The organism is Arthrobacter sp. KBS0703 (assembly GCF_002008315.2).
Taxonomy (GTDB): domain Bacteria; phylum Actinomycetota; class Actinomycetes; order Actinomycetales; family Micrococcaceae; genus Arthrobacter.
The window spans coordinates 965633-1020141 of record NZ_MVDG02000001.1 but is presented as its reverse complement, the minus strand read 5'-3'; the positions used below and the strand labels follow the sequence as shown (position 1 = coordinate 1020141).

Below are 54509 nucleotides of genomic sequence, written 5' to 3'. Positions count from 1 at the left end.
CCGGCGGCAGCCTCGGCGTACTCCATTGGCTCCGGCCGGACGCCACTGTGGCCGACGAACTCCTGACCACCACGCTGTCAGGGTTCCTCGCCACCGCCGTCCGGTTCACGATGCTGCGGCACTGGATCTTCCGGCGCGCCCGGCACCGCTAGCCAGCCCAACTGGGTAGCAGCTCGCGTCGTTTTCAGGGCTCAGAACCGCGCCAGCTGCTCCTTACTTGGGAATCTGGCCCAGGTTCCGCACGCTTCCGACGGCGGCCGTCACCGCAGCGGCGGCGGTCGCCAGGTCCGCCGCGGTCACCGAGGAATCAAAACTGAACCTCACAGCCGTCTGGGCCACCTCGGCCTCGATCCCCAGGGCCAGGAGCACCGGCGACGGCGCGTCCGATCCCGCCGCGCAGGCCGAACCGCTGGAGCAGACCACCCCCTGGCGTTCCAGCTCCAGGAGCACGGACTCGCCGCTGGTGCCCGGGAAGCAGAAAGATGCCACGGACGGCAGCCGGTCGGCCGGATGGCCTGTCAGCACGGCGCCGGGAACGCTGCCCAGCACGGCGCTGATGAATTCGTCCCGCAGCTCCGTGACCCGTTCCGAGAGCGCCGCCTGATCCGCGTGGGCCAGGGTGAGCGCGGTGGCAAGCCCCACGGCCCCGGCCACATTTTCCGTGCCGGAACGCCGGCCGCGCTCCTGCCCGCCGCCGTGCATGAGGGGTTCGGCCTTCGTCCTGCCGCGCACGAACAGGATGCCGCAGCCCTTGGGGGCGCCGAGCTTGTGCCCGGAAATGCTCAGGGCGTCCACGCCCAGCGTCTTCACATCGACCGGGAGCCACCCTGCGGCCTGCACGGCATCGGTATGGAAGGGAACGCCGCGCTCCCGCGCCAGGGCGGCGAGCTCAGCGACCGGCTGGACCGTCCCCACCTCGTTGTTGGCATACATGATGCTGACCAGCGCCGTTTCGGGCCGGAGCACCGCGGCCAGGGCTTCGGCGGTCACCGTTCCGTAGCTGTTCACGGATGCCACGTCCACCGTGAACCCGTGAAAGCGTTCAAGATAGCGTGCGGATTCCTCCACTGCCGGGTGTTCGACGGCGCTGATCACCACGCGGTCCAGCGCAGGGTCCGCGGCCTGCCGTGCCAGCGCAATTCCCTTGACGGCCAGGTTGTCAGCCTCCGTGCCGCCCGACGTGAACGTCACTTCCGCCGGCCGGCATCCCAGTACGGCCGCCACGGACTTGCGGGCTTCCGCGAGCGCCCGGGCGGCGGCATCCCCCAGCGAATGGTGGCTCGACGGGTTGCCGAACTGTCCGGTCAGGAAGGGCCACATGGCCTCGAGCACCTCCCGGCGGACCGGCGTGGTGGCTGCTGCGTCGAGGAAGATCATGGCCCGCTCAGCTGACCGTCAGCTCGACGTCCAGGCCGAGGTCCAGCGCCGTGACGCTATGGGTGAGTGCTCCGACGGAGATGACGTCCACACCGGCGGCCGCAATGTCCGCAACGGTGCCCAGGTTGACGTTGCCGCTGGCTTCCACCACGGCTCGTCCGCCGACCTGCCGGACGCCGGCCCGGAGCTCTTCGAGCGTGAAGTTGTCCAGCATGATGGTGTCCACCCCGGCGGCCAGGACGGGTTCGATCTGGTCCGCACTGTCCACCTCCACCTCGAAGTGCGTGGTGTGCCCCAGCTGGGCCTTCGCCGCCGCCAGAAGTTCGGTCAGCTTGCCCGGATCGCCCCCGGTCATCACGGCAAGGTGGTTGTCCTTGGCCAGCACGGCGTCGGACAGGCTGTACCGGTGGTTGGCTCCGCCGCCGCACCGCACGGCGTACCGTTCCAGGACCCGCAGGCCCGGCGTGGTCTTCCGCGTGTCCGTGATGCGGGCCTTCGTGCCGTCCACGAGGGCCACGAATTCAGCGGTCCGGGTGGCGATGGCACTCATCCGCTGCGCCAGGTTGAGCCCCACGCGTTCGGCCAGCAGCACGCTGCGCGCCCGTCCGCTGACCCGCGCAAGCCGGGTCCCGGCGTCGAACGCCTGGCCGTCGGCGACCAGCAGTTCCACCTCGGTGTCCGGGTCGACCAGCTGCATGGCGTCCTTGAACACGGTGCCGCCGCTGAAGACGCCGGGAACGCGGGCATTGAGCACCGCGGTTGCACGGGCCCCGGCCGGAATGAGCAGCTGCGAGGTGATGTCACCGCTGGGGGCATCCTCCGCGAAGGCCCGTTCCAGGATCTCCCGGACGGGTGCTGCGGGGAGGGTCAGGCTAGTCATGGACGAGGCTCGCTTTCCGGGTCATTCTGTATCGTTTGTCAATGTCTTCGGGGGCCGCAGCGTCTTGCCTGCCGTCGTCGCGGTAGTGCGCCCCGAGCGATGTCCGCCGCTCCCGGGCGGCATGGACCAGCAGCTGGGCTGCCAGCAGCAGGTTGGCGTCCTCGTGCTCGCGCGGGTCCTCGGCGTCCGGCACGGTGTCGGGACGCACGACGGCGGCCCACTCCGCCAGCGCGGCGCCCGCCTCGCGCAGCTGCCCGCCGGTGCGCAGGCATAGAGCTGCTCGAGGTCTGTCTCTTATACACATCTCAGCCGCCGCAGCGCCCCCCGAGAAAACGGCCCCGGCCGGGCAAAGGAAGCCTCAATTGGCCCCGGAGCGGGCGCAGCCTCGAACTCCCAGGCAGGGAAATCGCCTTCAGTTCCAAATGTCCCGGACGCGTCAGGCGCCCCAACGGAACCGGCGACGGGAGATCCGGAAGCGTCAACTGGCGGGGTCCCGGAAGCGTGCGTCAAGGGGAGGCCGCCAGCGGCCGAGCTAGCACGCGGAGGGGCGCCGTCAGGCGACGCCCCAACGGACCCGCCGTCTTGCGATGCCCCAACGGAGCCTGCCGACGGCCCAGGCTCCGCAAGAAACGCCTCTACAGCCCGCCGTCCGAAGACCAGGCCTTCAAGCAAGGAGTTGCTGGCCAACCTGTTGGCGCCCTGGACCCCGGTGCAGGCAACCTCGCCGGCGGCGAAGAGCCCGGGCACGGTGGTGCGGCCGTGGAGGTCGGTGGACACGCCGCCCATCCAGTAGTGCGCGGCCGGCGCCACGGGAACCAGGTCTCGCGTCCAGTCGATGCCTGCTTCGCGGGTGCGCCGCGTGATGGTCGGGAAGCGCTTCGCCAGGAATCCCCGGCCCTTCGCGGCCTCGATGACGCGGGCGTCAAGGTAGACGTGGCCGTTGGGGTCGCCGAGTGCGGCCAGGTGCAGGGCAACGCTGCGGGAGACGACGTCCCGCGGGGCGAGTTCGGCGTCCGCGTGGTAGTCCCGCATGAAGCGGCGGCCTTCCGCGTCCACGAGGATGGCGCCTTCGCCGCGGACCGCTTCGGAGATCAGCAGCGGGTCCTGGTTGGCGTCCGCCTCGGCGGCTTCGGCCGTGCGGACCATGCAGGTGGGGTGGAACTGGAAGAATTCAAGGTCCGCAACCGCCGCTCCGGCGCGCCAGGCCAGGGCGAGTCCGTCGGCAGTGGCGACGGAGGGGTTGGTGGTCTGGGCGAACAGCTGTCCCGCTCCGCCGGTGGCCAGCAGGACGGAGTCGGCCTGGACGGTCTTCAGCTGGCCGTCATGGAGGAATTCGACGCCCGTCACGCGCCGCCCGGACTGGAGCAGCGCGGTGGCACGCGCGTGGCCCAGCAGCCGGATCCGTCCGGAGGCCTGGGCCGACAGCACGGCGCAGATGAGGGCGTTGGCTCTGTCTCTTATCCCCGCGCCGGTGGCATCGCCGCCGGCGTGCAGGATGCGCGGCGCCGAGTGGGCTGTCTCTTATACACATCTCGAGCCCCAAGGCGGGATCGCCGTCGTCGTCCAAGTCAAAACGCACGCCGAAGCGCCCAAGTCCGGCGATGTCCCGGCGCGCCTCGGTGCACAGCACCCGGACGGCTTCCGGGTTACAGTGGCCCGCCCCGGCCTGGAGCGTGTCGGCAATGTGCGCGGCCACGGTGTCCCCCGGCGCCGGCTCGTCCAGGACCGCTGAAATGCCGCCCTGGGCGTAGTACGTGTTGCTGTCCGCGAGCGCGCCCTTCGTCAGCAGCACCACGTCCGCGCCGGCGTCCGCGGCGAGCAGCGCCCCGTAAAGGCCTGCCATGCCGCTGCCGACGACGATCAGCCGCTTGCGCCCGGGGCTACCGGTTCCGCTGGTGATGTTCATGCTGGGCTCACTTCGCGTGTCATTGGGGCTTGGCGGCCAGCATGCGCTCCAGAGCGGTCCTGGCGTCCTGCTGCACGGCGTCGTCGACGGTGATGCGGTTGACCACACGGCCAGCCACGAGTTCCTCGAGCACCCATGCCAGGTAGCCCGGGTGGATCCGGTACATGGTGGAGCACGGGCAGATCACCGGGTCCAGGCAGAAGATGGTGTGCTGCGGATACTGGGCCGCGAGGCGGTTCACCATGTTGATCTCGGTGCCGATCGCGAACACCGTGGGCTCCACGGCGGCGGCGATGGCCTTCTGGATGAAGTCCGTGGATCCGGCGGAGTCCGCTGCGTCCACCACTTCCATCGGGCACTCGGGATGAACGATCACCTGGACGCCCGGGAAGTCAGTGCGGGCCTTCTCGATCTGTGCCACCGAGAAGCGCTTGTGCACCGAGCAGAAGCCGTGCCAGAGGATCACCCTGGAGTCCAGCAACGCCTGTTCGTCGTTCCCGCCGAGTTCTTTGCGCGGGTTCCACATCGGCATCTGCTCCAGCGGGACGCCCAGCGCCTTCGCGGTGTTCCGGCCCAGGTGCTGGTCCGGGAAGAACAGGACGCGCTGGCCACGCTCGAAGGCCCATTCCAGCACTGTCTTGGCGTTCGATGACGTGCAGACGATGCCGCCGTGCTTGCCGCAGAAGGCCTTCAGCGCGGCCGAAGAGTTCATGTAGGTGACGGGGATGACCGGAACCCGGCCGTCGGCGTCGGGCTCGGTGCCGAAGATTTCCTCCAGCTGCTCCCAGCAGTCCTCCACGGAGTCCGCGTCCGCCATGTCCGCCATGGAGCATCCGGCGGCGAGGTTGGGCAGGATGACCGCCTGCTCCGGCGTCGAGAGGATGTCGGCGGTTTCGGCCATGAAGTGCACCCCGCAGAACACGATGGCCTCGGCGTCCGGCCTGGTCAGGGCGGCGTTGGCCAGCTGGAAGGAGTCGCCGACGAAATCGGCGTACTGCACCACCTGTCTCTTATACACATCTAGATGTGTATAAGAGACAGCGGTCGCCGAGCGTGGCCTTGGCGGCGCGGATCCGGGCGTCCAGCTCGGCGTCACCGGCCAGCTTGTACTCCTCGGGGAGCTGGCCCTGGCGCGGGGTCGACGGCGGCGCGACGTCGGCGCTGGAGGCTCCGGGACCGTACGCCGGGATGCCGGCCAGCGCCTCCGCGAGGTCTGTCTCTTATACACATCTAGATGTGTATAAGAGACAGGGGCTGCACGTGCTGCCGGCAGCTGCGGCGCGGCCTTTTTCGGCCTGTTCACGCGTGATGAGCTGGATTGCCGTATTGACGCTGCTCATGGGGTACTCCTGTTATCTGGGTCGAGGCCGGGACGGCCGGTAAATCGGTAGAGGCGTGGCGGGCGGTGCTTGCCGCCCTGGAGGTATTCACCGGTTTCTTCGATTTCCGGCGTGGCTTTGACCTGGCGGCGGAAGTTCGCCGGGTCCAGCCGGGTGTCCAGGACGGCTTCGTAGACTTCCCGGACCTGGGCGAGCGTGAAGTACTCCCCCAGCAGGTGGTAGGCGATGGAGCCGTAGGCGAGCTTGTTCCGCAGCCGCCAGAGCGCGTAATCGACGATCGAGTTATGGTCGAAGGCCAGATCGCCCAGCTTGTCTGCGCGGAACCACCTGACGTTTTCCGATTCGTCCGCGAGCGCGGCCTCGGTCGGCTGCACAAGCGCCCAGTACACAATGGACACCACGCGCTGGGTGGGCGACCGGTGCAGACCCCCGAAGGCATAGAGCTGCTCGAGGTAGCTGGGGGCCAGTCCGGTTGTTTCCCTCAGGTTCCGCGAGGCGGCGTCCTGCAGCGACTCCGCGTGTGTCAGCGGTCCGCCCGGCAGCGCCCACATGCCCTTGAACGGCTCGCGGATCCGGCGGACCAGCGGGAGCCACAGCGTGGGACGGCCGGAGGCCTCGCTGGGCCGGAGGGCGAAGATCACCGTGGAAATGGCCAACGACGGCGGAGCGGCCTGCCGCTCGGCAACGTTGGCTGAGGTGGTGTACACGGTTTTCTCACCCGCTTCACTGCGCGTTCGGGGGTCCTGCTGACCATCCGGTTAGTTATAGTCAAAATGACTAAAACTGATTCTACGGCCCGCCGGCCGCGGAACAAAATGTTTCGGCAGTGGACCCCCTTGTGCGGGGCCCTGCCCTGGCGCGCTCCCCTGCCTAAGGGCGGGTCCCGGCGGCCACCGCCTCGAGGAGGGGTAGTGTCCGGCCCTCGAAATGCGTATTGAGGACAATCACCGACGAGGACCGCAGCACCGTCCTGGTGGCGATCATCGCATCGAGGACGCGCTGGAGGTCCGGATTGGACCGGGCCGCGATGCGCGCCATCAGGTCCGAACTGCCGGAGACGGTGTGGATCTCGATCAGTTCCGGGATCTCGGCGAGCGCCGCCACCACGGCATCGTGCCCTAGGTCCTGGTTGATGGTCAGCGAGCAGAACGCAACCACCGGAAAGCCGAAATGGGACGGGTCCGGGTGGGGAACCCAGGATCCGATCACGCCGGCTTCCGCCATACGGTCCAGCCGTGCCTGGACGGTGGCCCGGGCGATCTTGAGCACGCGGGAGGCCTCCAGGACGGACGCGCGCGGCGAATCGGTGAAGAATCGGACAATTTTGGCGTCCAGCGCATCCACGTTCATCAGGTTTTCCCGTCCTTGGATCTGCAACAACACAAAGTGCTGGAGTTTGGGCCGATGCTTTGGGCAAACTGCGTCCATGATCTCACGCGCCGGGGCTGTGGTGTTCCCGGCGAGGCGGTAGATTCAAAAGGTCCCAAAAGGACCCCTGTTTTCACCAACCCCAAGAAGGTACGCAGCATGACGATGAAGTCCACGGCGGAGCGTCCGGCAGTAGAACTCGGCCACAGCATGAAACCCCGCCAACTGACCATGATGGGACTGGGCAGCGCCATCGGCGCCGGGCTCTTCCTCGGATCCGGAGCCGGAATCCAGGCCGCCGGCCCGGCCGTCCTGATCTCCTACCTCGTGGCCGGCACACTGATCATCCTGGTGATGTGGGCGCTCGGCGAGATGGCGGCGGCAAACCCCAACAGCGGGGCTTTTTCCGTGTACGCCGAGCGGGCCATGGGCAAGACGGCCGGGGCCACGGTGGGCTGGCTGTGGTGGCTCCAGCTCGTGGTGGTCATCGCCGCGGAGGCCCTCGGCGCCGCGGGCCTGCTGTTCTCGGTCTGGCCGGTCATTCCGGTCTGGGCCCTCGCACTGGTGTTCATGGTGGCGTTCACTGCCATCAACCTGGCCGGCGTGAAGAACTTCGGCGAATTCGAGTTCTGGTTCGCCATCCTCAAGGTCGCCGCGATCGTGATCTTCCTGGCCATCAGCGCCGCGCTGCTCCTGGGTCTCCTGCCCGACGTCGCCTCGCCGGGCTTCAGCAACATCGCCACGGACTTCGCTCCGGCGGGCCTGGGCGGCGTAGCGACGGCCCTGTTCGTCGTGATCTTCGCGTTCGGCGGGACGGAGATCGTCAGCGTAGCCGCCGCCGAAACAGAGGACCCGGAGCACAGCGTGGCCAAGGCCATCCGGACCGTGGTGTGGCGGATCCTGGTGTTCTATATCGGATCCGTGTTCGTTATCGCGGCCGTACTCCCCGCCACCTCGGAGGCATTGGCGTCGCCGTTCGCGGGCGTCCTTGACGCCGCCCGCATTCCCGGTGCCAGCACGGCGATCACCCTGGTGGCCGTCGTCGCGCTCCTGTCAGCCTTGAACGCCAACCTTTACGGGGCTTCCCGCATGGTCTACTCGCTCTCCGAACGCGGCGAGGCGCCGGCCTTCCTGTCGCGGCTCAGCGGCGCAAAGGTGCCGATGGTCGCCGTCGGCGTCTCTGTTGCCTTCGGCTTCATCGCCACAGTCCTTGAGCTGCTGTTTCCGGGCCAGATCCTGCCCGCACTGTTCCAGCTCGTCGGCTCAACCTGCCTGGTGGTGTGGGGTACCGCCCTCGTCTCCCAGCTGATCCTGCGCCGGCGCGCGGACCGCGACGGAACTCCCCTGCCGCTGCGCATGAAAGGCTTCCCTGGCCTGACGGTGTTCGGCCTGGTGCTCCTTGGCCTGATCTTCGCCGTTGGACTGAGCGCCGAGAGCAGCCGGATCCAGCTGGTCAGCACCGTCCTGCTGATCGCCGGCATCGCCGCCGCCTGCTGGCTGGGTGCCCGGTTCACCGCGTCACGAGAGGCCGTACGCGCCGACTCCGCCAAAGGACTAGCACCCCGCCCAACTAGGTAGCAGCACACGCTGTTCTCAGCTCTCATAACGGCATCTGCTGCGACTCAGTTGGGCGGGACGGCCGGCTCCGCCACGGACTGGAACCCCGGCCGAACACCGGTCCGGGAAGGGCTGCACAATTTGTGCAGCCCTTCCCGCCTTTGACTGCGCAGTAGTGACAGTCTGATCAGCGTCCGGAGAGCGGATTGCCCGGCGACTCCGGGGTGACTAGGGTCACAGCCATGGACACCCTGCCCCTTCCGGATGACGGCAATGCCGCTCCCCCGCCCACTCCTGGCCAGCTGCGTGAGCTGTACACGCTGATGGCCGCGGTCCGCCACCTTGATGTCTCGGCCGTCGCGTGGCAGCGCCAGGGCATCATCCCGGGCTACGCCCCCGAGCTGGGCCAGGAGGCCGCCCAGGTGGGCAGCGGATATGCCGTGGATACCGCCCGCGACTTTGTTTTCCCCACGTACCGCGAGATGGGCGTCGCCCGGGCCATGGGCGTGGACATGGTGGCCTACATGTCCACCCACAAGGCCACCTGGCACGGCGGGCTCTACAACCCCGTCACTTCACGCCTCGCGCCGATCCAGGCCGTGGTGGCCGGTTCGGTGCTGCACGCGGTGGGGTGGGCCCACGGCCAGACGCTCGAACAGAACGACGGCGTTGCCCTCACATACCTGGGCGACGGCGCCTCCTCGCAGGGCGACGTCCACGAGGCGATGAACTTCGGGGCCGTCATGAACGCACCTGTGGTCTTCTTCGTGCAGAACAACGGCTGGGCCATCTCGGTCCCCACGGAGCGCCAGGTTGCCGGCGGCTCTGTTGCCGCCCGTGCCGCCGGCTACGGCATCCCCGGCATCCAGGTGGACGGGAACGACGTCGTCGCCGTGCTGGAGGCTACCCGGCGGGCCATCGCCCACTGCCGCACCGGCAACGGGCCCGTGGTGGTCGAGGCCATGACCTACCGCCGCGGCCCGCACTCCACGTCCGATGACCCCGGCCGCTACCGCTCACTGGATGAGGAGCGGACCGGCGCGGGCGAGGACCCGCTGCGCCGCCTTCGCCAGCGGCTGCTGGATGACGGCATTGCCGACGACGCCTTCTTCGCTGCGGCGCAGGCCGCCGCGGCAGCCGAGGAAGCGGCAATCCGCGAAGGCATCGAAGCGCTCGGCCCCCGGCCAGGCAGCGAAATGTTTGACCTCGTCTTCCAGGAGACCACCCCCGCACTCCAGAACCAGGCCGCCCACTGGCGAGAGGAATCCGAACATGTCTAACGCCACCCTTGAGAGCGAGGCCGCCATGGCCGATGAAGCTCCACATCACGGAGTTGAACAGCTTTCCATGCAGCAGGCGCTCAACCGCGCGCTGGACGAGGTGCTGGCGGAAAACCCCAAGGCAGTGATCTTCGGCGAGGATTGCGGCCGGCTGGGCGGTGTCTTCCGCATCACCGACGGTCTGCAGTCCAAACACGGCGAAAACCGGGTCTTCGACACCCCGCTGGCCGAATCAGGCATCCTGGGCATGTCCGTGGGCCTCGCGATGGCAGGCTTCCACCCCATTCCTGAGGTCCAGTTCGACGGCTTCGCCTACCCGGCCATCAACCAGATCGTCTGCCAGATCGCCCGGATGAACTACCGGAGCCGCGGCACCCTGCCGATGCCGATCACGCTGCGCGTGCCCAGCTTCGGCGGGATCCGGGCGCCCGAACATCATGGCGAAAGCCTCGAGGCCCTGTTCGCGCACGTGCCGGGCCTGAAGGTGGTGTCGCCGTCGAACCCGCACGAGGCCTATCATCTCCTCAAGTACGCCGCCACGCGCCCGGACCCGGTGATCTTCATGGAGCCGAAGTCCCGGTACTGGCAGAAGGGCGACGTCGACTTCACCGCCGCAGATGCCCCCGGTGGAGCGCCCACCGGTGCCAAGGTCATGCGGGAGGGACGCCACCTGACGCTCATTGCCTGGGGTGCCATGGTGTCCCGCTGCCTGCAGGTGGCCGAACTCGCCGCGGAGGACGGCATCGACGTCGAAGTCCTGGACCTGCGCTGGCTTAAGCCGATCGACGCCGATGCGCTGGTGACGTCTGTGCGGAAGACGCGGCGCGCCGTCGTCGTCCATGAAGCGCCGCTGACCTCCGGCCTGGGCGCCGAAGTGGCCCAACTGGTCACGCAGGGCTGCTTCGATACCCTCAAGGCACCTGTGGAGCGGGTGACGGGCTTCGATGTGCCGTATCCGTCCGGGGACCTCGAGGACGAATACATTCCCAACATTGACCGGATTCTTTTCGGCATCCAGCGAGTATTGGAGTACCGGCGTGGCTGAAATATCCTTCCCGCTCCCGGACCTGGGCGAAGGCCTGATCGAGGCGACCGTCCTGGAATGGCTGGTTTCCGCCGGTGACCAGGTGGAGCGCAACCAGCCGCTCGTGGAGGTGGAAACCACCAAATCCGCTGTTGAATTGCCCAGTCCGCAGGCAGGTAAAGTGGTCCGTATCTACGGCGGGCCCGGCGACAAGATCAATGTCGGCGAGCCCCTGATTGTGTTTGAGGTGCCGGACAACACTGCCGGCATCGTGGGCACCGTCCCGAAGGAAGAGGCACCGAAGCGCCGGGTTCGCCTGGGCGCCGTACTTGATGAGGACTGACATGATGAGCGGCAGGCACACCGGCGAACAGCATTCCCACACCGTGGAGGGCACCGATCCCCAGCTCTACGTCGAGGTGCACGATCCCGACGCCGACGCCGGCCTCCGCCCCATCCTCCTGATCCACGGCTTCTCGTCCTCCAGCAAGCTGAACTGGGAGGACACCGGCTGGCTCTCCGCACTCCTCGCCGCGGGCAGGCGGGTCATCACGGTGGACCTGCCGGGCCACGGCCGCAGCGGCGCGCCGGAAGACATGGACTCCTACTCGCCCAGCCGGATCCGCGCGGACCTGCTCCAGATAGCGTTCGACGCCGGAGTGCGGCCGGTGCGCGCGGGTGACCCTTCCAGCGGCCTGGACCTGGTCGGCTATTCGCTCGGCTCCCGGCTCGCCTGGGAGTTCGGCGCCACGCAGCCGGAGATCGTGCACCGGATTGTCCTCGGCGGACCCAACATGGCCGATCCCCTGGCGGAGTTCGATCTCGTGGCTGCCCAGCGGTACCTCGCCGACGGCACGCCGATCGCCGACGAATCCACGGCCGGGCTCCTGAAGATGGCGCAGGCGCTGCCGAGCAACAACATCTTCGCGCTCCTGTCCCTGGTCGAGGCCATCAAGGGCGAGCCCTACGACCTGTCTCTTATACACATCTAGATGTGTATAAGAGACAGGCGAAAACGATGAACGCGCAGCGTCGATGCCCCAGCTTGCGGAACTGGCCGCCACGTCCGGTTCCATGGCCGAACAGCTGCTGCTTCCCGGCCGGAACCACACCAGCGCCATCACCAGCCGGACCTTCAAACAGGCGGCCGTCGCGTTCCTCGGCAGCTGACAGCTGGCCGCCCGGCTGCCGGCAGCCCGGCAGCTGGCTGCCCGCAGACTGGCCCGCGCGGCGCGGCCCGTCGGCGGTAGGCTGGATTTGACGGGCGGAGACTCCGGAAGAGGAACCCATGGGCATGGTTTTTGAAGACCGGGATGAAGCCGGACGCCGGCTGGCGGCGGCCCTTCCGCAGTTCCGCGAACGGCCGGAAACTGTGTTGCTCGGACTCGCGCGCGGAGGCATTCCGGTCGCGGCCGCGGCATCGGCCGTCCTGCACCTTCCGTTCGGTGCGGTCCTGGTCAGGAAACTCGGCATTCCGGGCCATGGCGAGACGGCCTTCGGCGCCTTGGCGTATTCCGAGGGCAGGGTCGTCCGGCTGCTCAACCGGCCCCTTGTGGCGCGGGTGCTGGAAAACGGTGTCCGGCAGGCCTGGCTGGATGAAGTGGAGGACCGCGAACGGGAGGAACTCCTGCGCCGGGCCGAGAAGTACCCCGGCATCAACCAGGAAGTCCGCGGGAAGACGGCGTTGCTGGTCGACGACGGCCTGGCCACCGGCGCCACCATGCGGGCCGCCTGTCTCTTATACACATCTAGATGTGTATAAGAGACAGGGCCGTCAGCGTCGTCGCCGCCGCCCCGGTCGGGTCCATCGAAGCCGAGAAGTCCCTGTCGCGGGTTTGCGACGTCCTCTGCCTCCACCTGCCGGGCAAATTCCGGGCCGTGGGCAGCTTCTACCGCCATTTCGAGCAGTTGTCCGACGACGACGCCATCGGCCTGCTCCGGGGCGCCCAGCCCTGAACGCGGTGCGGGCCCGGACCATCGGCCCGGACCCGCTGTTAACTGGTGGTGGTTATGCCGGCCGCAGTCCGGTCAGTGCCGGCTGACGCCCAGCGGACGGCCCTTGGTTTCCTTGGCCAGCAGCACGCCGACGGCGGAGATCACGCAGAGGATCATGATGTAGATGCCGATGGATCCGGTCCACTTGGTGCTCTGCAGCAGCGACTCAGCGATCGTGGCGGCAAACGCGCCGCCGAGGATCGCGCCGAACGCATAACCGATCGAGATGCCCGAGTACCGGACGTTCGCGGGGAACATCTCGGCGTACATGGCGGACATCGGGCCGTAGGACAGTCCCAGGCCGATCGTCAGGACAAACAGCGCCACACCGTAGAGCACGATGTCCTTCGTGTCGATGAGAGCGAACATCGGAATCATCCAGGCGAAGACGATGCCATAGCCGATCAGGAAGGTCTTGACCCGGCCGATCTTGTCCGACAGCCAGCCACCCACGAGGGTGAAGATCAGCCAGCCGAAGGAGGCCAGCGTGGTGGCGAGCAGGATCTGCGGAACCGGCATCTTCAGCGACCTCGTGGCGTAGGAGATGAAGAAGGCGATCAGCAGGTAACCCGCCGCGTTGTTGCCGATGAAGATCATGGTCGAGTAGAGGACCGCCTTCTTGTGCTTCCGGATGAGCTCGCCGAGCGGGGCCTTGCTCTCCGCCTTGCGCGCAGCCATCTCCTTGAACACGGGGCTCTCAGCCACGGCACGGCGGATCAGGTAGCCGACGACAATCAGCACGATGGAGAGCAGGAATGGCACGCGCCAGCCCCACGCGGCGAAGTCTTCCTTGGACATGCTGGAGTTGAGGAAGAACAGCAGCCCGGTGGCGAGGATCATCCCGACGGGCACACCGATCTGCGGGTAGGCGCCGAACAGGCCGCGCTTGCTCTTGGGTGCGTGCTCCACGGCCATCAGGGCGGCGCCGCCCCATTCGCCGCCGGCGGAGAAGCCCTGGACGATGCGGAGGAGAATCAGCAGGATCGGGGCCCACATGCCGATCTGGGCGTAGGTGGGCAGCATGCCGATCAGGGCCGTCGCGGCACCCATCATGATGAGCGTGAAGACCAGCATGGCCTTGCGGCCAAGCCTGTCACCGAGGTGTCCTGCGACAACTGCGCCGAGCGGGCGGAACAGAAAGCTGATGCCGATGAGGGCAAAGGACAGGATCTGCGCCAGGCCCGGGTTGGAATCGTTCAGCGGGGCGAGGAACAGCGGGGACAGCAGCGTCCCTGTCAGCTGGGCGAAGATGAAGAAGTCGTACCACTCGATGGTGGTGCCGACCAGCGTCCCGGCGAGGACTTTCCGTTCCTCGTGCTTGCTGCTGGGGCCCAATTCTGAATCGACGTGGGAAGTTGCGGTCATTGGAACTCCGTGGCTGGGGGCAGGGCTACTGCCGGCGATGGGGGTGATTCCGCACGATTTACTGATCGAACGGTCAGTTAGTATGAAGGATACTATGAAATTGTGATGGAGCGCACTTATTTTTTGGCCCGCGATCGGCCGACCGGCTTAGTCCGCCCGGTTCAATCCGTCCGGTTCAATCGGTTCGGTTCAGGAATTCGCGGAGTCTTGCCCTGACCGGTTCGCGGTCATAGGTGTTGACAAGGGCGCTGGCCATCCGCACCGGGTCCCCGAAGAAGAAGTACTCGTAGAGCGACTGTCGGCCCGAGAACCCCGAGATCGACGCGTCGAAGGCGAGCTTGAACAGGCGCACCCGTTCGGGACCCGTGAGGGTCTTCCCCTGCAGGTACAGGTCGATGTCGGCCCGCGCCTCGCTGTTCACGTCGGCTTCGCCGGGCAGCGCCATGAGCCCCGACGCGGAGAACTTGCGGATGATCTGCGGGAAACGCTGGGCCATCTTGGGATACCAGTTCCGCGCGGCATTCAGTGTTGTCCACTTGGGCAGCATGACGCCCGCCTCATTGAGCCCGGCGTCCGCCTCGGAGGCTCGCACCAGGGCCTTGCCGATCTCGACGTCGATGATCAGCTCGGCGATATCCTCCTGGATGTGCTGGAAACCGTCGATGCCGATCGAGTCGGCGAGCTCCGACGCAAGGCCGAGGAAGAATTCGCTCTTCGCAATGGTCCGGGTGACCACCTGGTGGGTCATGAGGGCACCTGCGCCGGTTTCGGCGTAGAAGGAGTTGCAGAGCTGCGGGTTGCCCAGCATGAAGATGCGGTCGTTCGGGACGAGGACGTCATCGAAGACGGCCACCGCGTCCATTTCCTCGTAGCGGGAGGCCAGCGGCTCGTCGTGCGTGCTGCCCCCGCTGTAGAGCGAGGTGCGGCACAGGTACCGCAGTCCCGGCGCGTCGTTGGGAATGGCAAAGGCGAAGGAATAGGGCGCATCCTCCGGGGTGCCGCGCAGCACGGTGGACGGAAAGACGAGCAGTTCGTCTGCAATCGGCGCGATCGTGGCCAGCATGCGGGCGCCGCGGATGACAATGCCGTCCTCGCGCTCCTCCACGATGCGGGCGGTAAGTTGGCCGCCCAGCTGCTCCGAGCCGGAGACGGAGCGGTTGACCTGCGGCGGGATCAGCGTGTGGGTCGCCAGGAGTCGTTTTCGCGGGCCCACTCGTAGTAGTTGCGGATGTTTTCCGCGAACTTGGGGTCCGCCTGGGAAAACCACTTCTCGGCCGTCCCCAGAGCCGTGAGGGCGGAGTTCATGTAGTCCCCCGTGCGCCCCAGGAATCCGTTGGTCGCCTCCGCCCAGGTCGAGATCGCCCGGCGCCGGCGCTGCAGGTCCTCCACGGTCCGCGGCACCAGGAAGGACGCGTTCACCAGCTCGCCGGTGGTGGGCGAGGTGTAGGTCAGCGCCTCCTGGTACTGCTTGTCGTGCTGCATGTCGAACAGCTTCGCGTAGGACCGCGCCACGTTGCGGAAGGCCGGGTGTTCGGCGACTTTCTCGCTGACCACCTCGCCGTCGATCACGATGTGTGGCGTCATGGCGTTGAGTTTGTCCAGGTACTGCTGCCCGGTTCGGATGCCCATTGCTATCTCCAGTCGTCGTTGAACTGCAGGTGGATTGATGGTTGTTGAAGTGCGCCTAGAGGAGGTCCTCCATGCCCAGCTGGCTTTCCGGGATGGTGGTGAAGGCGCTGTTCGCGAACGCCAGGGCGTCGCCGTTGCGGTAGTTGAAGTCCACTACTTCGCCGAGATAAAGCGTGTGATCTCCGCCGTCGTAAGCCGCCCAGGGCTTGCACTCAAAGAAGGCCAGGACATTGGACAGACGGGGCGCCGTCGCACTCTCCACCCACAGGGGCTCGGGCCCCGGGCGTCCGGCGAAATGCATGGCCAGCTGCCGCTGCTCGGCGCCCAGGATGTTGACGGTGAAGGGGCGGCCCGCGAGCTCATCGTGCGCCTTGGCGGCGCGGGCGATGCTGACCAGGACGAGCGGCGGCTCCATGGAGACCGACGTGAAGGAGTTCACGGTGATGCCGTGGCGCTTGGTGGCGCCGTCGAACGTGACGATCGCGACGCCGGTTGCGAACCTGCCCAGGCTGCCGCGGAAGTGATGTGCCCGCGGAACGGACGTCCGGCCGGGGACGTCCGGGGCCGCTTCTGGCTTGGCGATCATCGTCGGATCCTTCGGTCGCTGAGGCTGGCCGGTGCGGGGCGGTTTCCTCTGGCGTGCTCTTGCGGGCTGCTCTATAGTTGAGCTGTTCTATAGTTGAACGCAAAATTCCTATATGGAACGCTAGCTCAAGGTGACGCGCAACACAAGACCCTCCGGCAACGCCTCCCGCTCCCCCGCCTAGGATGGACAGCATGAATCCAATCGCCAGTGCCGGTGCACCGGCTGCGCCCGCCCAGGCTTCCCCGTCCCAGACTCTCTCTAGGGGCATCCGGGCCCTGGAAATCCTGGCCGAGGCTGACCGCCCGCTGACCATCGCCGAACTCGCCGACGCCATGGGCGTCCACCGCTCGGTCGCCTACCGGATTCTCCGCACGCTGGAGGACCATTCGCTCCTGGTGCGCGACGATGCGGGCAGGGTGCAGCCCGGCCCGGGCCTTGCGGTGCTGGCCCGGGGTGTTTCGCGAAACCTGCAGACGGCCGCCCTGCCGGAACTGACTCAGCTGGCCAACACCCTGAACATGACTGCCTTCGTCGCGGTCTGGGACCACCAGGACTGCGTCACGCTGGTCACGGTGGAGCCCCGGCATTCGGCCGCCACGGTGGTGCAGCATCCCGGATCGCGGCATCCCATCAGCACCGGAGCCCCCGGCATCGCCATCCAGTCGGCTGTATCGGAACACGACTGGAACCAGCTGGCGCCCGGCGTGCCGTACCGTGCCGAGGCTGCAGAGGCGCGCAGGCGCGGCTACGCGGCAAGCCACGACGAAGTCATCGCAGGGGTTTCCTCGCTGGCCGCCCCGATCAGGGTGCCTGGCGGACGGCCCGCTGCGGTCGCCGTCGTCTATATCCGTTCAACGCAGGACCCGGCCGAACTCGCCGCCGCGCTGACCGCCGGCGCGGCGCGGATCGAAGGCCAGCTCGCCTGACCCTGTCCCGCCCAACTAAGTAGCAGCTGACGCCGTTTTCAGCGCCGAAATCGGCGCGTGCTGCTACTTACTCGGGCTGGTTCCGGCGGACGACGACGGCGGCAGCCGCGCCGAGCACGAACAGCGCCGCCGCTGCGGCTACGGGAACGAGGAACGCCGCCGAGTATCCGCTGCCCTGCGCCAGCTGGCCCGCGACCGAGGAACCGCGCGCCGTGCCCGCGACGATGCCGCTGGCCAGCGCCGTCATCACGGTTCCGAGCCTGCCCGCCGGCGCCACAATCCCGCCGATGGCAAACACGGTGACCATGACGGGTCCCACGGGCAGTCCCAGCACCAGCAGCACCAGGACCATGGCCCAGCCGTCGCCCGGCAACAGTAGGAGCGTCGACAGGCCGGCCATGACCGCGGCGCCGGCCAGCCAGCGCGCAGCCAGGGTGAAGCGGGCCGGCCAGTAGGCCACGGAAACGGCGGCAGCTGCAGAGCTGAGCCCCATGACCGCATACAGGCTGTCTCTTATACACATCTAGATGTGTATAAGAGACAGAAAACGAACTGAGGGCGGCCTGGGTGGAGCCGAAAAAGCTGCCCATGCAGACCATGGCCAGCACCGGCAGCGCCACGGCGGCGACGGCGGCGAACCCGCCCGGCGGGCCTGTCTCTTATACACATCTGGCCGGCCGTGCGATCAGCGGTGCTGCGATCGGCGGCCCTGCGTTCGACAGTTTTGCGGGGAACTGCTTTGCGGGGAACTGAAAGATGCGTACGGTGCACGGCGAAGGCCGGCACGAGCGTGATGGTCAGTGCCGCGGCGAGGGCCAGCGGGAGCCACGGCGCGACCAGACTGGCGAGGATACCCACGAGGGCCGGGCCGAGGACGAAGGTGAGTTCGTCGGCCGTGCTCTCATAGGACAGCGCCGTGTCCAGGTCCGTGCCGCCGCCCCTGCGGTTTACGGCCGACGTCAGCGCCATCCAGCGGACCCGCGCCAGCGGGCCGACCTGGGGGCAGCTGACGCCGGCGACGAAGGCCGCCGCGAGGACGGGGACAGTGCCGCCTCCTGCACCGGTCACATAGGCCGTGGCGATCAGCGCGAGGACGGCCAGGGCGTTCAGGATGGCCGAAACCACGAGGACCGGGCGCTGGCCGAAGCGGTCCGCCAGGGCGCCCAGGACGGGGGCGCCGATGGCCGATCCGATGCCCACGGCTCCGGCGGAGGTTCCGCCGACAGCATACGATCCGCTGACGGAGGTGACGAGCGTGAGCGTGCCGACGGTCAGCATGGCCAGCGGCAGCCGGGCGAACAGGCCGAGCGGGATAAAGCCCCTGCCCGCGAGTTCAGGCAGCCGGGAGTAACGGCTTCGCGAGCGGGCCGGCGGCGAATCGACGGACATTTCGCCGGCGCCGGCGGGAGAGTGCTGTGATGGAGACTGCCGTGAAGGTGAATGCTTCGAAGGGCGCTGTGGCGCCGTGGAGGTGCTCATGTATCCGGGCTCGTTCAGTAGTGCGCATCGTCCCTCCTCCCGATGCGCGCGACCCGGTAACCATTAGATTCTACTGGACCGGCAAAGCTACTGCCCGCACGGGCATCACGCGGCGGCCGCTGTGTCTGAGACGTGCAGGGTGGACCCGTTGCGTCCCTTCACGACCTGAAGCTGAGTGCCGATCCGCTGCTTCATCTCCGCCACGTGGCTGACCAGGCCGACCACCCTGCCGCCGTCTCGCAGTCCCTCCAAGGCGTCCATCACCTGTTCCAGCGCCTGCTCGTCGAGGCTGCCGAACCCCTCGTCGACGAACAGGGTCTCGATGTCCACGCCGCCGGCCTCCTGCTGGACGACGTCCGCGAGGCCCAGGGCGAGGGACAGCGAAGCCATGAATGACTCCCCGCCGGACAGCGTGGAGGTATCGCGCCGCTGGCCGGTCCATTCGTCCACTACCTCCAGGCCTAGCCCGGACTTTGCGTTCCTCGCGGCCCTGGCATCCGTGTGCTGCAGGGTGTACCGCCCGTCGCTCATGGCGACGAGCCTCTCCGACGCGGCAATGGCCACCTGTTCGAGCCGTGCGGCGAGCACATAGCTGTTGAGGCTCATGCGGTAACTGTTGTCACCGGCGCCGCGGGACGAGTCCGCGAGAGCCGTCAGCAGCTCGGCGCGTTCCTGCGGCCCCCGGCCAGCCTCCGCAAGGTCCTCGTAATCGCGTCGCAGCCGGCCAAGGGAACCGGAGCTTTGCAGGGCGAGTCCGGCGGCCAGCGCCACGTCCTTCGCAGTCTTCTCCGCCTGGTCCGCGTCGGCCCGAAGCCGCTCCAGCTCCCCCGGCTCCGTTGCATTGCCGGATTCGCGTTCCTTGCCGGCCAGAATGAGTTCTTCACTGGCGAACAACTCCTCCAGCCGGGCCAGTTCGTCGTGCCCGGCACGGACTGCCGCATCCAGCCGCGCCGACTCTGGCGGCGTCAGAAGCGCCGCCTGCGCATCGGCGGCGGAACCGAAGCCCGCTTCCGGCAGAGCACCGTCCAGTTGGCCCTGGGCGTCGGCCAGCCGGGCCGCGGCCTGGTCCAGTTCGGCACGGGCCGAGGATGCCCGCTCCAGGACGTCGATCGTTGCCCCGATGCCGCCGCAGCGGAGGCCGAGGCTACCGTAGCCGGCCCGCAGCGCAGCCAGTGCCGATTCCAGCGTGGCCGCCTGCTGTTCGACTTCCGCCATGGTCGATTCGGTCTGAGCCAGGCCCGACATCGCCTCCACGCGCGCCCGCTCCGTGGAGTCAATACGGTCCGCAAGCTGCGCCTGCCGCGCCCGGCTCTTCGCCAGCTCAATCTCAGCGGCAGCGGCCTCGGCCGCCGCTTCCGCTGCGGTTTGGGCCGCCTTGCGTGCTTCGGCGGGATCAGTGTCGCCGCCCTGCCCGGCCAGCACGGCGACCAACTGCCGCGCGGCGGAGAGCTCCGCGTCCAAGGCGGCGAGCGCCTTCTCCGCCCGCTCAAATTGGGCCTTGGCCTGTTCCTCTTTTTCGGCAAGTCCCAGTGCGGATTCAGCGGTTGGAACCGGCGCCGGATGCTCCGCACTGCCGCAGACCGGGCACGGCTCGCCATGCTCCAGGCGCGCTGCGAGCTCTGCTGCCGCGTTGGACAGGCGCTCCTCCCGGACGTCAAGCCACTGCGTGCGCAGTTCCTGGTGTTCTTCCCGGCCCCGCAGATGGCGCTCTGTCGCGGCCGCACAATGCACAGCCGCCGCCCCGTAGCGCCGGACAACGTCCACGAGTTCGTCGGCCGCCGCGGCTTCCTTGGTGCGGAGCACGGATTCGCCTGCCAGCAATTCCAGCGGCTCAAGGCCCGGCCTGTCTCTTATACACATCTAGATGTGTATAAGAGACAGGGAGGTTGCATGGGCCTGGATGGCGTCCGAAAGCCGCTGGTGCTCCCCTGCGAGCCCGGCTGAACGGGACCACAGGCCCGCCAGCCGGTCCTCATCCGCCAGGCGTTCGTTCACCACCGCAAGCAGCGACCGCAGCCGCCCGAGCTCGGCGGTGACGTCAACGGCGGAGGAGTCGGTGCCGGCCAGTTCGGCGTGCTCGCTGGCAGCCCGCTCCACCCCTGCCGCGGCACGCTCCACGGCCTCGGCCGCACGCGTCACGAGGGCGTCGGCCGCCGCCACGGCCTTCAGATGGCCGCCGAGGATCTCGGCCTTGCGGTGCTGCGACAGCCTGGCAGCGGTGTCCTCGAGCGCCGAACCAGCCGCCGCAGCGTCGGCTTTCCGGCGCAGCGCGGCGGCCAGCTTCAGCCGCCTGCCCTCGCGCGCCAGTTCCTGATCACGACGGGCTGTGCATTCCCGGTGCAGCGCCTCACACGATTCAGCCTCGGCGGCCAGCGCCGAAGCCTTGGCCGACGCGGCAGATTCGAGCCACGCGAGCCGATCCCCGGCGCGGCCGGCATCCGGGGCGTCGGTCATGTCCAGGTCCATTGCCGCGGCTTCGGCGTCGGCACGTGCCACGATCAGCGCCAGCTTGCCGTTGTGGCCTGCCACCTCCTTGGCGGCATCGGCGGCCTTGACGGCCAGTTCCCGCTCGACCGCCTCGAAGCGCTCGGTCCCGAATAGTTTCTGCAGGAGTTCCAGGCGGTCCGAGGCCTTGGACCGGAGGAAGGCCGCAAAGTCCCCCTGCGGGAGCATGACCACCCTGGTGAACTGTTCCCTGTCCATGCCGAGGATGGCAGCGATCTCGGCTCCGGCTTCGTCATTCCTGCCGGATTTTTCAACCCATTCGCCGCCCACCCGCTCGCGCAGGAGCGTCTTGGCCTGCTGGGTGGTGTACCCGTTCCGGCCACGCGCGCTCGGCTTCTCCCAGGCCGGTGAACGGGAAACTTCAAACCGCCTTCCGCGGGCGGAAAACTCGCAGGTCACGCGGGGCTCCGTGGCGGACTCCGCGTGATCGCTGCGCAGCCTCTTGCCGTCCTGCCTCGCCCCGGGCACGGATCCATACAGCGCATAGCAGATGGCGTCCAGCACGCTGGTCTTGCCGGCGCCGGTGGCTCCGTTGAGCAGGAACAGCCCATGGCCGCTGAGCCGGTCGAAATCGACCTCCTCGGTGCCGGCGAACGGGCCGAAGGCACAGATCTCCAGCCGGTGGATCCTCATAGAGACACTCCCTGCAGGCGCACGGTTTCCAAGGCTTCGGTCAAGGCGGTCCGCTCCGCCTCGCCGGGTTCGCGGCCACGGACATGTTCCAGGAACCCGCAGCAGACCGAGAGATCGTCCTCCGCGGCGGCGAGCCGGCTGCTGTAGCTGGTCTTGGCGGAGGCCGGCGCGCCTTCGGGATCGAACCCGAGTACGAGCGTGTCCGGGAACCGCTTCCTGAGCTTTTCCATGGCCTGCGCAGGCCGCTGGGCGTCCGTAATGGTCACCTGGCAGTATGCGTCTTCCGCCCACGCGTGGTCAGCCGACTCGAGCAGCTCGGCGATGGTCCCGCGAAGGACGGCGAGTTTCCGCGGCGCCTCCCACAGCACCTCCTGCACGGACGTTACGCCGGCCTCACCGACATCGATGAGCCAGGCGCCCTTTTGGTGCTTCGCTTCGGAAAACGAATAGGCCAGCGGCGAACCTGAATATCGCACGTCCGGGGTGAGTGCCTGCCTGCCGTGGAGGTGGCCCAGCGCGGTGTAACTGAAGCCGGCAAATAGGTCCAGCGGAACGGCGCCGACGCCTCCGATGCTGAGGTCACGTTCGCTGTCCGAGCTGATGCCGCCGCTCGCGAAGGTGTGCGCCAGAACCACCGAATGGACGGTCCGCGACTCGCTGCGTGCGGCCAGGTCCGTGCGGATGCGCTCTGTGGCGGCACGCGTGACCTCAAAGTGGCTGGCCGTCGCGACGCCGAGTTGATCGGCCACGAGCCGCGGTTCGAGCCAGGGGATGCCGTAAATTGCCAGGGCGGGGCCCTGGTCATCGTCGGGTCTGCTCCCCAGCGGCAGCACCAGTGGCACATCCAGCTCCTGTAGCCGGGTCCGCAGGTGGACGCCGCCGCGCTCCAGCAGCCTTGAGGCAAAACCGAGCCTGATGGCGGAGTCGTGGTTGCCGCTGGTCAGCACCACGCGCGCCCCGGCGTCCGTCAGCCGGACAAGGGCGTCGTCCAGTAGCCCGACGACGTCCACGCCGGGAAGGGCACGGTCATACACATCGCCGGCAATGAGGACCACGTCGACGGAAAGGTCGCGGACCCGGGCGACCAGCTGGTCGACAAAGGAGCGCTGGGCATCGAGCATGCCAACGCCGTGGAAGGACCGGCCCAGATGCCAGTCGGAGGTGTGCAATAACCGCATATTCTTACGCTATCCGCAGGCACTGACAGTATTGCCGCACCGACCCGGCGCGTCCGGAGACACGCCCGGGCGGTGGTCCGTCCCGGCCGTCAAAAGGATGTGCTGCTTACTGCCGGCGCTACTTGCTGCCCGGGCCGTCGAAAAAGTCGCGGGCTTCGTCCCGCGGCCTGTCTCTTATACACATCTAGATGTGTATAAGAGACAGCTCGTCGAGGCTGCCTGACGCTGCGCCGGGTACTGCGGGCGCGGCGCCGGCGGGTACGGGTGCTGCGCCGGCTGCTGCAGGCGCCCCGCCCTCCGTGGCGGAAACGCCGCCGTCGAACTCGCCGTCGAAGTCGTCGCCGGCGTCAAGTGCGTCCGCGGTGTCACCCTCGTCGATGACCGGATGCGCCACAGCGGTGCCCGCTGCGGCGCTGCTGTCGGAGAAACCCCGGAAGACTAGGCCGGCGATGGCGGCACCCACCAGCGGGGCCACCCAGAAGAGCCAGAGCTGTTCCAGCGACCAGCTGTTGCTGAACAGCGCGGAGGCCGTGGCACGGGCGGGGTTGAACGGCGCGTTTCCGATGGCCTGCCCGAACTGCAGCAGCACGGCAAACGCGAGGCCAACGGCGAACGGGCCGCTGCCGCGTGAACGTTGCGCCGCGCCGTGGTGCCGAGGAAAACAGCGACCAGGAGGGCTGCGCCCAGGACTTCGGCCAGCAGGACGCCCGCCATGGGCGTCTGAATGACGGAATGTTCGCCGAATCCGGCGGTCACGGTATCGAACGCCGCCCGGGTGTCGGGAATGTTGGGGACGGTGCGGAGGATGCCGAAGAGTGTCAGGGCGCCGGCGGCGGCGCCGATGAGCTGCGCGCCGATGTAGGCGGCGGCGTGGGCGGCGCGGATCTTTCCTGCCACGAAGCTACCCAGCGTGATGGCCGGATTGAACTGCCCGCCCGAGATGTAGGCGAAGGCCAGCATCGCGGCCGTCACGGCGAGCCCGCCGGCCAGCGATGCCGGCAGCGGATTCGACTGCGGAAGCGTGAAGAGCGGAACGCCCAGTCCGGCGATCACCAGGAACAAGGTTCCGAACGCTTCGGCCCCCAGCCGGGAAACGAGTCCGGGCCGGAATCCGCCGTCACCGGCGGAATTCAGCTCGGGGTCGGTCGGGGGTGCGGACACAGGGGTGGTCATGTTCAGGAATTCCTTTGTTTCGGTGAGCCGGTGAGACCGGCACCTGCGGGAGTCAGCCCCTGCATTCTGGCAGGCGAGTCTGGACGGTTGCTGAATGCGAGCTTAGCGCCCCGGGGAGCGGCCGTTTCCCTTGGCGATCGTCGCCGAGTGAGCGTGCCACGGTCCCGGGGAGCGGCCGCTGCGCTCTCCCGCCGGGCCGGCGGGTAAATTTGGTGGCATGAGCAATGTTCCCGGCGCTACCGCGCTGCCGTCCCCGGCGTCCCGTATCCATGGCTGCCTGCTGGGCGGCGCGCTCGGCGACTCCCTCGGCTACGCCATCGAGTTCGATTCCATCAGCGCCATCCGCGGCCGCTTCGGCGCGGCCGGGCTCCAGGGCTTCGAAGCGCTCGACGGCGGGACTCACTTCTCCGACGACACCCAGATGACGCTCTACACAGTGGACGGCCTCGTCGAAGCGCTGGAATGGGCCAACTCGGGCGTGGGCGCGGACGCAAACGCCTGCCTGTGGCTGGCCTACCTGCGCTGGCTGGACACCCAGGGCGTGCCTGCCCCGGAGCAGGCCCCCAGGCCGCAGCCGCGCTGGATCGACGAGCAGCAGGTGCTCCGTCACCGCCGGGCGCCCGGCAACGCGTGCCTGAGCGGGCTGGCCACAGGCGAGATGGGCACGGTGTACCGCCCGGTCAATCCGGATTCAAAGGGCTGCGGAACCGTGATGCGCTCGGCTCCGTTCGGGCTCATCCCCCACATCCCGGCCGAATCCGTGTACAAGTTGAGCACGGACGCAGCGTCCCTGACGCACGGTCATCCGTCCGCACGCCAGAGCGCGGGGGTCTTCAGCCTGCTGATCCATTCCCTGATCCAGGGCCACAGCCTGCCGGAGGCAGCGCAGGCCGCCGTCCGCCGCGTGGAGGCGGATGCCGAGGCAGCACCCGAACTCCGCGAGCGCCTTGCGGCAGCACTCCGCCTCGCCGGCGCAGCCGATGACGCCGATGACGCCGGGCACCGGGGCGCGGCCCGTGCTCAGCCCGGAGGACCTTGTCAGCGAGCTGGGCGGGAGGGCTGGGTGGCGGAGGAGGCTCGCCGTCGGGCTTTACGCGGTTCTTGCGACGGCGCCCGGCGCCTCGCCTGCCGGCTCTTCCGCCGACTCCGCCGCAGGACAGCCGGCGGCAGATCCTGTGGAGCACTTCAAGGCCGCGATCGCCCTCGCGGTCAACCACAGCGGTGACAGCGACTCCACCGGATCCATCGCCGGCAACATCCTGGGGGCGCACTACGGCGAGGAATGCCTGCCGGCCGACTGGCTCAAAGCACTGGAAGCGCCCGAGGTGATCCGCGGCATGGCCGGTCAGCTGGTGTCGGTTACAACTGCCTGAGGCTCACGTTGTTGCAGGCTTCGCAGACGGCCTCCGGGATCATCCCGCGGCGCTGCAGGAATCCGAAAATCACGCAGCCAAGGCAGAATCCCGCGAACGCCTCCAGGGACGCAGCGACGATCAGCACGGCCAGCAGAATCCATGCCGCCGGGGCAAAGCCCGCCAGCAACAGCGCAGCTGCACCGGTGGACACCGCGGCGCCGATCCCCTGCGCAAACCGTTTCGGCGGACCGGGAACCAGCTTGGCCCGTCCCATCCGCGGGGCAAGAACCTTGACGGACAGGAGCGCCAGCGGGGATATCCGGGGGCCGAAGAGCACCCGGAGCCAGAACCCGGCGGCGATGATTGCCAGGCCCCAGCCGAAGCCGGTCAGCAGTGTGGCCAGGGCCAGCACCACTACCAGGCCGGCTGTGATCCTGGCCGCATATTCATTCACCGGGTTGGGGAAGGCAAACAGTGCCCACCAGTCCACCCCTGCCGGCGCGGCGGTTCCGGACGTACGTGGCGCGCTCTGTCTGCTCATGGAGCAAGGCTAGGAGCGCACGGAGGCGCGCGAAAGCTTTATTGCGCCATGTGAACGGGAGCCCCGCCCACCATCTGCAGGAATTCGCCCTCGGAGATGACCTCGATCGGCTGCCCGCGGTCGTGCAGCTCAAGCACCCGCCTGGCCTTTCCCGTCAGCCGCCCGGACCGCAGGTCACCGGCCACGAAGCCGTCACCCACCACCAGGACGCTGGTCCTGGCGGTGACCCGGCTTTCCGGACGCGCCCCCATCTCAGCGGACCGCTCCTTGGCTTCCGGCCGCGGTATGGCCAGCTGGCCGGTGAACACCACGGTCTGGCCGAAGAGCGGATTGCCGGGTTCGGCATCCGGATTCGGCTGGGGATTGTCCCCCTCCTCGGGCCATCCGCTACGGAAGGGGCGCACGGCTACGGTGCCGCCCAGGGCGGCAAGCGCCGACCGCGTCGGTTTCGAGAGGTCGTCGTGGGCAGGGTGGAAGGCAGGCTGCTGCGGCAGCGAAAGTCCGAGTGAGAGATACAGCTCCGCGATGCTATTGGCCTGGTTGCGGGACGCAATGTCGATCAGGATGCCGGCGCAGGCCCGGGCGTCCTCGGCAGCGTCGTGATGGTTGACCAGCGGCACACCTGCCTCTTCGGCGGCGAAGGGCAGAGAATTCGAAACCAGTGAGTAGCAGCGCCGGGACAGCATCACGGTGCAGACATAGTCGTAGGCGGGCCCCGGTAAGCCCGAGACCTCCAGGCCGGACCGGATGACGCCAAGATCGAAGGCAGCATTGTGGGCGGCCAGGATGTCGCCGCCGATGAACGCTCCGATCTCCGGGAACAGTTCCCCGAAGCGGGGCCGGTCCGCCACGTCCGCCGGGCGGATCCCATGCACCCGGACGTTGTGATAGTCAAAGGCGTCGTGGTTCTCCGGCGGGCGCATCAGCCACGAGGCCTCCTCGACGATGACACCGCCGCGGACCTTGCTGAGGCCAACAGCACACGGGGATCCGCGGAAGCCGTTGGCGGTCTCGAAGTCGATCGCCGTAAAGTCCAAACTCACGGGGACAACTGTAGCGCCGCGGAACGCCAAGGACCGTCAAGTACCCTTGAGAAGTGAACTTTAATGCAATCAGCGACTTTGCCGTGCCCGCACTGGGAGGAGCCGGACCGGTCCAGCCGCACCTGGCCTCCTTCCTGCCCGACTGGCTTAACCCGCAGGTTTTCCTCGCCGACCCGGCCCTGGCGCCGTGGGTGGTCCTGCTGGTCTGCGGGATCATTTTCGCTGAGACCGGGCTGTTGGTCGGATTCTTCCTCCCCGGTGATTCCATGCTGTTCACCGCCGGCCTGCTCGTGGCCACGGACACCATCAAGTTCAACATCTGGCTGTTCGCCGCGCTGATCATCGTGTCCGCCATCGTCGGAAACCAGGCGGGATACCTGATCGGTTCCAAGGCCGGCCCGGCGATCTTCAACAAGCCGGATTCGCGGCTATTCAAGCGCGAAAACGTGGAAAGCGCCCACAACTTCTTCGAGAAGCACGGCGGCAAGGCACTGATTCTTGCCCGCTTTGTGCCCATCATCAGGACGTTCGTTCCGGTCATCGTGGGCGTGGCCCAGATGGACAAACGGAAATTTTTCCTCTTCAACGTGATCGGCGCGCTCCTGTGGGGCGGCGGCGTGACGCTCCTCGGCTACCTGCTGGGTGACAAGGTTCCGTGGGTCCGGGAGAACCTGGACATCATCTTCATCGTGATTGTCCTGGTTTCGGTCATTCCGATCGGCATCGAAGTGCTGCGCGGCGTCGCCGCCAAGCGCCAGGCCTCCGCCTTCGGCACCGATCCGGTGGAGGAATTCATTGAGGAGCACGAGCCCGAGGCCGAGCGCAAGACGAACCTCGACCACTGATCCCAGGTTCCGTTAGTCAGGAAAGGCACCCCCACGGCCGTGGGGGTGCCTTTCACGCAGTTGGTGCCGTCTGCTGCTCTCAGCGCCGGCTGAGGGCTTCCACGATGGCCGGCAGCAGGGCGCGGAACGCCTGGCCGCGGTGGCTGATGGCGTTCTTCTCCTCCGGGCTCAGCTCGGCGCAACTCCGGTCCAGCCCGAGCGGCTGGAGCACGGGGTCGTAGCCGAAGCCCCCTCACCGCGCGGCTCCCGCAGCAGCGTTCCCGTGAGCTGGCCGTATTCCACCACCTCGCGCGCCCCGTCCTCGGAGGCCGACGCCGGAACCGCCAGCGCCGCCTGTCTCTTATACACATCTAGATGTGTATAAGAGACAGGTGCGGGTCCGGCACGTCCGCCAGTTGGGCCAGCAGCAGCCGGAGGTTGGCGGCGTCGTCCCCGTGCCGCCCTGCCCAGCGGGCCGAAAAAATACCGGGGGCACCGCCCAGCACGTCCACCGCGAGACCGGAGTCATCGGCGATTGCCACCAGTCCGGTGGCCTCGGCCACCGCGCGCGCCTTCAGCAGCGAGTTTTCCGCGAAGGTCACCCCCGTCTCCACGACGTCGGGACCCCCGACGGCGGACGCGTCCACCACCTGCGTGTCGACGTCGAGCCCGGGAACCTGCCCCCGCAGCAGCTCGCGCAGCTCACGCAGCTTTCCCTTATTGTGCGTGGCCAGCACCAGCCGGGGCGCCGGGGCCCCGGTTCCGCTCCCGTTTACGGGGCTGTCTCCGTTCACGGAGCTTCGGCCAGGGTCTCGCGCTGGATCGCGGCGAGCTGCTCCGTCCCCAGGAGTGCCAGGTCCAGCAGCTTGTTGAGCTCATCGCGGTCGAAGGGAGCGCCCTCGGCGGTTCCCTGCACCTCCACGAACTTGCCGGATCCGGTCACCACCACGTTCATGTCCGTCTCGGCGCGGACATCCTCGATGTACGGAAGGTCCAGCATGGGGATGCCGTCGATGATGCCCACGGACACGGCGGCGATGGTGTCCACCAGCGGCTGGGCGTTCCGGGCGATCATCTTGTTTTCCCTGGCGAAGCGGATGGCTTCGGCGAGCGCCACATAGGCGCCGGTGATCGCCGCGGTCCGCGTGCCGCCGTCGGCCTGCAGCACATCGCAGTCCAGCACGATCGTGTTTTCCCCAAGGGCCTTGGTGTCGATGATGGAGCGCAGCGAGCGCCCGATCAGCCGTGAGATCTCGTGCGTGCGGCCGCCGATCTTGCCCTTGACCGACTCGCGGTCGGAGCGGGTGTTGGTGGCCCGCGGCAGCATGGCGTACTCGGCGGTGACCCACCCGCGGCCCTCGCCCTTGAGCCAGCGGGGCACGCCCTCGGTGAGGGAAGCCGTGCACAGCACCCGGGTGTTGCCGAATTCAATCAGGGCGGATCCTTCCGCCTGCTTGGACCAGCCGCGGGTGATGCTGATGGGGCGGAGCTGGTCCGGGGTGCGGCCGTCGGCACGGATGACGGGGGCAGTGGTTGCTTCGGAAGTCATGCCATTAGCTTATCGATTTATCGGCAGCCGGCTGCCGCCGGGGCACAGCGCAAGGGCGGCGCAGCGTCAGACGGCGCAGCCCGGGACCGCCGGCCCTAGACGGTGTAGTGCACGCCGGCGACCGCGACGGCCACATCACCGGCGAACACGGGGCGCGCCTCGGCCATGACCGTCGTCGGAGACGTCCACACCGGAATGTGGGTGAGGAGGAGGCGGCGGGCGCCCGCCACGGTGGCGGCCTCCCCCGCCCGTTTGCCGGTCAGGTGGACGTCCTTGATGCCGTCGTCGCGGCCTTCCTCGAAGGCTGCCTCGCACAGGAAGAGGTCGGCGTCCTTCGCCGCCTCCTCCAGTCCGCGGCACGAATCGGTGTCGCCGGAATAGGTCAGCACGCGCGTCACGGCGGCCCCGGACGCATCCGGCTCGGTCACCTCCACGCGCAGCGCGTAGGCCTCCTCCACCGGGTGGTTGACCGCGAACGGCGTCACGGTGAAAGGTCCTACCGAGACGGACTGGCGCTCGGCCCAGTTGGTGAAGTCGAATTCCTCGTGCATGCCGGGGTCCAGGTCAAGGCCGTACGCGGTGGCCATCCTGTCGGCCGTCGCTGCCGGACCCCACACCGGAATCCGTCCGCGGCCCCAGCCGCCCGGCTTCCAGCGCACGGCCACGTGCAGGCCGCACAGGTCCATGCAGTGGTCCGGGTGCAGATGCGTGAGGAAGATCGCATCGATATCCTCGAGGTCCGTGTAGCGCTGGATGGCCCCCAGGGCTCCGCTGCCCAGGTCCATGACGACCTTCCAGGTGCGTTCGCCGTCGTTCGCCGTCAGCAGGTAGCAGGAGGCGGGCGAACCGGGGCCGGGGAAGGACCCCGTGCAGCCGACGATCGTGAGCTTCACTGTCCGGAACCCCCGGTCGCGTGGCCGCTGCCGATACCCTGGCCCACGAAATTGGAGATGCGGGGCCGCGCGGCCGTGCCCTGCGCGGCGGCGATCATTTCCGGCGTGATCCGGGCCAGGCTTCCGGTCGGGTACTGTGCCGCGACGTGGTCGACGTGGCGGACGCTGAGCACCTCGGGCCCCAGGAACCTGCGCGCGAGGGCTTCAAACTGGCCTGCGTCGCCGGTCGCGATGAAGTTGTGTTCCGGCGGCGCGGCGGCGGTCCGCTCCAGGCCCCGGCTGGCCAGCGCCCGGTAGACGTCCTTGGCGGTTTCCTCGGCGCTCGAGACCAGCGTGACGTCCTCGCCCATGACGTAGGAGATCACGCCCGTCAGGAGCGGGTAGTGCGTGCAGCCCAGGACCACGGTGTCCACGCCGGCCGCCTTGAGCGGTTTGAGGTACTCCGCCGCCACCGCGAGCAGGTCCGGGCCCGTCGTGATGCCCGCCTCCACATAGCTGACGAAGGCCGGGCAGGCTGCGGACGTGATCTGAAGGTCCGGCGCCGCGGCGAAGGTGTCCTCGTACGCCCGCGAACCGACTGTGGCGGAGGTGCCGATCACTCCCACCCGGCCTGTGCGGGTCGCCGCCACCGCGCGGCGGACGGCCGGCTGGATGACTTCGATCACCGGGATCCCGTAACGGGCGGTGTAGCGTTCGCGGGCGTCGCGGAGCACCGCCGCCGACGCCGAGTTGCAGGCGATCGTGAGGAGCTTGACGCCGGAATCCACAAGTTCGTCCATGACGCCCAGGGCGTTGGCACGCACCTCGGCGATCGGGAGGGGGCCGTACGGCCCGTGGGCGGTGTCGCCCACGTAGAGGATGGACTCGTTGGGCAACTGATCGATGATGGACCGTGCCACCGTGAGCCCGCCGACGCCGGAGTCAAAGACCCCGATCGGCCGCGATCCCAGATTGATGCCAACGGCCGTTGCGGACTCCGCTGCAGCGACTGCTGCCGGATCCATGCTCGATGCTGAAGTCATGATTATTCGAGGATAGGTCTTCCGTGTGGGTGCGGCCATCACATTGTGGCGTCCGCCTCATGTCTAATTTGTCACACCAGCGCCGAGTGCCCGCTGCAGGGGCCCACGGATCAGGGCCGCGATTCCATGGCTTGCAGCATGGCCTGGACCAGGGATTCCTGGAGCCAGGTGGTGAAGTTGTACACGAGGGCGAGGTAGCTCTCCACGTCTTCCGCCTGCGACCAGTCCTGCATCTGGTGGACGTGGTCGGCGTCGGCCTCGTCCTGGATGTCCAAACGTTCGGCGAGCACCAGCCGGACGTCGTTGAGCGCCATGGACCAGTGCCTGGCGTCCGCGTCAGCCAGGACCAGTTCGTCCTTGTCCAGGTCCAGCGCGGCGGCGCGGAGCGCGCCGATCTTGGTCTCGCGCAGCGAGCGTTCGGTGAGCTGCCGGAACTCCAGCGAGGCGGCGCCGTCGTCCTTCATGACGTTGGGCAGCAGCCGCCGGAGGGCGCGGTCCGAGGGTTCGCGGACGTCCATGTCGAGCCCGATCAAAGCGGTGAGCGGATCCTGGCTGCCGCTGTCCCCGGGCTCAAGCATCGACACGACGTCGTCGAAGAGGCTGCGCAGCAGTTCCCGCTCGGCCGGCTCCAGGAAACCGGTAATGCCCTTGAGTCCGTATTTGAAAGCCTTAGCCACGTTTTCCCTTGCCCTTGCCCGGGCCGCCGCTCTTGCCGCCCCCGCTGTTTCCGCCGGTGGCCTTCTCGACCGTTGCCCACAGGCCGTAGCCGTGCATGGCGACGGCGTGCTGTTCCACCTGTTCCTTGCTGCCGTGGGCAACAATGGACCGGCCCTTCTTGTGGACCTCCATCATGAGCTTGTTGGCTTTGGTCTCCGAATAGCCGAAATAGCTCTGGAAAACGTAGCTGACATAGCTCATGAGATTGACGGGATCATTCCAGATCACGAGGTTCCAGGGGATGTCCGGGGCGGTCAGGGTGTCGGTGGACACCGCTGTTCCGGTCTGGGTGCTCTCCTGGGTGTCAGGGCCGAGCGCAACGCTTAGGGTCATCTGTCCATTCTATGGGGATGCGCACTAGAGTGATTTTGTGAGTACCTCCGCCAGCTGGGACCAGCCACGCACGTCCCTGTTCACCGACCACTACGAGCTGACTATGCTGCAGGCAGCGCTGCATTCCGGCGCTGCGCACCGCAAATCGGTGTTCGAGGCCTTCGCGCGCAGGCTCCCGGACGGCCGCCGCTACGGCATCGTGGGCGGCACCGGCCGGCTCCTGGACGGCATTGCGGCATTCCGGTTTGGCGACGCCGAACTCGAGTTCCTGGGGCGCACCGGCGTGGTCAACAAGGAGACGCTGGACTACCTGGCCGACTTCCGCTTCACCGGGGACATCTGGGGCTACGCCGAAGGTGAGGCCTACTTCCCCAACTCCCCCATCCTGATCGTCGAGTCGACGTTCGCGGAGGCCTGCATCCTGGAGACCTACGTGCTGTCCGTACTCAACCACGACAGCGCCATCGCCTCGGCGGCGTCCCGGATGATCACCGCCGCCGGCAACCGGCCCTGCATCGAGATGGGCTCCCGCCGGACGCAGGAGGAGTCGGCCACGGCAGCCGCCCGCGCCGCCGTCATCGCCGGGTTCGCCAGCACCTCCAACCTGGAGGCCGGCCTCCGCTACGGGATCAAGACCGTGGGCACCGCGGCCCATTCCTTCACACTCCTCCACGACACTGAACGCGACGCCTTTGAGGCGCAGGTCGCCTCCCTGGGCGCGGGCACCTCGCTGCTCGTTGACACGTACGACGTCGAAACGGCCGTCCGCACGGCCGTTGAGATCGCCGGGGACAAGCTGGGGGCTGTCCGGCTGGACTCCGGCGACCTGGTGGAGCAGGCCCAGTGGGTGCGGCGCCTGCTCGATGAACTGGGCAACGAAAACACCCGGATCATGGTCACCTCGGACCTGGACGAGTTCGCCATTGCAGCCCTTCAGTCCGCTCCCGTCGATGCCTACGGCGTGGGCACATCCCTCGTGACCGGCTCCGGGGCCCCCACCGCGAGCATGGTCTACAAGCTGGTCAGCCGCACCGATGACACCGGGGAATTCGTGTCCGTCGCAAAGACGGCCAAGAACAAGGCAAGCAAGGGCGGGCGCAAGTATGCCCTCCGCAGACTCAACGAGCACGGCACGGCCACCCACGAAATCGTCGGCGTCGGCCACCGTCCGGTTGACGACGGCGACGACCGGCCCCTGCTCCAGCAGTTCATCAAGAACGGAGAGCTGCTGCCGGGCTGGACAGGCCACGAGGGCGTGCTTCGCGCCCGCCAGCGCCATGCCGACTCAATGGCGGAGCTGCCGGCGGTCGTCCACCGCCTGCAGCGCGGTGAACCGGCCATCCCCACCATCTACGAGGAGAACTGATGTCACGTGCACTGATCATTGTCGACGTCCAGAACGACTTCTGCGAAGGCGGCGCGCTGCCGGTCGACGGCGGTGCGGCAGTGGCGGGCGCCATCAGCGAGTATGTCGAGGCGCATCACGGCCAGTTCGATCACATCGTGGCCACCCAGGACTGGCACATCGATCCCGGCGCCCACTTCTCGGAGACTCCGGACTTCAAGGACAGCTGGCCGCCCCACTGCGTCGCAGGGTCGCAGGGTGCCGAGCTGCATCCGGACCTTGACACCGAACACATCCAGGCCTATTTCCACAAGGGCCTCCACACCGCCGCCTACTCCGGCTTTGAAGGACTCCTGGCGCCCGAGGACGCCGTCCCCACCGGGGACCGGAAGCCCGGCGCCCTGCCCTCGGCCGGGGACCCGGACTACGCTCCCGAGGAAGACTCCATCGGGCTTGATGACTGGCTCCAAAGCCATGACGTCGAGGATGTCGTGGTGGTGGGGCTGGCCACCGATCACTGCGTGATGGCAACGTCCCTGGACGCGGTACAGGCCGGCTACTCGGTCACCGTGATCAAGCGGCTCACGGCCGGAATTGCCGACGACCTTGATGACACGTATGCCGAAATGGAACTGGGCGGCGTCGACCTCGAATAGCCGGCGCCCCGGCCGCGAGACCGGACGACAACAGGAAAGGCGGGGCCGTCTGAGGCGGCCCCGCCTTTCCTGCACACAATGTCTTTTAGGCCTACTTCCGGCCGACGAACCAGTCCTGGAGCTTCTTCAGCCGGGACTGGAGCTGTTCCTCGTTCGCCTGCGCGACCGGAGGCCCGCCGCAGACCGTCCGCAGCTTCGTGTGGACCACGCCGTGCGGCGTCCCGGTCCGCGCCGACCACGCGGCCACGTTCTTGGCCAGCTCGTTGCGCAGCTCCATCAGCATCCGGTGGTCCGGGACCGCCGGGGCCGCAGGCGCGTCCGCCGGAGCCAGGCGTTTCTTGCGGCTCTGCTGCTCGTGCTGGCGCTGGCGCAGCAGGGTGCCCACCTGCTCCGCATCCAGCAGGCCCGGAATGCCCAGGAAATCCAGTTCGTCCTCGGAACCGATGTCGCCGCCGGTGCCGAACTCACCGCCGTCAAACAGCACACGGTCGAAGCTCGCCTGGGAATCCAGTGCCTCGAACTTGCCCTTGGTCAGGCTGTCCGAGGCCTTGTCCTCCCGGTTGGCTTCGTCCATCAGCGAGTCTTCCGGATTGAAGAGACCGTCCCCGTCCTCCTTCTCCGGCCGGTCCAGGGCATGGTCCCGTTCGGCTTCCATGGAGTTGGCCAGCGCCATCAGCTGGGGCACCGACGGCAGGAACACCGACGCCGTCTCTCCCCGCTTCCGGGCACGCACGAAGCGGCCCACGGCCTGGGCGAAGAACAGCGGGGTCGACGTTGACGTCGCATACACGCCGACCGACAGCCTCGGAACGTCAACGCCTTCGGACACCATGCGGACCGCCACCATCCACCGTTTGTCGCTGGCGGTGAATTCCTCGATCTTGCTTGAGGCCTTGGCATCATCGGAAAGGATCACCGTGGGTGATTCCCCCGTGATCCTCTTCAGCTGCCCCGCATACGCCCTGGCGTCGTCGTGGTCCGTGGCGATCACCAGGCCGCCGGCGTCGGGAACGGAGCGCCGGACTTCACTGAGGCGCTTGTCCGCGCCGGCCAGCACCGCGGGAATCCACTCGCCCGTGGGGTTCAGGGCTGTCCGCCATGCCTGGGACGTGACGTCCTTGGTGACTGCCGCCTCTCCCAGGGACGCGGCCATCTCCTCGCCCCCGCTGGTGCGCCAGCGCATCTGCCCCGAGTAGGCCATGAACATGACAGGGCGCACCACGTGGTCCCGCAGGGCGCTGCCGTAGCCGTAGGTGTAGTCCGCCTTTGAACGCCGGATGCCGTCCCTGTCCTCGGCGTACTCCACGAACGGGATGGGCGAGGTGTCCGAGCGGAACGGCGTACCCGTCAGGGACAGCCGCCGGGCGGCAGGATCGAACGCTTCGCGGAGTCCGTCGCCCCACGACAACGCCTCGCCGCCGTGGTGGATTTCATCGAGAATCACCAGGGTGCGGGCGGCTTCCGTCTTGGCCCGGTGCAGCATCGGCTTGCTGGCCACCTGCGCGTATGTCACGGCGACGCCGATGAACCCGCGGCCGTGCTGGCCGTCGGAATTCTTGAAGTTCGGATCAATGGCAATACCCACCCGCGCCGCGGCGTCAGCCCACTGCCGCTTGAGGTGGTCGGTCGGGGCGACGATCGTCACCCGGTTGACCGTGCCGGCTTCGATGAGCATGGACGCCACCCGCAGCGCAAAGGTGGTCTTGCCGGCACCGGGTGTCGCAACGGCCATGAAGTCGCGCGGACTGGTGCTGAAGTAGCGGTCCAGGGCCTCCTGCTGCCAGGCGCGCAGCTTCGGGGCGGTTCCCCAGGCTGCACGTTCCGGATAAGCCGGAGGCAGAGTGGGTCCGCCGAAGAGTGTCTCCGTCACTACTTGTTGTTGCCTGAGTCCCCGCCGGAACCCTTGCCGCCGTCATTTTCGGGCCGCAGGCCGTCGTAAACCTCTTTGCACATGGGGCACACGGGAAACTTCTGGGGATCCCGCCCCGGCGTCCAGACCTTGCCGCACAGGGCGATGACCGGCTCGCCGGAGAGCGCGGACTCCATGATCTTTTCCTTGCGGACGTAGTGCGAAAAGCGTTCGCGGTCCCCGGGCTCCACTTCTTGGCGCAGTTCCTCGCGCTCAATGGTTGCAGTGGACGATCCGGCTCCGGAAAGCTCACGCATGGGGTCGTTCTCGAGAGGATCCGTCATGCTAGTCATGCCATCCATCTTAGCCGTTCCGGACAGCGGGCACCGGACGCCGGGACACGCCGAGGCAGCGGCGCCCGGCGGCGGTCCAGGGCGCTAGAGGCCCTGCCAGGCCGGTTTGTGGTCGTACGTGTGGCGGTAGTAGTCGGCGAGTTTCAGCGACGACGCCGCCGCTTCGTCCACCAGGATGCTGGCATGGGGATGGAGCTGAAGGACCGACGCCGGGCAGATCGCGGCAACGGGCCCTTCCACGAGGTCATGGACGGCCTGCGCCTTTTGGGCGCCGGTGGCCACGAGGACCGCGTGACGCGAATCCAGGATGGTGCCGAGCCCCTGCGTCACCACATGATGCGGCACCTCATCGAGGTTGCGGAAAAATCGCGCGTTGTCCCGGCGTGTCTGTTCGATCAGGGACTTGATGCGCGTGCGCGACGCCAACGAGGAGCCTGGCTCATTGAAGCCGATGTGCCCGTCGGTGCCCAGTCCCAGAAACTGCAGGTCCACTCCCCCGCGCGCCCGGATTGCTTCCTCGTAGGCCCGGCAGGCGGCCGGAATGTCAGCGGCATTGCCGTCGGGTCCGAGGACGTTTTCCGGGTCGATGTTGACTCGGCTTGTGAAGTCGCGGCGGATGACTTCGCGGTAGGACTCGGGATGGCCGGGGGCCAGCCCTACATACTCGTCCAGGGTAAATCCGTACGCCCTGCTGAAGTCCAGGCCGGCCTGTTCGTGGCGCCGGGCCACTTCGTCGTAGACGGGAAGGGGCGACGAGCCGGTGGCGAGTCCCAGCACGGCATCGGGCTTGCGCCGCAGCAGGGTTTCAACTGCGTCCGCCGCCAGGGAGGCGATCTGTCGCATGCCCGGAAGGATGACGACCTCCATGGTCACGGCCTTTCCTCGTCCCTGCCCATTACGTGCCTAGTCAATCACGGTCCGGGCCGCCCCGGCAGAGAGTTTTACCGGTTCACTGTCAGCTGTGCCAGGAGTTCCGGTCCGCGGGCGTCCAGCCAGCGCCCGCCCACCCTCACTCCGGCAACGAAGAGCACCGAACCAAGCAGCGGGCCGAGCGCGAGATTGATCCAGCCAAAGACCTGTTGCCCCGTCAGCAGCTGGGCGATCAGCAGGGCGGCCTCCGGAAGGATCAGCACCAGCAGGACCCCCATCCCGCCGAACTGGACGGCCAGGGTCTGGGCCACGTTGCCGGGCGGTTTCTTGAACGGGCTGTCGCCGGGCAGCGGGACGGCAATGGTGTAGCGGGCGGAAACCACGGAGGCCAGCCCCAGCCCCGTGAGGAGGACCCCGACCGACAGCCCCAGAATGCCTGGCAGCTTCTCCCAGTCCCCGGTGATGAAGAACGGCACGGTCGCCAGGATCAGCACGGCGGGCAGCGCGAAGGCCAGGCAGGCCAGGGCCCGTCCCAGCCGGTCATGGACGCCGCGCACTCCGGCGGCAAGGTGCAGGGCGAATGCCGTGTTGTCGTAGGACACGTCGGACGAAATGGACCATGCCAGCAGGAAGGCGGTCAGCGGCCCGACGATCAGCAGGACGCCGAAGTCATTCGTCTGGCTGCCCTGGAACGCAAGTACTACCGGCAGCAGAGGAATGACGACGAGCGATCCGGAATACCGGGGGTCGCGGAACCAGTAGGTCAGTGAACGGGCGGTGATAGCGCCGACCGGAGTGGCAGGCAACAGTGAGAAGAGTCCCATCCGTCCGCCCTTCCTGCGGCTGCTGCCGGCGTAGGGCGGAGTCACCAGGGCCCGCTCGAGCAGTACCTTCCAGCACCAGGCCAGGCCGGCCAGCGTGGCGGCCGCGATGAGCAGCTTGAATGCTGCCTGGCCCGCATGCCCGGCCGCGAGGTCACCGCCCAGCGACCATGCCGCGCCCAACGGCGTCCAGGACAGGCCCCGGGCAAGGTCGGCCAAGTAGTCGCCCGAAGCTGACACGCCCTGGAAGATTCCTGCCATGATCGGGCCGAGCAGGACGAGCGGCACCATGAACGCGGTTCCGCTGACATCCTTGAAGCGCCGGGAGGCGGCCAGGCTGGCCGTAGCCGTGGTGACCACCTTGGACAGCACGACGCAGCTCAGCACGCCCAGCACGGCCCCCACCAGGGCACCCGCGGCGGGAAGGATGCCGCGTGACCAGGTGCCGACTGTCGCCAGCGCCACGATGACGGCGGCCAGCCCCGGAATGCCGATGAGGCCGCCCAGGCCCAGCCCGGCCAGAAGCTGCGGCATGGGGACTGCCGCGGTGGTGAACCGGGCCGGGTCCAGCGTCATGTCAGCCGCGGAGGCCACCACCGGCACAATCCCCCAGCCGAGGACGGCTGCGGAACCGCTAAGAACCACCACGGTCTGGGCCAGGCCGGCATCCTCCTGTCGGAGGAAGAGCAAGGCCGTGACACACAGCCCGACGATGCCCAGGGCATAGAGGCCGCCTATGGCCAGACCCACCAGCTGCCAGGGGCTCCGACGCAGGCCGTTCCGCAGGAGCGCCAGCTTCAGCCTTAGGAGGTGCGCAACCATTCCAGCCCCTCGGTCTGGCTCCGGCCGCCCACGAGCTCGACGAAGCGCTCCTCGAGGCTCGCGCCGGCGCGGACCTGGTCCACCGTCCCGGCCGCGAGGAGCCGCCCCGCCGCGACCACTGCCACGTGATCGCACATCCGCTGCACCAGGTCCATGACATGGCTCGACACGATCACCGTTCCTCCGGAGGCCACGTACCTGTCCAGGATGTCCCGGATGTTGGCGGCGGAGACGGGATCCACGGATTCGAAGGGCTCATCCAGGACCAGGACCTTCGGGGCATGGATCAGCGCGGATGCCAGTGCGATCTTTTTTGTCATGCCGGCGGAATAGTCCACCACGAGCGTCCCGGCGTCCTGGCTAAGGTCCAGCGCGGCCAGCAGTTCCCCTACCCGGGAAGCCACCACGTCCTTGTTCATGCCTCGGAGCAGCCCCGCGTAGGTGACAAGCTGTTCGCCGCTAAGCCTGTCAAAGAGGCGCACGCCGTCGGGCAGGATCCCCATCAGCTTCTTGGCCTCCAGCGGCCGGGCCCAGACGTCCACGCCATGCACCAGCGCGGTGCCGAAGTCCGGCCGGAGGAGCCCCGTGGCCATCGACAGCGTGGTGGTTTTGCCGGCCCCGTTGGGGCCGACTATGCCGAAGAACGACCCTGACGGGACGTCGAGGCTGATTCCGTCCACGGCAATCTTGCTGCCGAAGCGCTTGGCCAGGCCCCGGATCGACAGGGCTGTAACGGGAAGGGTCATGAACTTACCCTAAGCCGCGCACCCTCCAATGTGGATCCTCCGGAAGGAGTAGAAGGGGGATGACCGCGGGCGGACCAGAATGTCGTACGGTCAGAACGCCGTAGGTCAGAACGCGTGGCGTGGAACTGCGCGCTCGTACTGGGGAGCCCACCGCAGGTCGTGGCCCAGCTCGAACGCCGCGCGGAGCCACCAGTGCGGATCCCGGAGGGCAGCCCGCGCAATGAAGACGCCGTCGGCCTGCCCGGTGGCCACCACGTGCTCTGCCTGGCCGGGCGATGTCAGCAACCCGACCGTGCCGGTGGCGACGCCTGTTTCGCGCCGGATGCGTGCGGCGAATCCGGTCTGGTACCCCGGCCCGGGCTGGATCTGCTGGTGTGCCACGGCTCCGCCGCTCGAAACGTCGATGAGGTCAACGCCGTGCTCGGCCGCCTGCGACGCCAGATGCACCGAGTCCTCGATGCCGATTCCCCCCTCGGCCCAGTCGGAGGCGGAGATCCGCAGCAGCAGCGGCATGGAGTCGGGGATCACGTTCCGGATGGCGTCGACCACAGCCAGCGTCAGCCTGTTCCGCCCCTCCGCGTCGCCGCCCCAGGCATCGGCGCGGTCGTTCACCAGCGGGCTTTGGAACTGGTGGAGGAGGTAGCCGTGGGCTCCGTGCACCTCGATAGTGTCGAAGCCGGCTTCAACGGCCCTCGTGGCGGAGGCGGCAAAGTCCGCGATGACGCCCTGGATGTCTTCCTCGGTCATGGCCGCCGGCGGCGCATAGCCGTCAAAGGCGGCGGTGCCCGGCCCCACGGTGCCCCAGCCGCCGTCGGCAGCGGGCACGGAGCCTTTCTCACCGGAAAACGGCCAGTACGTAGACGCCTTGCGCCCGGCGTGGGCGAGCTGGGCACCGATCTTGGTGTCCGCCACGCCGTGGCGGTGCACGAAGCTGACGATGCGTTCCCAGCCTGCCGCCTGCTCGTCGTCATAGAGGCCGGCGTCGCGCGGGCTGATCCGCCCGGCAGCGTTGACGGCCGCGGCCTCCGTCAGGATAAGGGCCGCTCCGCCGGCAGCGAACGAGCCCAGGTGCATCAGGTGCCAGTCGTTTGGCACTCCGGGCGCGGCGGCGGGGTCGCAGCTGTACTGGCACATGGGTGAGACCCAGCCCCGGTGCTGCAGTTCCAGTGACCGCAGGGCCAGGGGCCTGAAGAGGGCGGGCGTGGCCACTAAAACAGAACCCGTGCCAGGGCCTGGCGGGCTTTTGCGACGCGTTCGTCGGTTGTCCCGACCACGTCGAAGAGCTCCAGCAGGCGGATCCGGGCGGTTTCGCGTTCCGGACCGAAGTTCCTGCCGATGAAGCCCACCACCCGGCTCAGGGCATCCTCCACATGGCCGCCGGCGATGTCCAGGTCGGCAACGCCAAGCTGGGCCGCGAGGTTGTCAGGTTCGTCCGCCGCGAGCTGGCGGAGGGCATCGCCGTCGGGTCCCGACAGCTTCTGGAGGCGGTCCATCAGCTCAACCTGGGCAAGTCCGGCCTTGGCTTCGGCGTCCGCCGGCATCTCGGTGAGGGCCTGCCGGTAGGCAACGGCGGCAGCGGCGAAATCCCCGGCCTCAATGGCGTCGAAGGCCTTCTGGTGCAGCGGCGGCAGTGGCGCGGGGGCGATCTCACCCGGCGTCGCGCCTCCCACGTTCCCGGAGACGCCGTTGGCGGCGGCCACCTTGAGCAGTTCGTCGAGGAGGGCGCGGATCTGCTCTTCGTCCGCTCCGCCCTGGAACAGGGGCACGGGCTGGCCCTTGAGCACGGCCACCGCGGTGGGCACGGCCTGGACCTGGAAGGCCTGGGCCAGCTGGGGGAAGGCGTCAATGTCGGCAGCGCCGAGGACCAGCCGTCCGGCATAGCTCTGGACGATCCGGTCCAGGGCGTCCAGCACGCCGGCGGATTCCGGCGAATACGCCGCCCACAGGGCGAACACGACCGGCACCTGCGCCGACAACTCAATGAGGTCCTGGAAGTTTCCCTCCGTGACCTCTACGCGGAGCGCTGGCCCCTCGGCGCCCGGCTCTCCGGGCGCGGGGGCGTTTCCCGCTGCCGACGCCGGCGGCGCGGGCCGTTGCTTTAGCGAGGAAAGATCGACGGCGCCGCGGAGGTTGAGCTGGCTGGCGGCGGCTGGAGGGACAGGACGGGATGCTGGCGAACTCATAGCGTCCACTCTAGCCACTCCTGCGTCCACGGGAAGCACCGCGGACGCAGGAGGCCCCGGCCCGGATCACCGGGCCGGGGCCTCCTCCCGGGTCTGCCTGGAGCCGGACCTACTTGAACTTGGCTCCGACGAGCCCCCGGGTGGCGGCCACGAGCTTCATCGGGTCCTTCGAATCGGCCGGCGGCACGTACACGGCCATGGACTCCGCGAAGTTCAGCACCATCCCGCTGGTGGTTTCCTTGCCACCGGCCAGGACGGCCGCGTCGCTTCCAATGGAGAGCTTGTCGCCCTCGGACTTGGGAGTGCCGTCGAAGTTGAACGTGAGGCGGCCAAGAACCAGTGCGCCGCCGTCCGCCGTCCGGAAGACGACAGTGCTGCCGGGCACCACCTTGTGGCTAAAGGCGAACTTGCCGTTCACGCCTTCCTTCACCACGTCAGACTGGTACGAAAGGGTGTCCGCGATGTATGGCGAGGACTCCCCTTCCACGAGCTTGTCCTTGAAGGTGGAGTTGGCCTTCGTCAGGCGGTCCGCCAGCCCTGCGAGGGCTTCCTCGCCGCTGTACAGCAGGCCTGACTTGTCGTCCTTGGACAGGGTCTCGGTGCCGTTGCGCTCGATCGACGGGAAGGTGGTGCCCGGCTGCAGCGGAGTGGTGCCCACGAGCTTGTAGTTCTCCCGCGGGGAGCTCTGCACCAGCGTGAGGAGCTGCGGGACCACGTTGCCTTCGCCCTGGGTGACGGCCAGGACGGACCGGGGCCAGGCCCGCTTGCTCGTCACGACGGTGGTCAGGAGCTTGGTGGAGCGCACGGGCATGCGCGCATCGTAGGAAGCCACCCGCGAGCGGATCTTGTAGTTCTGCGTCCGGACTTCGAGCTCTGTTCCGGCGACACGCGCCGTAAGTTTCTTGGCGTCCTTGGCTGCATCGCCGGCATCGGTGGCGCTCGCAACCTGTTCCAGGATGCGGCGGAACTGGGCATCGAGGAGCACTGGCGAATCACCGGCGGCCGGTGCGGCCGAAGCGGAACCGGAAGGAGCCGCGCTGGAGGACGCGCCCGTGGCGGCGGGCTGCGGCGTCTGGCTGGCCTGGGCTGCCACGCCCGTACCGGCGAGGACCGCGGCCGTGGCCGCTGCCACCAGAATGCTGAGCCGGGTGCCGGCTCCGGTGCCGGCCTTGGCGGAGGCCCTCGCGGCAGCCTTGGCCCGCGCGCGCTTGGCGAACTGGCTGCCCAGGCTGATGTGGAAACCGCCCTGCCCGGGCGTTCCGCCCTTGGGCTTGAGGACGAGCAGCGCAGCGCCGGCAATCATCAGGAGTCCACCGAGGACCATGAGCGGCACGGCCCACGGCGTGGAGGTGTCATTGGGGAACGTCATGGAAATCGACGTCGGCGCCGGCTTGGTGCCGTCACTGGCCAGCAGCAGCGACCAGTCGCCGTCCGCCGGCGCGGTCCACGTGTAGTCCAGCTCGCCGCTGGCATTTTCCGTGGAGACCCAGAGATCCGATCCTGCCGGAGTGGGCGCCGTGGCTTCACCGTCGGTGCGTTCCACCTGAAGGGCTTTCGTGTCCTCGGAGAGTCCTGTGACCGTGTTGTGGGCGGTCTTGCCCACCCACGCGTCGACGTCGTCCGGGCGGCCTGCGGCCAGCAGGAAACTGCCCTCACCCTTGACCTTGATGGTGACCGTGCCCCCTTCGACGGTGCGAAGTTTGTGGTCAATAACGGTCAGCGGCGCGGCTTTCGCATCAGCGGGAGCCGTGGCCGTGACGGTCTCGGCCGGGGCCCAGATGGTCGTCTGCCCGATTCCGGCCAGCAGTGTCAGGAGGCCGAGCAGCACAAGTGCAACTGCAGTCTTGAAACGCAAAGGTATACCTATCATCAGCGGGGGTTTGCTTTCAATAGTAACCGTTTTGTTACCAATCAGTCAGTTCGGCCCTTCGCAGCAGCCTCTGGCCACCCCCTGAATCGGCCTCCATCCGTCTATTGACAAGGCTGCTGATAGTGTTTGCGATGATCATCACATCCGGCCCGCAGCCGCGGCGCCATGGACGGAAAAGGCATTAAAAGCAGTGACTGAACAGACGGAACCGTCCACCCACGGCCCGGAAAACCTGCCCGACGCCAGCTCCCCAAGAATCAGTCGGCGCCGGAAGTGAAGGCGCCCGCGGCCCGGCCCGCCCTGCCGCGCTGGTTGCCGTGCTGCGCCGGCTCCGCCAGCCCATCCCCGGCGCACAGCCCCGACTCCGCTTTGAGATGCCCCGGAACAGCTGGACAACCTCGAGCCGGAGACCGCTGCCGGCGGCGACACGGCCCGCTTCGGCGCCCCCGGCCCCCGCATTTCTGCGCAGCACCCCTGTATGTCGGATTCATGGGGACGGTCGGCGTCGGCCTAGCCCTCCTGGTGTACTGGATCGGGTCCAACACCACGCAGCTGCTCCTGTGGATTGTGGCGGCGCTTTTCATTGCCCTGGGCCTTGACCCGGTGGTGCGCTGGCTCGAATCCCGCAAGATCCCCCGGCCCGCCGGCATCCTGTTGTCGGTGTCCGTCCTGATCATTGCGGTGGTGGGCTTTTTTGCCACCCTCATCCCCACCATCGTCGAGCAGGTGACGGAACTCGTCCAGCAGGCGCCGGTGTGGGTCCGCGACTTCATCAACTCGGAGTTCTTCCGGTCCCTCGACAGCCAGTTCGGCGTCCGCGACCGCATCTCCCAGGAGCTGGACAAGTTCGTCAAGAACCCCGAGGCCATGGGCGGAATCTTCGGCGGCGTGGTGGGCTTCGGCTCCACGGTCGCGAACGGCCTCTTCGGAACGTTGATCGTGCTGGTGCTTAGCCTGTACTTCCTCGCGGCCCTGCCTGCCATGAAAAAGTGGGGATACCGGCTTGCCCCGCGGTCCAGGCGGCCCCGGGTGGAGGCGCTGTCCGAGGCAATCACCCGTTCGGTGGGCAACTACGTGATCGGACAAGCTGCGGTCGCCCTGCTGAACGCCACGTTCGCGTTCATCGTGATGTCCATCATCGGCGTGCCCTTTGCCGTGCTCCTTGCCTTCGTGGTGGCGCTGCTCGCGTTCATACCCCTGGTCGGCGGAATGATCGCCGGAGTGGTGGTTGTCCTGATCACCCTGACCCTGGGCTGGCAGCAGGCGGTCGCGTACGCCATCTGCTACTTCGCCTACCTCCAGTTCGAGGCGTACTTCATCTCGCCCCGGATCATGCAAAAGGCCGTGGCCGTCCCCGGTGCCGTGGCGGTCATCTCGGTGATTGCCGGCGGCAGCCTCCTCGGAGTCCTCGGCGCGCTGATCGCCATCCCCACAGCCGCCGCCATCCTGCTGCTCGTCAAGGAAATCTACATAGTCCGCCAGGACAAGCACTAGCGGGAAGGCATGCGCCTCACGCGGTGGCCGTGGCCACCGGCCCGTTCCACTCCTGCGGCAGCCCGGCGGCGCCTGAACCGTTGCTCGTGACGTCGTCCACGATTTCGTTCAGCACGCGCGCCGCGTGCTTCTCCCCCACCCAAAGGTGCTTGGCGCCGTCGACCGCCACCACGCGGGCCTGCGGCACCAGGCCGAAGCGCCGGGCAGCCTCGGCAGGGCGGAGATAGTCGTCGTGTTCCGGCACCAGCACGGTCAGCGGCTTGCCCGCGGCGGCCCACAGCTTGAGGTGGGCGTCGGTGGCGCGGTGCAGCGGCGGTGACAGCAGCACGGCACCCTCTACCTGCGATGCCACCGGCTCCACTGCACCGTACATAAGGGCCAGCTCGGTCCCGAACGACCACCCCACGAGCCAGCGGTTGGGCAGCTCCCGCTCGACGGCGAACCGCACGGCCGCCTCCACGTCATACCGCTCCCCGATGCCCTCTTCAAACTCGCCGTCGCTGGTTCCCCTGGGCGACGACGTTCCCCTGGTGTTGAACCGCAGCACGGCCACACCGGCCAGCGCCGGCAGCCGGTAAGAGGCTTTTCGGTAGACGTGCGAGTCCATGAAGCCGCCGTGCGTGGGCAGCGGATGCAGCGTTATCAGCGTGGCCATGACCGGGCCGGACTCCGGCAGGGCCAGCTCGCCCACCAGCGTGCGGCCGTCCTCGGTGCGGATCTCGATGTTTTCGCGACGGGCCGGCAGGACCGTGGACGCGCGGATGGCGGTCGTTTCGGACGGCTGGCTGAACACGTACGACGTCGGGTCAAAAGTCATGCGTACCAGCTTATCTTCCGCGTCAGCTGCGTTCCGTCCGCGGGCGCGGCCTACCGCCGATCGCTGTTAGCGGTAGCGGAAGTTGCGCGACGTCCAGCAGTTCGTGTGCCAGTGCCGGCGCTCCGAGAGCCCGGCGGCCGCGCCGAAGAGGTGGTCATCGGCCCACACCACAAGGTGGGCGACTCCCGGCAGCACGGCTGTGGAACAGCCGGGGCAGATGTAGGCCTTCTCCGCCTTGCGCGCGGTCATGGACCGCACCATCCAGACGCCGTCCGGGGCGCTCTCGCGGCGGGCGATCCCCGCCCGGGCCCGCTCCAGGTCAAGCTCCGGGGCCGGCCCTGAGCCGTGCTTTCCTCCGCCGGCAGCGTTGCCGGGGGTGGCGCGCCCCGTCTTTGCACGGCGGGGGCGGTTCGAGCGGGGCATGCTTCCATTCTGCCCCAGCCGGAACGGCTCCGGTGCCGCGACCGCCCCTGCGCGCCCCGGGGTCATGCCTGCGACCCGGTGCGCGGTGCCCGTTGCCGACGCGGTAGTGTGTACGGCGTGCGTCTAGTCATAGCCCGTTGTTCCGTTGATTATGTTGGCCGGCTCAAAGCCCATCTTCCCCTTGCCACCAGGCTCCTGCTGGTGAAGGCCGATGGGTCGGTGCTGGTGCACTCCGACGGCGGCTCCTACAAGCCGCTGAACTGGATGAGCCCTCCCGCCACGCTGCGGGTGTCCTCCCCCGATGACACCGACGTTGAAGTCGGTGTGATCGAGCAGTGGACCGTCCAGTCCGCCAAGACGGACGACAGGCTGATCATCAACATCCATGAACAGCTGCATGACACCTCGCATGAGCTGGGCCTGGACCCCGGGCTGATCAAGGACGGCGTGGAGGCGGACCTGCAGCGCCTCCTGGCCGAGCAGATAGAAACCCTCGGCACCGGCTTCTCCCTCATCCGCCGGGAATACTTCACGGCCATCGGCCCGGTGGACATTCTGGCCAGGGACGCGGACGGCTCCACCGTGGCCATCGAGCTCAAGCGCCGCGGCGACATCGACGGCGTGGAGCAGCTGACGAGGTATTTGGAGCTGCTCAACAGGGATCCGTTGCTGGCCCCGGTCCGCGGGATCTTCGCCGCGCAGCAAATCAAGCCGCAGGCCCGCGTGCTCGCGACGGACCGCGGGATTGACTGCATCACACTGGACTACGACGCCATGCGCGGCGTGGACGACATCGAGTCCCGGCTGTTCTGAGGCCCGGGCAGGCCGGGCGCTGCGTCGGTGATCAGGCGTTTACTTGGGATTTGCCCAAAATTTATGCGATTCCGCGTTTTTCCCGTTGACCAGACCGTACTGTCATGAAATTCTTGTATCAGTCTTTGTGTAGGTGTTTTTTCATGCTCGCAAGACATGTTGCGAGCGCGAAGCTCCTGCAACGCATATCCGGTCTCACCGGGGCTGCAGCCAGGATTCTTCTCGCGGAGTGACCAAGACCAGTACGAAGTGTGCTGGCCTTAATTTAGTTCCATAATGAGGAGAAATAAATGGCACAGGGAACCGTCAAGTGGTTCAACGCTGAAAAGGGCTTCGGCTTCATCACCCCGGATGACTCCGATGGAGATGTCTTCGTTCACTACTCCGAGATCCAGACGGGTGGCTTCAAGACCCTCGACGAGAACCAGCGTGTTCAGTTCGAAATCGGTCAGGGCGCCAAGGGCCCCCAGGCCACCGGCGTAACGCTGGTCTAATTAGTCGAGGACTCCCCTGACGGGAATAGCCCTTGAACCAAAATGATCCTCGGCATTCGTGCCGGGGATCATTTTTTGTGTGTCATGAATGTTTTCAGGACCTGAAACATTTGCCGGCAAAGGGCAGAATCAGGGATGGATGTTCAGCGCCAGGTGCCGACGCCGATGACCGGCCCGGCTTCGAGCCAGGAGGAGAGTCCGGTGTAGGCGTCAAACTTCATCGCCAGGAAGACGTCCTGGCCCTCGTAGCGCAGTTCCACGATGACGACGTCGGGCTGGACCTTGACCAGCTCAGCCTCCGTGGGCTGCCGGCGACCCAGGAGCTCAAGGGAGCTGCGCTTGAAGCGGTACCGGGGGCGGACGCTGAGCGAGAGCAGCTTGAACCACTCCAGCTCGTTGTCCTGATAACGACAAACCCCCATCTGCCAGCTCTTTCCAGCTGTGCAAATGGAGGCGTCCACCGTGCCCAGGGCGCGCCGCAGGTTGAAGCGGCGCACCCCGAAAAGGCACAGCGTAAAAATCAGCAACGCGAACACGGTTGCTATTGCGATGAACGGAAAACCAGTAACGTCCATCAAGGTCGTGCTAGCGGATCCCCGCAGTGGCCGCGTCACCCAGCTGGGCGTTGTCAGCAACAATGACCACGCGGTTGTTGTCAACGGAGAAGAATCCGCCGTCAACAACTACAGCAATGCGGTCACCGGAAACAGGCTCGATTGCCAGTTCACCCTCGGCCAAAATCGCCAGTACGGGCGAGTGGCCGGGCAGGATTCCGATTTCACCATCGCTGGTGCGGGCCTTGACCATCTTGGCCGCTCCGGACCACACGAAGTGGTCCGCCGCGACAATCTCAACCTCAAGCTCAGCCATATTACTTGGTCTGTTCCTGGATCTTGGCCCACTGGCGCTCAACGTCATCCAGGCCGCCGACGTTGAAGAACGCCTGCTCTGCAATGTGGTCGAGGTCGCCGTCGCAGATGGCGGTGAAGCCTTCAACGGTGTCCTTGATGGAGACCGTGGAACCTTCGACGCCGGTGAACTGCTTGGCCGTGTAGGTGTTCTGCGAGAGGAACTGCTGGATACGGCGTGCACGCGACACGACGATCTTGTCTTCCTCGGACAGTTCGTCAACACCAAGGATGGCGATGATGTCCTGGAGTTCCTTGTTCTTCTGCAGGATCTGCTTCACACGGACGGCCGTGTTGTAGTGGTCCTTGCCGATGTACTGCGGGTCCAGGATTCGGGACGTCGACGTTAGCGGGTCCACGGCCGGGTACAGGCCACGCGAAGCGATTTCACGGGAAAGTTCCGTGGTCGCGTCGAGGTGCGCGAACGTGGTGGCCGGTGCCGGGTCGGTGTAGTCATCTGCGGGAACGTAGATGGCCTGCATCGAGGTGATGGAGTGGCCCTTGGTGGACGTGATGCGCTCCTGGAGGAGACCCATCTCGTCGGCAAGGTTCGGCTGGTAGCCCACGGCCGACGGCATGCGGCCGAGGAGGGTGGAAACCTCGGAGCCTGCCTGCGTGAAGCGGAAGATGTTGTCGATGAAGAGCAGCACGTCCTGGTTCTGCACATCGCGGAAGTACTCCGCCATGGTCAGTGCCGACAGGGCAACGCGCAGACGCGTTCCCGGCGGCTCGTCCATCTGGCCGAACACAAGGGCGGTGTCCTTGAGGACGCCTGCCTCTTCCATTTCAACCCAGAGGTCGTTACCTTCACGGGTACGCTCGCCAACACCGGCGAACACCGAGGTGCCACCGAAGTTGCGGGCAACACGGGTGATCATTTCCTGGATCAGAACGGTCTTGCCAACGCCAGCGCCGCCGAACAGGCCGATCTTTCCACCCTTGATGTACGGGGTGAGGAGGTCGATGACCTTGATGCCGGTTTCCAGCATTTCGGTGGAACCCTCAAGAGTCGCGAAGGCAGGAGCCTTGCGGTGGATTGACCAGTGGTCCGAAGCCTGGATCTCGGACTCGTCAACGTCAAGCGGCTTGCCGAGGACGTTGAAGATGTGGCCCTTGACGCCGTCGCCGACGGGAACGGTGATCGGCGAGCCTGTGTCCACCACATTGGTGCCGCGGACTAGTCCGTCGGTAGCCTGCAAGGCGATGGCGCGAATGAGGTTGTCACCCAGGTGCAGGGCAACCTCGAACGTGACAGTCTTGGTCTCACCGTTGAGAGTAATCTCCGTGGTGAGTGCGTTGTAAATCGAAGGGATTGCGTCAGCCGGGAATTCGACGTCGACAACCGGGCCAATAACACGTGCAATGCGGCCGGTAGCACCGGACGTTGCGGCTACGTGTTCGGTAGCGGTGGCAGTCATCTCTCTCACTTCACTCAGTAGATGGCGTGGGGGTTAAGTTTATCTTTTGGTGCAGGTAAAGCTGGATCCGGAACCGTCCGGCTACGACGCGAGAGCGTCGGCGCCGGCCACGATTTCGGAAAGCTCCTGCGTAATCTCAGCCTGGCGGGCGGTGTTGCGCAGACGCGTGTACTTCTTGATGAGGTCCGTGGCGTTGTCGCCGGCAGACTTCATGGCCCGCTGGCGTGCTGCGAGCTCGGAAGCCGCTGCCTGCAGCATGGCCGCGAAAATCCGCGCTTCGATGTACCGGGGCAGCAGGGCATCGAGGACCTGCTCCGGCTCCGGTTCGAATTCGTACAAGGGCAGCAGCTCCGATTCGGAAGCGGCCTGCTCTTCCACAACTTCGAGCGGAAGAAGACGGATGACCGTCGGCTCCTGCGTCACCATGGACTTGAAGCGGGTGTAAACGACGTGGATCTCATCCACGCCGCCCGCTTCGAAGTCCGTTGCGAAGTCCTCCAGCAATGCCGCGCCGACTTCCTGCGCCGTAGCAAACTCCGGTGCATCAGTACCGCCGGTCCAGACCCGCCCGTAGGGGCGGCCCCGGAAGTCGAAGTACGCCTGTGCCTTGCGGCCGACGAGGTACGTCTTGACTTCCTTGCCTTCGGCGCGGAGCAGCTCGTTCAGGCCCTCGGCCTGCTTCAGGACGCTCGCGGAGTAGGAACCTGCCAGGCCACGGTCCGAGGTGATTACCAGGACTGCGGCGCGGCGGATTTTCTCCGGCTCGGTGGTCAAAGGGTGGTCGATTTCGCTCTGGCTTGCGACAGCAGAAACGGCGCGGGTAATTGCGTTCGCGTAAGGCAGTGAAGCCGCTACGCGTGCGCGGGCCTTGCCGATGCGCGAGGTAGCGATCAGTTCCATCGCCTTGAAGATCTTGCGCATCGACGTCGTCGAGGCGATCTTCTGGCGGTAGACCCGAATCTGGGCTCCCATACTTATCCTTTCCTAAGATCCCGATGGCCGGGACTGCCGGGACCACGAATGGTTCCGGCAGTCCCTGCCAGCGAAACTAGCGCTTCTGCCTGACGATTTTTTCCTGGTCGACCTGGCCCTCGGAGATAGCATCATGCTCCTCGTGGCCGGCACCTACCAGATGGTTGTCTCCCTCGCCGAAGAAGCCCTTCTTGAACTCCACGATCGCGGTCTTCAGTGCTTCTGCGGTGTCATCGTCCAGAACGTTGGTCTGCGCCAGCGTGGTGAGGATGGAGGACTTGTGCTTCAGGTGCTCCAGGAACTCTGACTCGAAACGGCTGATGTCTTCAACCGGGACTTCATCCAGGTAGCCCTGCGTTCCTGCCCAGATGGACACAACCTGGTTCTCGACCGGGAACGGCGAGTACTGGCCCTGCTTGAGCAGTTCCATCAGGCGTGCACCACGGGTCAGCTGCTGGCGGGATGCGGCATCGAGGTCCGATGCGAACATCGCGAATGCCTGCATGTCGCGGTACTGTGCAAGGTCCAGCTTCAAGGTACCGGAGACCTTCTTCATCGACTTGACCTGCGCGGCGCCGCCGACTCGGGACACCGACACGCCAACGTCAACAGCGGGACGCTGGTTGGCGTTGAAGAGGTCCGACTGCAGGAAGATCTGGCCATCGGTAATGGAGATCACGTTGGTCGGGATGTAGGCAGAGACGTCGTTTGCCTTGGTTTCGACGAGCGGCAGGCCGGTCATCGAGCCCGCGCCGAGCTCGTCAGAGAGCTTCGCGCAACGCTCCAGCAGGCGGGAGTGCAAGTAGAACACGTCACCCGGGTAGGCTTCACGTCCCGGCGGACGGCGGAGCAGCAGGGACACTGCACGGTAGGCCTCGGCCTGCTTGGAGAGGTCATCGAACACGATGAGGACGTGCTTGCCGCCGTACATCCAGTGCTGGCCGATGGCGGAACCTGCGTAGGGTGCCAGGTACTTGAAGCCAGCGGGGTCAGAAGCCGGGGAGGCAACAATCGTGGTGTATTCCAGCGCGCCGTTGTCCTCGAGCGTCTGGCGGATGGCGGCAATGGTCGACGCCTTCTGGCCGATTGCCACGTAAACGCAGCGAACCTGCTTCTTCACGTCACCGGAGGCCCAGTTGGCCTTCTGGTTGATGATGGTGTCAATGGCAATTGCGGACTTGCCGGTCTGGCGGTCGCCAATGATCAGCTGGCGCTGGCCACGGCCGATCGGGATCATGGCGTCGATTGCCTTCAGGCCGGTCTGCATCGGCTCGTGCACAGACTTGCGCTGGGTCACGCCGGGCGCCTGGAGCTCCAGGGCACGGGTGGTCTCGGCCTTGATCTCGCCGAGGTCATCGATGGGCACGCCCAGCGGGTCAACCACACGGCCGAGGAACGCGTCGCCGACCGGCACGGACAGAACCTGTCCGGTGCGGTGCACTTCCTGGCCTTCTTCGATGCCCGTGAAGTCACCGAGGATGATGACACCGATCTCGCGGACGTCGAGGTTCTGGGCGAGGCCCAGCGTGCCGTCTTCGAAACGAAGCAACTCGTTCGCCATGACCGAGGGAAGGCCCTCAACACGGGCGATGCCGTCACCTGCGGTGGTCACACGGCCGACCTCTACGCGCTCTGCGTTTCCGGGTTCGTAGGACGCCGCGAACTCGTTCAACGCAATACGGACGTCGTCGGCGTTGATGGTCAATTCGGCCATCTGCAGTCCCTGCTCTCCTGTTTTCGTGATCATCGTTGCTCACGATGACCGGGGTTTCTATCAGTTAAGTTGTGCTTGTCCGGCTAGCCGGCCAGTTGGCGGCGAAGCTCCAACAGGCGGGTGATGACGGAAGCGTCGAGCACTTCGTCACCAACCTGCACTCGGATTCCGCCGATCAGCGCCGGATCAACAGTGGTGTTGATCTTGAGCTCCCGCCCGTAGAGGGAGTTGAGCCCGAGCTGCAGACGGCTGGCCTGCGTCTCCGTGAGGGGACGCGTGACACTGACCGTTGCAATCCACCGCTGCTGGCGCCTGGCGGCAAGCTCGGCGAAGCGGCCGACGAGCTTGGTGGACTTGAGTCCGCGTGGCTGCGACACTGCCTGGCCGATGAGGGCCTTGGCTTCCTCGCTTGCGCCAGGTACCAGCCTCTCCGCCAAGACAATCTTTGCTGCGGCGCTGGCCTGCGGTTCAGACAGAGCACGCTGCACCTCGTGGCTTGACGCCACGGCCTGGTTGAAAGAGAACAGATCGTTCTCGAGTTCTTCCAGCCCCGAGATTCCGGAGGCAGAAACGGCCGACTTGTTTTCTGCAACGGCAATTACTACCGTCGCGGCAAGCGTCTCGAGTGCATCGCCGATGTCTCGCGCAGATGCCCAGCGTGAGCTGGCCAGCCCGGCTGCGATGTCCGCAGCCTCAGCGGAGACTTTTCCGCCGAACAGTTTCCTGATCAGCGCCGACTTTTCGTCACCGCTGCGGGACGGGTCAGTCAGGGCGCGGCGCAAGCCAGCCGAGCTGTCTATCGCTCCCAGGATTCCGAAGAGTTCCTTTGCCAACTGCAGCGATGCAAATGGAAGCTTGGCTTCCAGTTCGGTCAGCGCTTTGGTCAGCGATTCGCTCGATACACCTGCCATTACTTTCCTACACCTGCGTTCTGGGTCTCCAGATCAGCCAGGAAGCGGTCAACAACACGTGCCGCACGCGCGTCGTCCTCAAGGGACTCGCCAACGATGCGGCCAGCCAGCGTGGTGGCAAGGGTGCCCACCTCTGAACGCAGGGCCACTACCGCAGCCTGGCGCTCGGATTCGATCTGCACGTGTGCCTGCGCAGTGATGCGCGCAGACTCGGCTGCAGCCTTCTCCTTCAGCTCCGCAAGGATCTGGGCGCCTTCGGCACGAGCTTCCTCGCGGATGCGGTTGGCTTCGGCACGGGCCTCGGTGAGCTGCTGCTTGTACTGCTCGAGTGCGGCGGAAGCCTCGGCCTGCGCCTGCTCGGCCTTGGCGATGCCGCCTTCAATGGCCTCGGCACGCTCTGCGAACGTCTTCTCGAACATCGGGACAACAAACTTGACCACGATGAAAAAGAGGACAGCAAAGCCGGCGAGGACGACGCCCATTTCCCAGACATTGGGAACGAGCGGGTTAGCCGCCTCGGCGGTGGCGGCTGAGATGATCAGCTGATTCATA

The 54509-nt window shown here is 67.1% G+C and carries 51 protein-coding genes and 8 pseudogenes (1 of these 59 cut by a window edge); 16 read left to right on the top strand and 43 right to left on the bottom strand.

Features of this window, described 5'->3' with window-relative positions:
- Positions 1-152, top strand: the end of a protein-coding gene (locus tag B1A87_RS04790; RefSeq protein WP_078026659.1) for a GtrA family protein. The gene continues 382 nt to the left of window position 1, outside the view; only the last 152 of its 534 coding nucleotides appear in the window; its start codon lies beyond the left edge, outside the window; it ends in the stop codon at positions 150-152.
- Between the two features lie 61 nt (positions 153-213).
- Here the strand turns inward: B1A87_RS04790 and B1A87_RS04785 are convergent, their stop codons facing one another.
- From B1A87_RS04785 to B1A87_RS04760, 7 genes and pseudogenes are all read right to left on the bottom strand, one after another.
- Positions 214-1377, bottom strand: coding sequence for a cysteine desulfurase family protein (locus B1A87_RS04785; RefSeq protein WP_078026660.1), 1164 nt, complete (start codon positions 1375-1377; stop codon positions 214-216).
- Positions 1378-1384: 7 nt separating this feature from the next.
- The gene (gene nadC / locus B1A87_RS04780; RefSeq protein ID WP_078026661.1) at positions 1385-2257 is read right to left on the bottom strand and encodes a carboxylating nicotinate-nucleotide diphosphorylase; all 873 of its coding nucleotides are present in this window, start codon (positions 2255-2257) and stop codon (positions 1385-1387) included.
- Positions 2250-2561: a hypothetical protein gene (locus B1A87_RS23610; protein ID WP_260680665.1), complete on the bottom strand. Its 312-nt coding sequence runs from the start codon at positions 2559-2561 to the stop codon at positions 2250-2252. Before B1A87_RS23610 ends, nadC begins: the two co-directional genes overlap by 8 nt.
- A pseudogene (locus tag B1A87_RS04775) lies at positions 2552-4100 on the bottom strand (L-aspartate oxidase). The gene B1A87_RS23610 and the pseudogene B1A87_RS04775 overlap by 10 nt, the downstream one beginning before the upstream one ends.
- A gap of 82 nt (positions 4101-4182) precedes the next feature.
- A pseudogene (gene nadA, locus B1A87_RS04770) lies at positions 4183-5503 on the bottom strand (quinolinate synthase NadA).
- Complete coding sequence (locus tag B1A87_RS04765) at positions 5500-6210, bottom strand: NrtR DNA-binding winged helix domain-containing protein (RefSeq protein ID WP_078026664.1); 711 nt, start codon at positions 6208-6210, stop codon at positions 5500-5502. The pseudogene nadA and the gene B1A87_RS04765 overlap by 4 nt, the downstream one beginning before the upstream one ends.
- Before the next feature lie 163 nt (positions 6211-6373).
- Complete coding sequence (locus B1A87_RS04760) at positions 6374-6853, bottom strand: Lrp/AsnC family transcriptional regulator (protein ID WP_078026665.1); 480 nt, start codon at positions 6851-6853, stop codon at positions 6374-6376.
- A gap of 177 nt (positions 6854-7030) precedes the next feature.
- Between B1A87_RS04760 and B1A87_RS04755 the strand changes: the two genes are divergently transcribed.
- From B1A87_RS04755 to B1A87_RS04735, 5 genes are all read left to right on the top strand, one after another.
- On the top strand, positions 7031-8449 hold the full coding sequence (locus tag B1A87_RS04755; RefSeq protein ID WP_078026666.1) for an amino acid permease: 1419 nt from the start codon (positions 7031-7033) through the stop codon (positions 8447-8449).
- Between the two features lie 221 nt (positions 8450-8670).
- Positions 8671-9708: a thiamine pyrophosphate-dependent enzyme gene (locus B1A87_RS04750; RefSeq protein ID WP_078026667.1), complete on the top strand. Its 1038-nt coding sequence runs from the start codon at positions 8671-8673 to the stop codon at positions 9706-9708.
- Entirely contained in the window at positions 9701-10753 is a 1053-nt protein-coding gene (locus B1A87_RS04745) for an alpha-ketoacid dehydrogenase subunit beta (RefSeq protein WP_078026668.1), read from the top strand. The genes B1A87_RS04750 and B1A87_RS04745 overlap by 8 nt, the downstream gene beginning before the upstream one ends.
- Complete coding sequence (locus B1A87_RS04740; RefSeq protein WP_078026669.1) at positions 10746-11075, top strand: biotin/lipoyl-containing protein; 330 nt, start codon at positions 10746-10748, stop codon at positions 11073-11075. The genes B1A87_RS04745 and B1A87_RS04740 overlap by 8 nt, the downstream gene beginning before the upstream one ends.
- Before the next feature lies 1 nt (position 11076).
- Positions 11077-11724, top strand: coding sequence for an alpha/beta fold hydrolase (locus B1A87_RS04735; protein WP_395940223.1), 648 nt, complete (start codon positions 11077-11079; stop codon positions 11722-11724).
- On the opposite strand, the gene B1A87_RS24875 is transcribed toward B1A87_RS04735, so the two are convergent.
- Positions 11711-12022 carry a hypothetical protein gene (locus tag B1A87_RS24875; protein WP_395940222.1) on the bottom strand — a complete coding sequence of 104 codons (312 nt, stop codon included), beginning with the start codon at positions 12020-12022 and terminating at the stop codon, positions 11711-11713. The genes B1A87_RS04735 and B1A87_RS24875 overlap by 14 nt on opposite strands.
- Between B1A87_RS24875 and B1A87_RS04730 the strand changes: the two are divergent.
- Positions 12021-12688, top strand: a pseudogene (locus B1A87_RS04730) (phosphoribosyltransferase). The gene B1A87_RS24875 and the pseudogene B1A87_RS04730 overlap by 2 nt on opposite strands.
- Before the next feature lie 72 nt (positions 12689-12760).
- Here B1A87_RS04730 and B1A87_RS04725 read toward each other — a convergent pair.
- From B1A87_RS04725 to B1A87_RS04715, 4 genes and pseudogenes are all read right to left on the bottom strand, one after another.
- On the bottom strand, positions 12761-14092 hold the full coding sequence (locus B1A87_RS04725) for an MFS transporter (protein WP_078026671.1): 1332 nt from the start codon (positions 14090-14092) through the stop codon (positions 12761-12763).
- 175 nt (positions 14093-14267) lie between these two features.
- Entirely contained in the window at positions 14268-14840 is a 573-nt protein-coding gene (locus B1A87_RS23600) for a 4-hydroxyphenylacetate 3-hydroxylase C-terminal domain-containing protein (RefSeq protein WP_260681023.1), read from the bottom strand.
- A gap of 117 nt (positions 14841-14957) precedes the next feature.
- Positions 14958-15676: pseudogene (locus B1A87_RS23595) on the bottom strand (4-hydroxyphenylacetate 3-hydroxylase N-terminal domain-containing protein); the annotation flags it as partial.
- 100 nt (positions 15677-15776) lie between these two features.
- On the bottom strand, positions 15777-16307 hold the full coding sequence (locus tag B1A87_RS04715; protein WP_078026672.1) for a flavin reductase family protein: 531 nt from the start codon (positions 16305-16307) through the stop codon (positions 15777-15779).
- Between the two features lie 191 nt (positions 16308-16498).
- On the opposite strand from B1A87_RS04715, the gene B1A87_RS04710 reads away from it, so the two are divergent.
- On the top strand, positions 16499-17233 hold the full coding sequence (locus tag B1A87_RS04710; protein WP_139362675.1) for an IclR family transcriptional regulator: 735 nt from the start codon (positions 16499-16501) through the stop codon (positions 17231-17233).
- Between the two features lie 67 nt (positions 17234-17300).
- Here the strand turns inward: B1A87_RS04710 and B1A87_RS04705 are convergent.
- From B1A87_RS04705 to B1A87_RS04695, 4 genes and pseudogenes are all read right to left on the bottom strand, one after another.
- Positions 17301-18622: pseudogene (locus tag B1A87_RS04705) on the bottom strand (MFS transporter).
- Positions 18623-18817: 195 nt separating this feature from the next.
- Complete coding sequence (locus B1A87_RS24560) at positions 18818-20572, bottom strand: SbcC/MukB-like Walker B domain-containing protein (protein ID WP_313902448.1); 1755 nt, start codon at positions 20570-20572, stop codon at positions 18818-18820.
- Entirely contained in the window at positions 20573-21850 is a 1278-nt protein-coding gene (locus B1A87_RS24555) for an SMC family ATPase (protein WP_313902447.1), read from the bottom strand. It lies immediately after the preceding gene.
- Complete coding sequence (locus B1A87_RS04695) at positions 21847-23028, bottom strand: exonuclease SbcCD subunit D (protein WP_078026676.1); 1182 nt, start codon at positions 23026-23028, stop codon at positions 21847-21849. The genes B1A87_RS24555 and B1A87_RS04695 overlap by 4 nt, the downstream gene beginning before the upstream one ends.
- Before the next feature lie 31 nt (positions 23029-23059).
- Between B1A87_RS04695 and B1A87_RS22830 the strand changes: the two genes are divergently transcribed.
- Complete coding sequence (locus tag B1A87_RS22830) at positions 23060-23251, top strand: hypothetical protein (protein WP_185982238.1); 192 nt, start codon at positions 23060-23062, stop codon at positions 23249-23251.
- Here B1A87_RS22830 and B1A87_RS24550 read toward each other — a convergent pair.
- Positions 23213-23503, bottom strand: coding sequence for a hypothetical protein (locus B1A87_RS24550; protein WP_313902511.1), 291 nt, complete (start codon positions 23501-23503; stop codon positions 23213-23215). The genes B1A87_RS22830 and B1A87_RS24550 overlap by 39 nt on opposite strands.
- An 18-nt stretch (positions 23504-23521) precedes the next feature.
- Positions 23522-24201, bottom strand: a pseudogene (locus B1A87_RS04690) (MIP/aquaporin family protein); the annotation flags it as partial.
- A 217-nt stretch (positions 24202-24418) separates the two neighbouring features.
- Here B1A87_RS04690 and B1A87_RS04685 point away from each other — a divergent pair.
- Positions 24419-25574 (top strand): annotated as a pseudogene (locus B1A87_RS04685) (ADP-ribosylglycohydrolase family protein).
- Here the strand turns inward: B1A87_RS04685 and B1A87_RS04680 are convergent.
- Together B1A87_RS04680 and B1A87_RS04675 are read right to left on the bottom strand one after the other, a co-directional pair.
- Positions 25561-26097 carry a DUF4395 domain-containing protein gene (locus B1A87_RS04680; protein WP_078026679.1) on the bottom strand — a complete coding sequence of 179 codons (537 nt, stop codon included), beginning with the start codon at positions 26095-26097 and terminating at the stop codon, positions 25561-25563. The pseudogene B1A87_RS04685 and the gene B1A87_RS04680 sit on opposite strands and share 14 nt — an antisense overlap.
- 38 nt (positions 26098-26135) lie before the next feature.
- Positions 26136-27140 carry an exonuclease domain-containing protein gene (locus B1A87_RS04675; protein WP_078026680.1) on the bottom strand — a complete coding sequence of 335 codons (1005 nt, stop codon included), beginning with the start codon at positions 27138-27140 and terminating at the stop codon, positions 26136-26138.
- Positions 27141-27208: 68 nt separating this feature from the next.
- Here B1A87_RS04675 and B1A87_RS04670 point away from each other — a divergent pair, with 68 nt between their 5' ends.
- Positions 27209-27985, top strand: a complete 777-nt coding sequence (locus B1A87_RS04670; RefSeq protein WP_078026741.1) for a VTT domain-containing protein — start codon at positions 27209-27211, stop codon at positions 27983-27985.
- Positions 27986-28064: 79 nt separating this feature from the next.
- Here the strand turns inward: B1A87_RS04670 and B1A87_RS04665 are convergent.
- The 6 genes and pseudogenes from B1A87_RS04665 to clpS all read right to left on the bottom strand — a co-directional run bounded on the left by B1A87_RS04665 (position 28065) and on the right by clpS (position 32478).
- Positions 28065-28758, bottom strand: a pseudogene (locus tag B1A87_RS04665) (non-canonical purine NTP pyrophosphatase).
- Positions 28755-29513: a ribonuclease PH gene (gene rph / locus B1A87_RS04660; protein WP_078026682.1), complete on the bottom strand. Its 759-nt coding sequence runs from the start codon at positions 29511-29513 to the stop codon at positions 28755-28757. The pseudogene B1A87_RS04665 and the gene rph overlap by 4 nt, the downstream one beginning before the upstream one ends.
- A gap of 95 nt (positions 29514-29608) precedes the next feature.
- Entirely contained in the window at positions 29609-30406 is a 798-nt protein-coding gene (locus B1A87_RS04655; protein ID WP_078026683.1) for an MBL fold metallo-hydrolase, read from the bottom strand.
- Positions 30403-31410, bottom strand: coding sequence for a glutamate racemase (gene murI, locus B1A87_RS04650; RefSeq protein WP_078026742.1), 1008 nt, complete (start codon positions 31408-31410; stop codon positions 30403-30405). The genes B1A87_RS04655 and murI overlap by 4 nt, the downstream gene beginning before the upstream one ends.
- A gap of 128 nt (positions 31411-31538) precedes the next feature.
- The gene (locus B1A87_RS04645; protein ID WP_078026684.1) at positions 31539-32105 is read right to left on the bottom strand and encodes a DUF2017 domain-containing protein; all 567 of its coding nucleotides are present in this window, start codon (positions 32103-32105) and stop codon (positions 31539-31541) included.
- Positions 32098-32478 (bottom strand): ATP-dependent Clp protease adapter ClpS, encoded by a 381-nt coding sequence (clpS, locus tag B1A87_RS04640; protein WP_078026685.1) that lies wholly within the window; start codon positions 32476-32478, stop codon positions 32098-32100. Before clpS ends, B1A87_RS04645 begins: the two co-directional genes overlap by 8 nt.
- A 37-nt stretch (positions 32479-32515) precedes the next feature.
- On the opposite strand from clpS, the gene B1A87_RS04635 reads away from it, so the two are divergent.
- Positions 32516-33844 (top strand): nicotinate phosphoribosyltransferase, encoded by a 1329-nt coding sequence (locus B1A87_RS04635; RefSeq protein WP_078026686.1) that lies wholly within the window; start codon positions 32516-32518, stop codon positions 33842-33844.
- Entirely contained in the window at positions 33844-34479 is a 636-nt protein-coding gene (locus tag B1A87_RS04630) for an isochorismatase family protein (protein ID WP_078026687.1), read from the top strand. The genes B1A87_RS04635 and B1A87_RS04630 overlap by 1 nt, the downstream gene beginning before the upstream one ends.
- A gap of 91 nt (positions 34480-34570) precedes the next feature.
- On the opposite strand, the gene B1A87_RS04625 is transcribed toward B1A87_RS04630, so the two are convergent.
- From B1A87_RS04625 to B1A87_RS04590, 8 genes are all read right to left on the bottom strand, one after another.
- Positions 34571-36349, bottom strand: coding sequence for a DEAD/DEAH box helicase (locus B1A87_RS04625; protein WP_078026688.1), 1779 nt, complete (start codon positions 36347-36349; stop codon positions 34571-34573).
- Positions 36349-36690 (bottom strand): DUF3039 domain-containing protein, encoded by a 342-nt coding sequence (locus B1A87_RS04620; protein ID WP_078026689.1) that lies wholly within the window; start codon positions 36688-36690, stop codon positions 36349-36351. Before B1A87_RS04620 ends, B1A87_RS04625 begins: the two co-directional genes overlap by 1 nt.
- Positions 36691-36765: 75 nt before the next feature.
- Complete coding sequence (nagB, locus tag B1A87_RS04615) at positions 36766-37548, bottom strand: glucosamine-6-phosphate deaminase (protein ID WP_078026743.1); 783 nt, start codon at positions 37546-37548, stop codon at positions 36766-36768.
- 74 nt (positions 37549-37622) lie between these two features.
- Positions 37623-39194, bottom strand: coding sequence for a transporter (locus B1A87_RS04610; protein ID WP_078026690.1), 1572 nt, complete (start codon positions 39192-39194; stop codon positions 37623-37625).
- Complete coding sequence (locus tag B1A87_RS04605; protein ID WP_078026691.1) at positions 39176-39940, bottom strand: ABC transporter ATP-binding protein; 765 nt, start codon at positions 39938-39940, stop codon at positions 39176-39178. The genes B1A87_RS04610 and B1A87_RS04605 overlap by 19 nt, the downstream gene beginning before the upstream one ends.
- A gap of 105 nt (positions 39941-40045) precedes the next feature.
- A complete protein-coding gene (locus B1A87_RS04600) occupies positions 40046-41149 on the bottom strand; it encodes an NADH:flavin oxidoreductase/NADH oxidase (protein ID WP_078026692.1) in 1104 nt (367 codons plus the stop codon).
- On the bottom strand, positions 41149-42123 hold the full coding sequence (locus tag B1A87_RS04595) for a tetratricopeptide repeat protein (protein WP_078026693.1): 975 nt from the start codon (positions 42121-42123) through the stop codon (positions 41149-41151). Before B1A87_RS04595 ends, B1A87_RS04600 begins: the two co-directional genes overlap by 1 nt.
- A gap of 109 nt (positions 42124-42232) precedes the next feature.
- Positions 42233-43993: a hypothetical protein gene (locus B1A87_RS04590; protein WP_078026694.1), complete on the bottom strand. Its 1761-nt coding sequence runs from the start codon at positions 43991-43993 to the stop codon at positions 42233-42235.
- 489 nt (positions 43994-44482) lie between these two features.
- Here B1A87_RS04590 and B1A87_RS04585 point away from each other — a divergent pair, with 489 nt between their 5' ends.
- Complete coding sequence (locus tag B1A87_RS04585; RefSeq protein ID WP_395940221.1) at positions 44483-45487, top strand: AI-2E family transporter; 1005 nt, start codon at positions 44483-44485, stop codon at positions 45485-45487.
- 16 nt (positions 45488-45503) lie between these two features.
- On the opposite strand, the gene B1A87_RS04580 is transcribed toward B1A87_RS04585, so the two are convergent.
- Both B1A87_RS04580 and B1A87_RS04575 read right to left on the bottom strand, forming a co-directional pair.
- Positions 45504-46304: an alpha/beta hydrolase gene (locus B1A87_RS04580; RefSeq protein ID WP_078026696.1), complete on the bottom strand. Its 801-nt coding sequence runs from the start codon at positions 46302-46304 to the stop codon at positions 45504-45506.
- Between the two features lie 66 nt (positions 46305-46370).
- A complete protein-coding gene (locus B1A87_RS04575) occupies positions 46371-46727 on the bottom strand; it encodes an ATP/GTP-binding protein (protein ID WP_078026697.1) in 357 nt (118 codons plus the stop codon).
- Between the two features lie 117 nt (positions 46728-46844).
- Here B1A87_RS04575 and nucS point away from each other — a divergent pair, with 117 nt between their 5' ends.
- Positions 46845-47540: an endonuclease NucS gene (nucS, locus tag B1A87_RS04570; RefSeq protein ID WP_078026744.1), complete on the top strand. Its 696-nt coding sequence runs from the start codon at positions 46845-46847 to the stop codon at positions 47538-47540.
- A 290-nt stretch (positions 47541-47830) separates the two neighbouring features.
- On the top strand, positions 47831-48034 hold the full coding sequence (locus tag B1A87_RS04565) for a cold-shock protein (protein ID WP_011692441.1): 204 nt from the start codon (positions 47831-47833) through the stop codon (positions 48032-48034).
- A 143-nt stretch (positions 48035-48177) separates the two neighbouring features.
- Here the strand turns inward: B1A87_RS04565 and B1A87_RS04560 are convergent, their stop codons facing one another.
- The 7 genes from B1A87_RS04560 to B1A87_RS04530 all read right to left on the bottom strand — a co-directional run bounded on the left by B1A87_RS04560 (position 48178) and on the right by B1A87_RS04530 (position 54508).
- Positions 48178-48609 (bottom strand): DUF2550 domain-containing protein, encoded by a 432-nt coding sequence (locus tag B1A87_RS04560; RefSeq protein WP_078026698.1) that lies wholly within the window; start codon positions 48607-48609, stop codon positions 48178-48180.
- 10 nt (positions 48610-48619) lie between these two features.
- Positions 48620-48904: a F0F1 ATP synthase subunit epsilon gene (locus B1A87_RS04555; RefSeq protein WP_078026699.1), complete on the bottom strand. Its 285-nt coding sequence runs from the start codon at positions 48902-48904 to the stop codon at positions 48620-48622.
- A gap of 1 nt (position 48905) precedes the next feature.
- Positions 48906-50360 (bottom strand): F0F1 ATP synthase subunit beta, encoded by a 1455-nt coding sequence (atpD, locus tag B1A87_RS04550; protein WP_078026700.1) that lies wholly within the window; start codon positions 50358-50360, stop codon positions 48906-48908.
- A gap of 81 nt (positions 50361-50441) precedes the next feature.
- A complete protein-coding gene (locus B1A87_RS04545) occupies positions 50442-51332 on the bottom strand; it encodes a F0F1 ATP synthase subunit gamma (RefSeq protein WP_078026701.1) in 891 nt (296 codons plus the stop codon).
- A 76-nt stretch (positions 51333-51408) separates the two neighbouring features.
- The gene (atpA, locus tag B1A87_RS04540) at positions 51409-53046 is read right to left on the bottom strand and encodes a F0F1 ATP synthase subunit alpha (protein ID WP_078026745.1); all 1638 of its coding nucleotides are present in this window, start codon (positions 53044-53046) and stop codon (positions 51409-51411) included.
- 83 nt (positions 53047-53129) lie between these two features.
- Entirely contained in the window at positions 53130-53957 is an 828-nt protein-coding gene (locus B1A87_RS04535; RefSeq protein ID WP_078026702.1) for a F0F1 ATP synthase subunit delta, read from the bottom strand.
- The gene (locus B1A87_RS04530) at positions 53957-54508 is read right to left on the bottom strand and encodes a F0F1 ATP synthase subunit B (RefSeq protein ID WP_078026703.1); all 552 of its coding nucleotides are present in this window, start codon (positions 54506-54508) and stop codon (positions 53957-53959) included. The genes B1A87_RS04535 and B1A87_RS04530 overlap by 1 nt, the downstream gene beginning before the upstream one ends.
- Between the last annotated feature and the right edge of the window lies 1 nt (position 54509).

Excerpts from the sequence above, each read along its gene's own strand:
- B1A87_RS04785 (WP_078026660.1), bottom strand. The coding sequence starts at position 1,377 with ATGATCTTCCTCGACGCAGCAGCCACCACGCCGGTCCGCCGGGAGGTG.
- nadC (WP_078026661.1), bottom strand. The coding sequence starts at position 2,257 with ATGACTAGCCTGACCCTCCCCGCAGCACCCGTCCGGGAGATCCTGGAA.
- B1A87_RS23610 (WP_260680665.1), bottom strand. The coding sequence starts at position 2,561 with ATGTGTATAAGAGACAGACCTCGAGCAGCTCTATGCCTGCGCACCGGC.
- B1A87_RS04760 (WP_078026665.1), bottom strand. The coding sequence starts at position 6,853 with ATGAACGTGGATGCGCTGGACGCCAAAATTGTCCGATTCTTCACCGAT.
- B1A87_RS04755 (WP_078026666.1), top strand. The coding sequence starts at position 7,031 with ATGACGATGAAGTCCACGGCGGAGCGTCCGGCAGTAGAACTCGGCCAC.
- B1A87_RS04750 (WP_078026667.1), top strand. The coding sequence starts at position 8,671 with ATGGACACCCTGCCCCTTCCGGATGACGGCAATGCCGCTCCCCCGCCC.
- B1A87_RS04745 (WP_078026668.1), top strand. The coding sequence starts at position 9,701 with ATGTCTAACGCCACCCTTGAGAGCGAGGCCGCCATGGCCGATGAAGCT.
- B1A87_RS04735 (WP_395940223.1), top strand. The coding sequence starts at position 11,077 with ATGATGAGCGGCAGGCACACCGGCGAACAGCATTCCCACACCGTGGAG.
- B1A87_RS24875 (WP_395940222.1), bottom strand. The coding sequence starts at position 12,022 with ATGGGTTCCTCTTCCGGAGTCTCCGCCCGTCAAATCCAGCCTACCGCC.
- B1A87_RS04725 (WP_078026671.1), bottom strand. The coding sequence starts at position 14,092 with ATGACCGCAACTTCCCACGTCGATTCAGAATTGGGCCCCAGCAGCAAG.
- B1A87_RS23600 (WP_260681023.1), bottom strand. The coding sequence starts at position 14,840 with ATGACCCACCAGGTGGTCACCCGGACCATTGCGAAGAGCGAATTCTTC.
- B1A87_RS04715 (WP_078026672.1), bottom strand. The coding sequence starts at position 16,307 with ATGATCGCCAAGCCAGAAGCGGCCCCGGACGTCCCCGGCCGGACGTCC.
- B1A87_RS04710 (WP_139362675.1), top strand. The coding sequence starts at position 16,499 with ATGAATCCAATCGCCAGTGCCGGTGCACCGGCTGCGCCCGCCCAGGCT.
- B1A87_RS24560 (WP_313902448.1), bottom strand. The coding sequence starts at position 20,572 with ATGTGTATAAGAGACAGGCCGGGCCTTGAGCCGCTGGAATTGCTGGCA.
- B1A87_RS24555 (WP_313902447.1), bottom strand. The coding sequence starts at position 21,850 with ATGAGGATCCACCGGCTGGAGATCTGTGCCTTCGGCCCGTTCGCCGGC.
- B1A87_RS04695 (WP_078026676.1), bottom strand. The coding sequence starts at position 23,028 with ATGCGGTTATTGCACACCTCCGACTGGCATCTGGGCCGGTCCTTCCAC.
- B1A87_RS04680 (WP_078026679.1), bottom strand. The coding sequence starts at position 26,097 with ATGAGCAGACAGAGCGCGCCACGTACGTCCGGAACCGCCGCGCCGGCA.
- rph (WP_078026682.1), bottom strand. The coding sequence starts at position 29,513 with ATGACTTCCGAAGCAACCACTGCCCCCGTCATCCGTGCCGACGGCCGC.
- murI (WP_078026742.1), bottom strand. The coding sequence starts at position 31,410 with ATGGATCCGGCAGCAGTCGCTGCAGCGGAGTCCGCAACGGCCGTTGGC.
- clpS (WP_078026685.1), bottom strand. The coding sequence starts at position 32,478 with ATGACCCTAAGCGTTGCGCTCGGCCCTGACACCCAGGAGAGCACCCAG.
- B1A87_RS04630 (WP_078026687.1), top strand. The coding sequence starts at position 33,844 with ATGTCACGTGCACTGATCATTGTCGACGTCCAGAACGACTTCTGCGAA.
- B1A87_RS04620 (WP_078026689.1), bottom strand. The coding sequence starts at position 36,690 with ATGGATGGCATGACTAGCATGACGGATCCTCTCGAGAACGACCCCATG.
- nagB (WP_078026743.1), bottom strand. The coding sequence starts at position 37,548 with ATGGAGGTCGTCATCCTTCCGGGCATGCGACAGATCGCCTCCCTGGCG.
- B1A87_RS04610 (WP_078026690.1), bottom strand. The coding sequence starts at position 39,194 with ATGGTTGCGCACCTCCTAAGGCTGAAGCTGGCGCTCCTGCGGAACGGC.
- B1A87_RS04605 (WP_078026691.1), bottom strand. The coding sequence starts at position 39,940 with ATGACCCTTCCCGTTACAGCCCTGTCGATCCGGGGCCTGGCCAAGCGC.
- B1A87_RS04595 (WP_078026693.1), bottom strand. The coding sequence starts at position 42,123 with ATGAGTTCGCCAGCATCCCGTCCTGTCCCTCCAGCCGCCGCCAGCCAG.
- B1A87_RS04590 (WP_078026694.1), bottom strand. The coding sequence starts at position 43,993 with ATGATAGGTATACCTTTGCGTTTCAAGACTGCAGTTGCACTTGTGCTG.
- B1A87_RS04585 (WP_395940221.1), top strand. The coding sequence starts at position 44,483 with ATGGGGACGGTCGGCGTCGGCCTAGCCCTCCTGGTGTACTGGATCGGG.
- B1A87_RS04580 (WP_078026696.1), bottom strand. The coding sequence starts at position 46,304 with ATGACTTTTGACCCGACGTCGTACGTGTTCAGCCAGCCGTCCGAAACG.
- B1A87_RS04575 (WP_078026697.1), bottom strand. The coding sequence starts at position 46,727 with ATGCCCCGCTCGAACCGCCCCCGCCGTGCAAAGACGGGGCGCGCCACC.
- B1A87_RS04565 (WP_011692441.1), top strand. The coding sequence starts at position 47,831 with ATGGCACAGGGAACCGTCAAGTGGTTCAACGCTGAAAAGGGCTTCGGC.
- B1A87_RS04560 (WP_078026698.1), bottom strand. The coding sequence starts at position 48,609 with ATGGACGTTACTGGTTTTCCGTTCATCGCAATAGCAACCGTGTTCGCG.
- B1A87_RS04555 (WP_078026699.1), bottom strand. The coding sequence starts at position 48,904 with ATGGCTGAGCTTGAGGTTGAGATTGTCGCGGCGGACCACTTCGTGTGG.
- atpD (WP_078026700.1), bottom strand. The coding sequence starts at position 50,360 with ATGACTGCCACCGCTACCGAACACGTAGCCGCAACGTCCGGTGCTACC.
- B1A87_RS04545 (WP_078026701.1), bottom strand. The coding sequence starts at position 51,332 with ATGGGAGCCCAGATTCGGGTCTACCGCCAGAAGATCGCCTCGACGACG.
- atpA (WP_078026745.1), bottom strand. The coding sequence starts at position 53,046 with ATGGCCGAATTGACCATCAACGCCGACGACGTCCGTATTGCGTTGAAC.
- B1A87_RS04535 (WP_078026702.1), bottom strand. The coding sequence starts at position 53,957 with ATGGCAGGTGTATCGAGCGAATCGCTGACCAAAGCGCTGACCGAACTG.
- B1A87_RS04530 (WP_078026703.1), bottom strand. The coding sequence starts at position 54,508 with ATGAATCAGCTGATCATCTCAGCCGCCACCGCCGAGGCGGCTAACCCG.